At 35.1% G+C, this 49,806-nt stretch carries 37 protein-coding genes, 7 tRNA genes, 5 rRNA genes and 1 pseudogene (1 of these 50 running past the window's edge); 39 read left to right on the top strand and 11 right to left on the bottom strand.

All coding sequences use genetic code 11. From position 1 onward, the window contains the following. Nucleotides 1–177: 177 nt before the first annotated feature. The 3 genes from CLMAG_RS26395 (at nucleotide 178) to CLMAG_RS26385 (ending at nucleotide 3,319) form a co-directional block, all read left to right on the top strand. Nucleotides 178–3,081 (top strand): 23S ribosomal RNA (locus CLMAG_RS26395). Nucleotides 3,082–3,121: 40 nt separating this feature from the next. Further along, nucleotides 3,122–3,238: ribosomal RNA gene (rrf, locus tag CLMAG_RS26390) — 5S ribosomal RNA — on the top strand. A 6-nt stretch (nucleotides 3,239–3,244) separates the two neighbouring features. Continuing rightward, a tRNA-Asn gene (locus CLMAG_RS26385) sits at nucleotides 3,245–3,319 on the top strand. A 57-nt stretch (nucleotides 3,320–3,376) separates the two neighbouring features. On the opposite strand, the gene yyaC is transcribed toward CLMAG_RS26385, so the two are convergent. Continuing rightward, entirely contained in the window at nucleotides 3,377–4,054 is a 678-nt protein-coding gene (yyaC, locus tag CLMAG_RS26380; RefSeq protein ID WP_139264337.1) for a spore protease YyaC, read from the bottom strand. A 252-nt stretch (nucleotides 4,055–4,306) separates the two neighbouring features. On the opposite strand from yyaC, the gene CLMAG_RS26375 reads away from it, so the two are divergent. The 11 genes from CLMAG_RS26375 to CLMAG_RS26325 all read left to right on the top strand — a co-directional run bounded on the left by CLMAG_RS26375 (nucleotide 4,307) and on the right by CLMAG_RS26325 (nucleotide 16,571). Continuing rightward, on the top strand, nucleotides 4,307–5,200 hold the full coding sequence (locus tag CLMAG_RS26375; protein WP_341421016.1) for a LysR family transcriptional regulator: 894 nt from the start codon (nucleotides 4,307–4,309) through the stop codon (nucleotides 5,198–5,200). Between the two features lie 128 nt (nucleotides 5,201–5,328). Beyond that, the gene (locus tag CLMAG_RS26370) at nucleotides 5,329–6,177 is read left to right on the top strand and encodes a 4Fe-4S binding protein (RefSeq protein WP_066629929.1); all 849 of its coding nucleotides are present in this window, start codon (nucleotides 5,329–5,331) and stop codon (nucleotides 6,175–6,177) included. Between the two features lie 368 nt (nucleotides 6,178–6,545). Further along, the gene (gene hsp18 / locus CLMAG_RS26365; protein WP_066629926.1) at nucleotides 6,546–6,986 is read left to right on the top strand and encodes a heat shock protein Hsp18; all 441 of its coding nucleotides are present in this window, start codon (nucleotides 6,546–6,548) and stop codon (nucleotides 6,984–6,986) included. Nucleotides 6,987–7,373: 387 nt separating this feature from the next. Next, nucleotides 7,374–8,354 (top strand): EFR1 family ferrodoxin, encoded by a 981-nt coding sequence (locus CLMAG_RS26360; RefSeq protein ID WP_066629923.1) that lies wholly within the window; start codon nucleotides 7,374–7,376, stop codon nucleotides 8,352–8,354. Between the two features lie 506 nt (nucleotides 8,355–8,860). Further along, nucleotides 8,861–10,370 (top strand): 16S ribosomal RNA (locus CLMAG_RS26355). 122 nt (nucleotides 10,371–10,492) lie between these two features. After that, nucleotides 10,493–10,568, top strand: a tRNA-Ala gene (locus CLMAG_RS26350). A 262-nt stretch (nucleotides 10,569–10,830) separates the two neighbouring features. Next, nucleotides 10,831–13,733, top strand: a 23S ribosomal RNA gene (locus tag CLMAG_RS26345). A 246-nt stretch (nucleotides 13,734–13,979) separates the two neighbouring features. After that, nucleotides 13,980–14,096: ribosomal RNA gene (gene rrf / locus CLMAG_RS26340) — 5S ribosomal RNA — on the top strand. Together the 16S, 23S and 5S rRNA genes with 2 tRNA genes alongside form the textbook arrangement of a ribosomal RNA operon. Nucleotides 14,097–14,102: 6 nt before the next feature. Further along, nucleotides 14,103–14,178 (top strand) — tRNA-Lys (locus CLMAG_RS26335). A 271-nt stretch (nucleotides 14,179–14,449) separates the two neighbouring features. Next, nucleotides 14,450–15,019, top strand: a complete 570-nt coding sequence (locus CLMAG_RS26330) for a TetR/AcrR family transcriptional regulator (protein WP_066629920.1) — start codon at nucleotides 14,450–14,452, stop codon at nucleotides 15,017–15,019. A gap of 115 nt (nucleotides 15,020–15,134) precedes the next feature. After that, complete coding sequence (locus CLMAG_RS26325) at nucleotides 15,135–16,571, top strand: DHA2 family efflux MFS transporter permease subunit (protein WP_066629917.1); 1,437 nt, start codon at nucleotides 15,135–15,137, stop codon at nucleotides 16,569–16,571. Between the two features lie 137 nt (nucleotides 16,572–16,708). Here the strand turns inward: CLMAG_RS26325 and CLMAG_RS26320 are convergent, their stop codons facing one another. Beyond that, the gene (locus CLMAG_RS26320; RefSeq protein ID WP_066629914.1) at nucleotides 16,709–17,359 is read right to left on the bottom strand and encodes a TetR/AcrR family transcriptional regulator; all 651 of its coding nucleotides are present in this window, start codon (nucleotides 17,357–17,359) and stop codon (nucleotides 16,709–16,711) included. Between the two features lie 379 nt (nucleotides 17,360–17,738). On the opposite strand from CLMAG_RS26320, the gene CLMAG_RS26315 reads away from it, so the two are divergent. The 4 genes from CLMAG_RS26315 to CLMAG_RS26300 all read left to right on the top strand — a co-directional run bounded on the left by CLMAG_RS26315 (nucleotide 17,739) and on the right by CLMAG_RS26300 (nucleotide 21,383). After that, nucleotides 17,739–18,536 carry a methyltetrahydrofolate cobalamin methyltransferase gene (locus CLMAG_RS26315; RefSeq protein ID WP_066629911.1) on the top strand — a complete coding sequence of 266 codons (798 nt, stop codon included), beginning with the start codon at nucleotides 17,739–17,741 and terminating at the stop codon, nucleotides 18,534–18,536. 346 nt (nucleotides 18,537–18,882) lie between these two features. Further along, nucleotides 18,883–19,506: a cobalamin B12-binding domain-containing protein gene (locus CLMAG_RS26310; RefSeq protein ID WP_066629908.1), complete on the top strand. Its 624-nt coding sequence runs from the start codon at nucleotides 18,883–18,885 to the stop codon at nucleotides 19,504–19,506. A gap of 13 nt (nucleotides 19,507–19,519) precedes the next feature. After that, entirely contained in the window at nucleotides 19,520–20,617 is a 1,098-nt protein-coding gene (locus CLMAG_RS26305) for a uroporphyrinogen decarboxylase family protein (RefSeq protein WP_242873146.1), read from the top strand. Nucleotides 20,618–21,194: 577 nt separating this feature from the next. Next, a complete protein-coding gene (locus CLMAG_RS26300) occupies nucleotides 21,195–21,383 on the top strand; it encodes a hypothetical protein (protein WP_066629898.1) in 189 nt (62 codons plus the stop codon). A gap of 111 nt (nucleotides 21,384–21,494) precedes the next feature. Here CLMAG_RS26300 and CLMAG_RS26295 read toward each other — a convergent pair whose 3' ends face one another. Next, the gene (locus CLMAG_RS26295; RefSeq protein ID WP_066629895.1) at nucleotides 21,495–22,436 is read right to left on the bottom strand and encodes a LysR family transcriptional regulator; all 942 of its coding nucleotides are present in this window, start codon (nucleotides 22,434–22,436) and stop codon (nucleotides 21,495–21,497) included. Between the two features lie 159 nt (nucleotides 22,437–22,595). On the opposite strand from CLMAG_RS26295, the gene garD reads away from it, so the two are divergent. The 3 genes from garD (at nucleotide 22,596) to CLMAG_RS26280 (ending at nucleotide 25,836) form a co-directional block, all read left to right on the top strand. Then, nucleotides 22,596–24,113: a galactarate dehydratase gene (gene garD, locus CLMAG_RS26290; RefSeq protein WP_066629892.1), complete on the top strand. Its 1,518-nt coding sequence runs from the start codon at nucleotides 22,596–22,598 to the stop codon at nucleotides 24,111–24,113. Between the two features lie 365 nt (nucleotides 24,114–24,478). Continuing rightward, nucleotides 24,479–25,075, top strand: a complete 597-nt coding sequence (locus CLMAG_RS26285) for a YueI family protein (RefSeq protein ID WP_066629890.1) — start codon at nucleotides 24,479–24,481, stop codon at nucleotides 25,073–25,075. 125 nt (nucleotides 25,076–25,200) lie between these two features. Further along, on the top strand, nucleotides 25,201–25,836 hold the full coding sequence (locus CLMAG_RS26280) for a phosphoribosyltransferase (protein WP_066629888.1): 636 nt from the start codon (nucleotides 25,201–25,203) through the stop codon (nucleotides 25,834–25,836). A gap of 57 nt (nucleotides 25,837–25,893) precedes the next feature. On the opposite strand, the gene CLMAG_RS26275 is transcribed toward CLMAG_RS26280, so the two are convergent. Both CLMAG_RS26275 and CLMAG_RS26270 read right to left on the bottom strand, forming a co-directional pair. Further along, complete coding sequence (locus tag CLMAG_RS26275) at nucleotides 25,894–26,199, bottom strand: hypothetical protein (RefSeq protein ID WP_139264281.1); 306 nt, start codon at nucleotides 26,197–26,199, stop codon at nucleotides 25,894–25,896. Between the two features lie 158 nt (nucleotides 26,200–26,357). Continuing rightward, complete coding sequence (locus tag CLMAG_RS26270) at nucleotides 26,358–27,749, bottom strand: aminotransferase-like domain-containing protein (RefSeq protein WP_066629884.1); 1,392 nt, start codon at nucleotides 27,747–27,749, stop codon at nucleotides 26,358–26,360. A gap of 653 nt (nucleotides 27,750–28,402) precedes the next feature. On the opposite strand from CLMAG_RS26270, the gene CLMAG_RS26265 reads away from it, so the two are divergent. From CLMAG_RS26265 to CLMAG_RS26250, 4 genes are all read left to right on the top strand, one after another. Further along, nucleotides 28,403–29,023 (top strand): DedA family protein, encoded by a 621-nt coding sequence (locus CLMAG_RS26265; RefSeq protein ID WP_066629879.1) that lies wholly within the window; start codon nucleotides 28,403–28,405, stop codon nucleotides 29,021–29,023. A gap of 166 nt (nucleotides 29,024–29,189) precedes the next feature. Then, on the top strand, nucleotides 29,190–30,149 hold the full coding sequence (locus tag CLMAG_RS26260; RefSeq protein ID WP_066629876.1) for a phosphodiester glycosidase family protein: 960 nt from the start codon (nucleotides 29,190–29,192) through the stop codon (nucleotides 30,147–30,149). Beyond that, entirely contained in the window at nucleotides 30,139–30,561 is a 423-nt protein-coding gene (locus CLMAG_RS26255; protein WP_161487039.1) for a hypothetical protein, read from the top strand. The genes CLMAG_RS26260 and CLMAG_RS26255 overlap by 11 nt, the downstream gene beginning before the upstream one ends. A gap of 228 nt (nucleotides 30,562–30,789) precedes the next feature. Then, nucleotides 30,790–31,239 (top strand): hypothetical protein, encoded by a 450-nt coding sequence (locus CLMAG_RS26250; RefSeq protein WP_242873144.1) that lies wholly within the window; start codon nucleotides 30,790–30,792, stop codon nucleotides 31,237–31,239. A gap of 124 nt (nucleotides 31,240–31,363) precedes the next feature. Here CLMAG_RS26250 and CLMAG_RS26245 read toward each other — a convergent pair whose 3' ends face one another. Beyond that, a complete protein-coding gene (locus tag CLMAG_RS26245) occupies nucleotides 31,364–33,235 on the bottom strand; it encodes a heavy metal translocating P-type ATPase (protein ID WP_066629873.1) in 1,872 nt (623 codons plus the stop codon). Between the two features lie 174 nt (nucleotides 33,236–33,409). Here CLMAG_RS26245 and CLMAG_RS26240 point away from each other — a divergent pair, with 174 nt between their 5' ends. The 7 genes and pseudogenes from CLMAG_RS26240 (at nucleotide 33,410) to CLMAG_RS26210 (ending at nucleotide 41,488) form a co-directional block, all read left to right on the top strand. Next, nucleotides 33,410–33,973, top strand: a complete 564-nt coding sequence (locus CLMAG_RS26240; RefSeq protein ID WP_066629872.1) for a TetR/AcrR family transcriptional regulator — start codon at nucleotides 33,410–33,412, stop codon at nucleotides 33,971–33,973. A 367-nt stretch (nucleotides 33,974–34,340) separates the two neighbouring features. Beyond that, nucleotides 34,341–35,525, top strand: a complete 1,185-nt coding sequence (locus tag CLMAG_RS26235) for an FMN-binding protein (protein ID WP_066629870.1) — start codon at nucleotides 34,341–34,343, stop codon at nucleotides 35,523–35,525. Between the two features lie 580 nt (nucleotides 35,526–36,105). Continuing rightward, nucleotides 36,106–37,356, top strand: a complete 1,251-nt coding sequence (locus tag CLMAG_RS26230; protein WP_242873143.1) for a sensor histidine kinase — start codon at nucleotides 36,106–36,108, stop codon at nucleotides 37,354–37,356. Beyond that, entirely contained in the window at nucleotides 37,334–38,023 is a 690-nt protein-coding gene (locus CLMAG_RS26225; RefSeq protein ID WP_066629867.1) for a response regulator transcription factor, read from the top strand. The genes CLMAG_RS26230 and CLMAG_RS26225 overlap by 23 nt, the downstream gene beginning before the upstream one ends. Nucleotides 38,024–38,226: 203 nt before the next feature. Beyond that, entirely contained in the window at nucleotides 38,227–39,471 is a 1,245-nt protein-coding gene (locus tag CLMAG_RS26220) for an efflux RND transporter periplasmic adaptor subunit (protein WP_066629865.1), read from the top strand. A gap of 11 nt (nucleotides 39,472–39,482) precedes the next feature. Then, nucleotides 39,483–40,175: an ABC transporter ATP-binding protein gene (locus CLMAG_RS26215; RefSeq protein WP_066629863.1), complete on the top strand. Its 693-nt coding sequence runs from the start codon at nucleotides 39,483–39,485 to the stop codon at nucleotides 40,173–40,175. Between the two features lie 21 nt (nucleotides 40,176–40,196). After that, nucleotides 40,197–41,488 (top strand): annotated as a pseudogene (locus CLMAG_RS26210) (ABC transporter permease). Nucleotides 41,489–41,543: 55 nt separating this feature from the next. Here the strand turns inward: CLMAG_RS26210 and CLMAG_RS26205 are convergent. Further along, nucleotides 41,544–42,545 (bottom strand): helix-turn-helix domain-containing protein, encoded by a 1,002-nt coding sequence (locus CLMAG_RS26205; RefSeq protein ID WP_066629859.1) that lies wholly within the window; start codon nucleotides 42,543–42,545, stop codon nucleotides 41,544–41,546. Nucleotides 42,546–42,839: 294 nt separating this feature from the next. Between CLMAG_RS26205 and CLMAG_RS26200 the strand changes: the two genes are divergently transcribed. From CLMAG_RS26200 to CLMAG_RS32705, 7 genes are all read left to right on the top strand, one after another. Further along, nucleotides 42,840–43,793: an ABC transporter substrate-binding protein gene (locus tag CLMAG_RS26200; protein ID WP_066629856.1), complete on the top strand. Its 954-nt coding sequence runs from the start codon at nucleotides 42,840–42,842 to the stop codon at nucleotides 43,791–43,793. After that, nucleotides 43,777–44,769 (top strand): FecCD family ABC transporter permease, encoded by a 993-nt coding sequence (locus CLMAG_RS26195; protein ID WP_066629853.1) that lies wholly within the window; start codon nucleotides 43,777–43,779, stop codon nucleotides 44,767–44,769. Before CLMAG_RS26200 ends, CLMAG_RS26195 begins: the two co-directional genes overlap by 17 nt. A 1-nt stretch (nucleotide 44,770) precedes the next feature. Next, nucleotides 44,771–45,778 carry a FecCD family ABC transporter permease gene (locus CLMAG_RS26190; RefSeq protein ID WP_066629850.1) on the top strand — a complete coding sequence of 336 codons (1,008 nt, stop codon included), beginning with the start codon at nucleotides 44,771–44,773 and terminating at the stop codon, nucleotides 45,776–45,778. Then, the gene (locus CLMAG_RS26185; RefSeq protein WP_066629848.1) at nucleotides 45,779–46,567 is read left to right on the top strand and encodes an ABC transporter ATP-binding protein; all 789 of its coding nucleotides are present in this window, start codon (nucleotides 45,779–45,781) and stop codon (nucleotides 46,565–46,567) included. Between the two features lies 1 nt (nucleotide 46,568). Beyond that, nucleotides 46,569–47,789 (top strand): MFS transporter, encoded by a 1,221-nt coding sequence (locus CLMAG_RS26180; RefSeq protein ID WP_066629846.1) that lies wholly within the window; start codon nucleotides 46,569–46,571, stop codon nucleotides 47,787–47,789. Nucleotides 47,790–48,042: 253 nt separating this feature from the next. Beyond that, entirely contained in the window at nucleotides 48,043–48,588 is a 546-nt protein-coding gene (locus CLMAG_RS26175; RefSeq protein WP_066629844.1) for an NADH peroxidase, read from the top strand. Nucleotides 48,589–49,174: 586 nt separating this feature from the next. Next, nucleotides 49,175–49,318 carry a hypothetical protein gene (locus CLMAG_RS32705; protein WP_161487038.1) on the top strand — a complete coding sequence of 48 codons (144 nt, stop codon included), beginning with the start codon at nucleotides 49,175–49,177 and terminating at the stop codon, nucleotides 49,316–49,318. Between the two features lie 160 nt (nucleotides 49,319–49,478). Here the strand turns inward: CLMAG_RS32705 and CLMAG_RS26170 are convergent. The 4 genes from CLMAG_RS26170 to CLMAG_RS26155 all read right to left on the bottom strand — a co-directional run. Beyond that, a tRNA-Val gene (locus tag CLMAG_RS26170) sits at nucleotides 49,479–49,554 on the bottom strand. A 6-nt stretch (nucleotides 49,555–49,560) separates the two neighbouring features. Then, nucleotides 49,561–49,645: transfer RNA gene (locus tag CLMAG_RS26165), tRNA-Tyr, on the bottom strand. A gap of 5 nt (nucleotides 49,646–49,650) precedes the next feature. Continuing rightward, a tRNA-Ala gene (locus CLMAG_RS26160) sits at nucleotides 49,651–49,726 on the bottom strand. 9 nt (nucleotides 49,727–49,735) lie between these two features. Beyond that, nucleotides 49,736–49,806: transfer RNA gene (locus CLMAG_RS26155), tRNA-Ser, on the bottom strand (it continues 20 nt past the right edge of the window).

The raw sequence follows: 49,806 nt of genomic DNA, 5'->3' as shown, positions 1-49,806 counted from the left end.
TACTTATACGAAAGTATATTTAACACCTTTGTAGATTTTATGAACTAAAACCAGAAAATTGATAGAAGCAGCAGTCAAGGAAAGCTTGAGCGAGGAGCGGAGTTTACTTATGGTAAATGAGCACCGCAGCGAGGAATTGACGAAGAAGTGCGAAGTTTAATAGCAATTTTCGGTATAGGTCAAGCTACAAAGGGCGCATGGTGAATGCCTTGGCACCAGAAGCCGAAGAAGGACGCGATAAGCTGCGATAAGCTTTGGGTAGGCGCAAATAGCCAGTGATCCAGAGATTTCCGAATGGGGCAACCCACATTACTAACAGTAATGTACTGTAAACTGAATAAATAGGTTTATAGAGGTATACCCGGGGAACTGAAACATCTAAGTACCCGGAGGAAGAGAAAGAAAAATCGATTTTCTAAGTAGCGGCGAGCGAAAGGGAAAGAGCCCAAACCAGGAACTTGTTCCTGGGGTTGCGGATAGACCATAAATACTGTAATTCTTTAACTGAAGAGAGCTGGAAGGCTCCGCCGTAGAAGGTAAAAGCCCTGTAAGTGAAAAAAAAGAGCAGTCAGGTCTAATCCAGAGTACCACGAGACACGTGAAACCTTGTGGGAAGCAGGGAGGACCACCTCCCAAGGCTAAATACTAACTGGTGACCGATAGTGAAGCAGTACCGTGAGGGAAAGGTGAAAAGAACCCCGGAAGGGGAGTGAAATAGAACCTGAAACCGTGTGTCCACAATCAGTCGAAGCACTTTTATGTGCGACGGCGTGCTTTTTGTAGAACGAGCCAGCGAGTTACGATGTGTAGCAAGGTTAAATACTTAAGGTATGGAGCCGAAGGGAAACCGAGTCTGAATAGGGCGAGAAGTTGCATGTCGTAGACCCGAAACCGGGTGACCTATCCATGGACAGGTTGAAGCGGAAGTAAAATTCCGTGGAGGACCGAACCACGTTGGTGTTGAAAAACCATGGGATGAGCTGTGGATAGCGGAGAAATTCCAATCGAACTCGGAGATAGCTGGTTCTCCTCGAAATAGCTTTAGGGCTAGCGTTTTGAATGAGTAATGGAGGTAGAGCACTGAATGGGCTAGGGGCTGACAACAGTTACTGAACCCTATCAAACTCCGAATGCCATATACTTGAATCAAAGCAGTCAGACTACGAATGATAAGATCCGTGGTCAAAAGGGAAACAGCCCAGACCATCAGCTAAGGTCCCAAAGTGTAAGTTAAGTGGAAAAGGATGTGGGATTTCTAAGACAACTAGGATGTTGGCTTAGAAGCAGCCACTCATTTAAAGAGTGCGTAATAGCTCACTAGTCGAGAGATCCTGCGCCGAAGATGTCCGGGGCTAAAACTTACCACCGAAGCTATGGATTGATACGTAAGTATCAGTGGTAGAGGAGCTTCCTGTATGGGTTGAAGTCGTACCGTAAGGAGCGGTGGACTGTACAGGAGTGAGTATGCTGGCATAAGTAGCGAGAAATAAGTGAGAATCTTATTGGTCGAAAACCTAAGGTTTCCTGAGGAAGGCTCGTCCGCTCAGGGTTAGTCGGGGCCTAAGCCGAGGCCGAAAGGCGTAGGTGATGGACAATCGGTTGATATTCCGATACCGCCAACTGACGTTATTACAAATGGGATGACGCAGGAGGATAAGATGTGCGCACTATTGGATGTGCGTCTAAGCGTTTAAGTATACAGGATAGGCAAATCCGCCTGTATTAGCTGAGACGTGATGGGGAGCCCTTATGGGCGAAGTATCTGATTCCACGCTGCCAAGAAAAGTCTCTATGGAGGATGTTGGCGCCCGTACCGCAAACCGACACAGGTAGGTGAGGAGAGAATCCTAAGACCAGCGGAAGAATTGTTGTCAAGGAACTCGGCAAATTGACCCCGTAACTTCGGGAGAAGGGGTGCCTACGCAAGTAGGTCGCAGAGAATAGGCCCAAGCAACTGTTTAGCAAAAACACAGGTCTCTGCTAAAGCGAAAGCTGAAGTATAGGGGCTGACGCCTGCCCGGTGCTGGAAGGTTAAGGGGAATACTTAGCGCAAGCGAAGGTATGAACTTAAGCCCCAGTAAACGGCGGCCGTAACTATAACGGTCCTAAGGTAGCGAAATTCCTTGTCGGGTAAGTTCCGACCCGCACGAATGGCGTAATGATTTGGGCACTGTCTCGACAACAAATCCGGCGAAATTGTATTGCGAGTGAAGATGCTCGCTACCCGCGATTGGACGGAAAGACCCCGTAGAGCTTTACTGTAGCTTAGCATTGAATTTCGGTATTGTCTGTACAGGATAGGTGGGAGACTGAGAAACAAGGGCGTCAGCCTTTGTGGAGTCAACCTTGGGATACCACCCTGACAGTACTGGGATTCTAACCGGCGGCCATGAAACTGGTCACGGGACATTGTTAGGTGGGCAGTTTGACTGGGGCGGTCGCCTCCAAAAAAGTAACGGAGGCGCCCAAAGGTTCCCTCAGAACGGTTGGAAATCGTTCGAAGAGTGCAAAGGCAGAAGGGAGCCTGACTGCGACACAAACAAGTGGAGCAGGGACGAAAGTCGGGCTTAGTGATCCGGTGGTTCCTCGTGGGAGGGCCATCGCTCAACGGATAAAAGCTACCTCGGGGATAACAGGCTGATCTCCCCCAAGAGTCCACATCGACGGGGAGGTTTGGCACCTCGATGTCGGCTCGTCGCATCCTGGGGCTGAAGTAGGTCCCAAGGGTTGGGCTGTTCGCCCATTAAAGCGGCACGCGAGCTGGGTTCAGAACGTCGTGAGACAGTTCGGTCCCTATCCGTCGCGGGCGTAGGAAATTTGAGAGGAGCTGTCCTTAGTACGAGAGGACCGGGATGGACTGACCTCTGGTGCACCAGTTGTTCCGCCAGGAGCACAGCTGGGTAGCTATGTCAGGACGGGATAAACGCTGAAAGCATCTAAGCGTGAAGCCCACCTCAAGATAAGATTTCCCATAGCATAAGCTAGTAAGACCCCTTGAAGAACACAAGGTTGATAGGTTAGAGGTGTAAGCATGGTAACATGTTCAGCTGACTAATACTAATAGGTCGAGGGCTTGACCTAATTTTCACTGTGCAATTTTGAAAGAACAAAATTCTTTCAATCTGGTGATTATGACGTAAAGGTAACACCCGTTCCCATTCCGAACACGAAGGTTAAGCTTTACAGTGCTGATGGTACTGCACGGGAGACTGTGTGGAAAAGTAAGTCGTCGCCAGGTAAATGTTCCGTGGTAGCTCAATGGTGGAGCATTCGGCTGTTAACCGAAGGGTTGGAGGTTCGAATCCTCTCCACGGAGCCATTTTTTTATTTTTTGGTAAATACATATTATATAGAAAAATATTTCGTATCTGCATATCTATTTTAAACAATCTCTATCGCTATGATTCATAAAGCTCAACATGTCATCTTTATGAAGATAAATAGATTTATAACTTTCAACTGAGTTCATTAGAATATCTACTATTTTATTAGCCACACATATTACATCTCGTAGTCGGATTTCATGTAACTTAATATCATCATCACTAACAGCTATAATTCCTACTATGGATACGTTTCCTACATCCGGTAGGTGTTTATTTGTTCCAGCACCAGGATGGACAGGATAGTCTCTTAAGTGAATTTCAAATTGAGATTCTTCATGACCATAACAGGCATCAATGGCTATAAAAAAACCATCAGGATGATTATTTTTAATTTTAGTTAAGGAATCTTCTAAATTAATAGCATGAATAGGGCTTTCTATTGTTCCATAGATAGGAAAATCAAATCCTCTAGATTCTAAAATACTTCCAACAAAAGGTGCTAAACTATCAAATATCCATTTATCTGTACCAATACAAACTATAACTAGATTGTCTAAATTATCCTTTATAAGTTCGTGAAAAAATGCAACTCCATTATAAAGTGTTTCATCTTTTCCTATAATAAATTTCTTTGTTTGTGATTCCTCTTTAGTATAAGAAGAAGAGGAATCAACTAGAGAATCTTTTTTGAAAATTTTATTCCATAGGATATTATCAAAGAAACTCATAATATCTCTCATCCTTATTACAGATTTTTGTAAAAATGTATCTTTAATTAGATTTTATCATATTTTGTTTATTTATTTAATAGTTTTTCTACATAATGAAATAAAATTTGATAAAATACAGCTAAGAGTTTGTTTAGTTATATTGCTAAATTTGATTAGTAATACAACTTACAATTATATTTATAATTGCTATTACTTTATTAATTATGGTAATATTAGCAAAGAAATCTATATGAATAGGTGATTAGAATGATGGATATAAGATTGACTACATTTCTGATTGTGGCTGAAATAAAAAACTTTACTAAAGCTGGTGACATACTGAATTTAACACAACCAGCAGTATCTCAACATATTAAGTTTTTAGAAGAATATTACGGTACAGATTTAATAAAAAAGCAAGGAAGAACTATAGATTTAACAGAAGCAGGGGAAGTCCTATTTAAATATGCAAAAGAATTAGATGTATTATATAGAAGTTTAGAAACAGATGTTAGAAATAGTTCTGAAAATAAAAAAGTCTATAATGTAGGGGCTACAATGACTATTGGAGGATATGTGCTGCCATACATTTTAGGTGAATATAAAGAGGTATATAAAAATACGGATATACTTCTTCAAGTAAATAATACAGAGGAAATTATAAATAAACTTTTAAATAGATATATTCATTTTGCATTGGTAGAGGGACCGTTTAATAAGAATAAGTTTAATTATAAAAAGTTTAAAGATGACGAACTTGTTTTAGCAGTATCTGCAAAACATGAATTTTGTGAAAGACAAAGTGTTGAGATAGAAGAAGTTATAAGTGGAAGATTAATATTAAGAGAAAAAGGATCTGGGACAAGAAAAATATTTGAAAATAAGCTTATTGAATTAGGATATGATTTAGAAAGCATGAAAGTCTACATGGAAATAGGGGATATAAGTGCTATAAAGTCACTAGTTGAATCAAACTTAGGTTATACCATTATTTCAAGGGAAGCGATAAAAAGAGAATCGAGGCTTGGAGTAATAAAAATAGTTCCTATACGAGATATAAATATACTTAGAGAATTTAATTTTATCTATTTAGGCGAATCAGAGGAGAAATTTATTAATGATTTTATAAGTTTCTGCAGTAAGTATATCAAAAAAACTCTCTAGTACATAAGATTATTTTATACATATATAAGTTTTTATGATTTATGTTTTTTTATGGTATTTGTTATAATTATTAGGTAACAAGAATAAATAGTTTATATATTATCAAAATAAAATGGGGGAACAAAAACATGAATAAAGAAGAATTAGCAGAATTAAAACTTCAAGGATTTATTAATCAAAGAGATACTAATTATTTTTCATTGAGAATAATAGCAAAGTCTGGAAATATGGAATCTGATAAAATGGAAAAGGTACTTCAGCTTGCAAATAAATACGGAAGAGGATATATAGGATTTACAACTCGTTTAGGAATTGAGATACCATGGATAAAAGAAAAGGATATTGAGAATGTAAAGAAAGACCTAGCTGAATTTGGTCTTTTAGCAGGAGGAACTGGAAAAAAGATAAGACCTCTTGTAGCCTGTAAGGGAACAGTCTGTACTCATGGTTTAGTAGATACTCAGGGTATATGCAGTAAATTACATGACAAGTATTTTGGATATAAATTGCCAGCTAAGTTTAAAATAGGAATAGTTGGATGTCCTAATAATTGTGCAAAGGCATCTTTAAATGACCTTGGCTTTATGGGTCAAAAAGTACCAAAATTAGAAGAAGATAATTGTACAGGATGCGGACTGTGTGTATCGGTATGTAAAGTAGGCGCTATTGAGAAAGTGGACAAAAAGGTAAGCCGTGATTCTGAAAAGTGTGTAGCATGCGGAAAATGTATCGGTGCTTGTAAATTCAATGCCATGACAACTGATAAAGAAGGTGTTGCAATATTTTTAGGAGGAAAGTTTGGTAGAAAACATAGAGTAGGAGATAAGGTTAATAGCATTTTTTCAGTAAAGGAATTAGATGGAGTTATGAAAAAGGTATTAGATTACTATGCTGAAAATGGAACTACTGGTGAAAGATTTGCTGATATGATTGATAGAGTAGGCTATCAAAACTTGAAAGAAGAATTAATAAAATAAGTGTAAATAGTTCGATACCTGGCAGTTTGTCAGGTATTATTTTATTGTTCTTAAACATTTCAGCGTACTCTAATTATAATTTGAATAATACGCAAATTGATTTTCCTTGTAAACTATAAAAATAGTATATGACAGGGTGCCGCATACTTAGTATTTTCTATTTTAATTTAGTTTTATAAAAAATTATGCAGAAGAGTTCTTTAATGTTAAAGTTGACTCAAAATTTCTAGTTTATCTTTCAAGATTTTTGTTAAAATAATTTATGTAAAGAACATATTAATTCTTTCAATCAACCTAATAAGGTTCTTGTTTTTAGCTTTTAACTTTTATTGTTTAGTTAAAGATATAAACTAAGGAGGGAGTTAAGGATGTTTCACATGGTACCTTTTAAAAAGAATGATTTAATGAGAAGGGATGATTTTTTTTCTCCACTTTTAAAAAACTTTTTCAGTGATGATTTCCTTTCAACAATGCATGACTTACAGGGAAACTTTAAAGTTGATTTAAAGGAAACAGAGCAAAACTATCAATTGGAAGCAGATTTACCTGGAATTAAAAAAGAAGATATAAATATAAAGTTTAATAACAACTATCTAGTAATTAGTGCAAAGCGAGATGAGTCTATAGAAGATAATAAGGAAAACTATGTTAGACGTGAAAGACATTATGGTGAGTTTAATCGAAGTTTCTATATAGACAATATAGATGAAAGCAAGATTGATGCTTCATTTATTGATGGAGTTTTAAGGATCACTCTTCCTAAGTTAACTAAAGGTAACGATAAAAAGAAAAAAATAGATATTCACTAGTAAATAAAAAAGTTATTAAGAGAAGCCCATTTAATTTGTAGCTCTGACTACAAATTGAATGGGCTTATTTTATATAGTTATAACAGTGTAGATAGAGTGTATGGTATAATTTTCATGATAACTAAACAATAGTAATGAAGTGAAAACTTGAGTCAGATGGAGTTTCAAACTCCACCTGATTCTTAGTTGAGCGAATCCAGGGACGTAGCCGCTCACAACGTACACTTTGAAGAAAAGCAGAGAACCAAAATCTATGATTTTGTGTGAATCGCTTTCACAGAGTGTGTATGGGAGTATTAGAGCGGGTAGTCATCGGATAAATTTATTAGGACAAAACATAAATTATTTCATTAATAATAAATATTAATTTATTAGGGGATGTTATTAATGGACAAGTATCTTATTCACTACTTTTCAGGAACAGGTAACACATATCATATGGTAAAATTAATTGAAAAAGAACTAAAAAATAATGGATATGAAGTGTATTTATTAAATATTGAAAAGAACAACAATAATGATTTAGTAAAATTTAAGTTGCATATATTTTGTTATCCTATCTACGGATTTGGAACACCTGCCATTGTTCTAAAGTATATTTCAAATCTTCAAGCTGTAAGTGGGTGTAAAGCGGTTATAATATGTAGTTGTGCTGGATTTGAGGGGCAATCTTTATACCATTTAAGATTTCTATTAAAGAACAAAGGATTTGATGTCTTTTTAACAGATTTTGTTGTTCACACTTATAATTGGACACAAGTATTTAATCCACAAGATGAAAAGACAGAAGAAAATATATTTGCGAAGGCTGATATTAAAACAGTAGAACTAGTACACAAGATAAGTAAGAACAAAAATTATTTAAAAAAACGGAATGCGGTGAGCTTATTATGGTCTTGTATTGTCTTTACTATATATAGCAAAGTAGCACATAGGATTTTAGGAAAAACATTTATAGCTGACAGCTCTTGTACTAATTGTGGAAAGTGCAAAAGTATCTGTCCTGTAAAAGCAATAGATATGAAAAATGGAAGGCCAAATTGGAATTGGAATTGCGAAACTTGCCAGAGGTGCATTAATATTTGTCCATGTAAGTCAATTCAGTTATCTGTAGTGAAGTTATGTATGTTTATACTTTCGGAGCTAGCACCAATTTTCATAATAATACACATAAATAAGTATAGATACGATTTGCCGACAGTATTAGATATTTTAATATACTGCATAATGTTTATCATAAGTACGTTACTAACTAACAAATTGATATGGATTATGGAAAAAGTGCCGCTGCTCAGAAGTATTTTAGAGTTTAGTTACACAAAAAAATATAGAAGAAATATGGAGAAAGATTTTAAGAGAAGGCTATAATTAAAGTAGTATCTCATAAACTAACTCAGGCGTGTCTCTATATAAAATAGTGAGCAAATTGAAGAATATGTTGGTATTAGCAATGTTATTTTTATATAGAGATGCATATTTATTATTTTATATATGTTTATCCGTGGTAAGATATCACTTGTCGCTTGAGGACGTAGCAAATACAACAGAAGAGTGATTCAGTTTAATTATATTGCTACGGGACAGACCAATTGGTATAAAGATACTAATTGACAGTACTAAGGAATGATGATAAAATATGATTCCTGTCGCAAATCAGCGATAACAAATAGCAGGTAACTTGGTAATAAATTATTAGTTGACAAGCTAACATGAAGATGATAAGATATAAATCCAGTCGTAAATAAGCGACATGATCCTTGAAAATTAAACAGAGGTTAAAAGTCTAAATGACTTTTATTAAATAAACTAAACCAGCAATTCTTTAACTACTATAATATAGTAGTGAGTAAAAATGTAATGAGCATTCAAACTTTTAAATTGAGAGTTTGATCCTGGCTCAGGACGAACGCTGGCGGCGTGCCTAACACATGCAAGTCGAGCGATGAAGCCCTTCGGGGTGGATTAGCGGCGGACGGGTGAGTAACACGTGGGTAACCTGCCTCAAAGAGGGGGATAGCCTCCCGAAAGGGAGATTAATACCGCATAACATTAGTTTTTCGCATGAAGAACTAATTAAAGGAGTAATCCGCTTTGAGATGGACCCGCGGCGCATTAGCTAGTTGGTGAGGTAAAGGCTCACCAAGGCGACGATGCGTAGCCGACCTGAGAGGGTGATCGGCCACATTGGAACTGAGACACGGTCCAGACTCCTACGGGAGGCAGCAGTGGGGAATATTGCACAATGGGCGAAAGCCTGATGCAGCAACGCCGCGTGAGTGATGAAGGCCTTCGGGTTGTAAAGCTCTGTCTTTTGGGACGATAATGACGGTACCAAAGGAGGAAGCCACGGCTAACTACGTGCCAGCAGCCGCGGTAATACGTAGGTGGCGAGCGTTGTCCGGATTTACTGGGCGTAAAGGATGCGTAGGCGGATATTTAAGTGAGATGTGAAATACCCGAGCTTAACTTGGGTGCTGCATTTCAAACTGGATATCTAGAGTGCGGGAGAGGAGAATGGAATTCCTAGTGTAGCGGTGAAATGCGTAGAGATTAGGAAGAACACCAGTGGCGAAGGCGATTCTCTGGACCGTAACTGACGCTGAGGCATGAAAGCGTGGGTAGCAAACAGGATTAGATACCCTGGTAGTCCACGCCGTAAACGATGAGTACTAGGTGTAGGAGGGTCCAACCTTCTGTGCCGCAGTTAACACAATAAGTACTCCGCCTGGGAAGTACGATCGCAAGATTAAAACTCAAAGGAATTGACGGGGGCCCGCACAAGCAGCGGAGCATGTGGTTTAATTCGAAGCAACGCGAAGAACCTTACCTGGACTTGACATCCCCTGAATAGTGCAGAGATGCATGAAGCCCTTCGGGGCAGGGAGACAGGTGGTGCATGGTTGTCGTCAGCTCGTGTCGTGAGATGTTAGGTTAAGTCCTGCAACGAGCGCAACCCCTATCATTAGTTGCTACCATTAAGTTGAGCACTCTAGTGAGACTGCCCGGGTTAACCGGGAGGAAGGTGGGGATGACGTCAAATCATCATGCCCCTTATGTCCAGGGCTACACACGTGCTACAATGGTAGGTACAGAGAGATGCAAGACCGCGAGGTGGAGCAAAACTCAAAAACCTATCCCAGTTCGGATTGTAGGCTGCAACTCGCCTACATGAAGCCGGAGTTGCTAGTAATCGCGAATCAGAATGTCGCGGTGAATACGTTCCCGGGCCTTGTACACACCGCCCGTCACACCATGAGAGCTGGCAACACCCGAAGTCCGTGAGGTAACCTGTAAAGGAGCCAGCGGCCGAAGGTGGGGTTAGTGATTGGGGTGAAGTCGTAACAAGGTAGCCGTAGGAGAACCTGCGGCTGGATCACCTCCTTTCTAAGGATAATACAGACAGGTAATGCTGTCTGAAAGACTGGTTGTTTAGCCTCTGTTTAATTTTGAAGAATTATTATGTATCGACTAGATATGTCGGTATGTTTAAGTGAATCTTCAAAAATGGGGGTATAGCTCAGCTGGGAGAGCACCTGCCTTGCACGCAGGGGGTCAAGGGTTCGAATCCCTTTATCTCCACCATTTGTTCTTTGAAAATTGCACAGTGAAGAATCGTTAAACAATCGCAATTGTTTAACAAATAAAAGTAAAGCTAAAGGTAAATTACTTATACGAAAGTATATTTAACACCTTTGTAACTTTAAAGATTGAAACTAGAAAATTGATAGTAACGAGCAATTCGAGGAAAGGCTTGAATGAGGAGCGGAATTTACTGACTGGTAAATGAGCACCGCAATGAAGGACTTGACGAAGAAGTGCGAAGTTAATAGCAATTTTCGGTATAGGTCAAGCTACAAAGGGCGCATGGTGAATGCCTTGGCACCAGAAGCCGAAGAAGGACGCGATAAGCTGCGATAAGCTTTGGGTAGGCGCAAATAGCCAGTGATCCAGAGATTTCCGAATGGGGCAACCCACATTACTAACGTAATGTACTATAAACTGAATTCATAGGTTTATAGAGGTATACCCGGGGAACTGAAACATCTAAGTACCCGGAGGAAGAGAAAGAAAAATCGATTTTCTAAGTAGCGGCGAGCGAAAGGGAAAGAGCCCAAACCAGGAACTTGTTCCTGGGGTTGCGGATAGACCATAAATACTGCGATTTTTTAACTGAAGAGAGCTGGAAGGCTCCGCCGTAGAAGGTAAAAGCCCTGTAAGTGAAAAGGAAGAGCAGTCAGGTCTAATCCAGAGTACCACGAGACACGTGAAACCTTGTGGGAAGCAGGGAGGACCACCTCCCAAGGCTAAATACTAACTGGTGACCGATAGTGAAGCAGTACCGTGAGGGAAAGGTGAAAAGAACCCCGGAAGGGGAGTGAAATAGAACCTGAAACCGTGTGTCCACAATCAGTCGAAGCACTTTTATGTGCGACGGCGTGCTTTTTGTAGAACGAGCCAGCGAGTTACGATGTGTAGCAAGGTTAAATACTTAAGGTATGGAGCCGAAGGGAAACCGAGTCTGAATAGGGCGAAAAGTTGCATGTCGTAGACCCGAAACCGGGTGACCTATCCATGGACAGGTTGAAGCGGAAGTAAAATTCCGTGGAGGACCGAACCACGTTGGTGTTGAAAAACCATGGGATGAGCTGTGGATAGCGGAGAAATTCCAATCGAACTCGGAGATAGCTGGTTCTCCTCGAAATAGCTTTAGGGCTAGCGTTTTGAATGAGTAATGGAGGTAGAGCACTGAATGGGCTAGGGGCTGACAACAGTTACTGAACCCTATCAAACTCCGAATGCCATATACTTGAATCAAAGCAGTCAGACTACGAATGATAAGATCCGTGGTCAAAAGGGAAACAGCCCAGACCATCAGCTAAGGTCCCAAAGTGTAAGTTAAGTGGAAAAGGATGTGGGATTTCTAAGACAACTAGGATGTTGGCTTAGAAGCAGCCACTCATTTAAAGAGTGCGTAATAGCTCACTAGTCGAGAGATCCTGCGCCGAAGATGTCCGGGGCTAAAACTTACCACCGAAGCTATGGATTGATACGTAAGTATCAGTGGTAGAGGAGCTTCCTGTATGGGTTGAAGTCGTACCGAAAGGAGCGGTGGACTGTACAGGAGTGAGTATGCTGGCATAAGTAGCGAGAAATAAGTGAGAATCTTATTGGTCGAAAACCTAAGGTTTCCTGAGGAAGGCTCGTCCGCTCAGGGTTAGTCGGGGCCTAAGCCGAGGCCGAAAGGCGTAGGTGATGGACAATCGGTTGATATTCCGATACCGCCAACTGACGTTATTACAAATGGGATGACGCAGGAGGATAAGATTTGCGCACTATTGGATGTGCGTCTAAGCGTTTAGGTATACAGGATAGGCAAATCCGCCTGTATTAGCTGAGACGTGATGGGGAGCCCTTATGGGCGAAGTATCTGATTCCACGCTGCCAAGAAAAGTCTCTATGGAGGATGTTGGCGCCCGTACCGCAAACCGACACAGGTAGGTGAGGAGAGAATCCTAAGACCAGCGGAAGAATTGTTGTCAAGGAACTCGGCAAATTGACCCCGTAACTTCGGGAGAAGGGGTGCCTACGCAAGTAGGTCGCAGAGAATAGGCCCAAGCAACTGTTTAGCAAAAACACAGGTCTCTGCTAAAGCGAAAGCTGAAGTATAGGGGCTGACGCCTGCCCGGTGCTGGAAGGTTAAGGGGAATACTTAGCGCAAGCGAAGGTATGAACTTAAGCCCCAGTAAACGGCGGCCGTAACTATAACGGTCCTAAGGTAGCGAAATTCCTTGTCGGGTAAGTTCCGACCCGCACGAATGGCGTAATGATTTGGGCACTGTCTCGACAACAAATCCGGCGAAATTGTATTGCGAGTGAAGATGCTCGCTACCCGCGATTGGACGGAAAGACCCCGTAGAGCTTTACTGTAGCTTAGCATTGAATTTCGGTATTGTCTGTACAGGATAGGTGGGAGACTGAGAAACAAGGGCGTCAGCCTTTGTGGAGTCAACCTTGGGATACCACCCTGACAGTACTGGGATTCTAACCGGCGGCCATGAAACTGGTCACGGGACATTGTTAGGTGGGCAGTTTGACTGGGGCGGTCGCCTCCAAAAAAGTAACGGAGGCGCCCAAAGGTTCCCTCAGAACGGTTGGAAATCGTTCGAAGAGTGCAAAGGCAGAAGGGAGCCTGACTGCGACACAAACAAGTGGAGCAGGGACGAAAGTCGGGCTTAGTGATCCGGTGGTTCCTCGTGGGAGGGCCATCGCTCAACGGATAAAAGCTACCTCGGGGATAACAGGCTGATCTCCCCCAAGAGTCCACATCGACGGGGAGGTTTGGCACCTCGATGTCGGCTCGTCGCATCCTGGGGCTGAAGTAGGTCCCAAGGGTTGGGCTGTTCGCCCATTAAAGCGGCACGCGAGCTGGGTTCAGAACGTCGTGAGACAGTTCGGTCCCTATCCGTCGCGGGCGTAGGAAATTTGAGAGGAGCTGTCCTTAGTACGAGAGGACCGGGATGGACTGACCTCTGGTGCACCAGTTGTTCCGCCAGGAGCACAGCTGGGTAGCTATGTCAGGACGGGATAAACGCTGAAAGCATCTAAGCGTGAAGCCCACCTCAAGATAAGATTTCCCATAGCATAAGCTAGTAAGACCCCTTGAAGAACACAAGGTTGATAGGTTAGAGGTGTAAGCATGGTAACATGTTCAGCTGACTAATACTAATAGGTCGAGGGCTTGACCTAATTTTCACTGTGCAATTTTGAAAGAATAACATCTTTCAAACAAAAAGTAACAACAAAATTGATAGAAGCGAGCAGTACAAGGAAGCGACTGAGCGAGGAACAGAGTTTACTGGTGTAAATGAGTACCGCAGCGATGGAGCTGACGCAGTAATGCGAAGCTTATAGAAGTTTTTATAATGAAACTCACTCAGCAGAGCTGAGGAGTACCATGCTTCTAAAAAATCATAGATTTTAAGAATCATGGCATCTGGTGATTATGACGTAAAGGTAACACCCGTTCCCATTCCGAACACGAAGGTTAAGCTTTACAGTGCTGATGGTACTGCACGGGAGACTGTGTGGAAGAGTAAGTCGTCGCCAGGTTTGTATGGTTTACTAGCTCAGTCGGTAGAGCACTTGACTTTTAATCAAGTTGTCCGGGGTTCGATTCCCCGGTAAGCCACCAAAAAGCATCTTTTGAAGGTGCTTTTTTTATTTTACAGAAAGTTTCTATTTTTGTCTGATTAATTTGATTTATAGAAACAACCTTTTTTATGTAAAATAGTAAAGGGACTAATTGAAAATCTTATTCTGAATTAGTTCTTTTGTGATAATTAGATAAAATAAAACTTAGTAAAAATAAATAAGAAGCATAATTAAACATTGAAATTAATAAAAATTAGATTTATAATTATATGTAGACCAGTTACTATAATAAGTTTGGAAGGTATAGAATTATGAAAAGCAATGCAAATACAAAAGAAAAATTTATTGAAACTGCATATAAACTTTTTCAGGTTAAGGGATATAATGCAACTGGATTAAATGAAATTCTAAAAGAGAGTGGAGCTCCAAAAGGTTCGTTGTATTATCATTTTCCAAATGGAAAAGAAGAACTTGCCTTAGAATCAATTGAATTAGCAGGGGAAAAAATAGCTACAAACTTAAGAAAAATGTTAGATATGTTTCAAAATCCTATTGATGGTATTATCTTTAATATTAATAATATGGCAGAAATAATAGATCATAATAAAAAAATGGAAGACATGTCTATAAGTTTAATAGCCTTAGAAATATACGACTCTAGTGAGACTTTAAGAACAGCTTGCGAAAAAAAATTTGAATCAATAGAGAGAATATATGTTGAAAAGTTAATTGATTATGGAATTAATGAAAACAAGGCTAAAGATATAGCGACAGCTATTTCAGCTTTGACAGAAGGAGCTATTATGCTTAGTTTAACTAGGAGAAATGGTGAAGCACTAAGAAAAGTTGGAGATCAAATAGGAAAACTAATAGATGGGTAGAACTTATTAACTATTACCTTAAAGCTGATGAAATATTGGAAAATAAAGCATTTAAAAGATGTTTTATTTTTTAATATTTAATATATAGACTGGTCTAATGAATGGAGGATAACAAATGAAGAAAAGAAACAAAGTAAGCACTACAAGGGAAGTAAATTCAACAGCAATCATATCAGTATTAGTAATGAGTGCGTTTATAGCTACATTTAATGAAACTATATTAAATGTAGCACTATCAGGAATTATGAAGGAGATGAATATTACAGCTGGAACTGTTCAATGGTTAATCACAGCCTATATGATAGTAACATCAGTTATGGTACCTGTTACAGCGTTTCTTATTGAAACATTTAAAACTAAACAATTATTTTTAACTGCATTAGGATTATTATTGTTAGGAACATTGTCTGCAGCATGTTCACAATCCTTTATTATATTGATGATTTCTAGAATAATACAGGCTTCTGGGACAGGTATGATGATTCCGATTATGATGAATACAGTATTATTAGTAGCACCAAAGGAAAAAATAGGTTCATTAATGGCCATATGTGTATGTGCAATCTCACTTGGACCAGCATTTGGACCAACGGTTTCAGGAATTATACTGCAGTATTTTAGTTGGCATGTATTATTTACAGCGTTAATTCCAATTATAGTACTAGTTATGGTTATAGGAAAGTTAGTATTAGTTGATGTAGCAGAGATTACAAAACCTAAAATAGATTTTTTATCAATCATTTTATCAACTATAGGGCTTGGAACTATAATATATGGAATAAGCAGCATTAGTGCAGGTGATGTTAAAGTTACTTCAATAAGCTTTGTATTAGGAGTAATTTGTATGATAATATTTATAAAACGTCAAGTTACTTTGGAAGAACCTATGCTAAACTTATCACCATTCAAATATCGAAAATTCACAACAGGGGTGTTGTTAGTAATGGTATCAATGATGATTATGTTTACTATGAATGTAATGTTGCCAATGTTTATGGAAGGATCACTTGGAACAACGAGCTTCATAGCAGCTCTTGCATTATTACCAGCTGTAATCTGCAATGGAATTGTTACAGCAATAGGCGGAAAAATTTATGACAAGTATGGTGTAAAGTGGTTAGTACCAGTGGGATTAGCAGTAACAACTATATCTATATTTATTTTAACTTGCTCTAATAGTGAAACATCTTTAATGAAGATAATAATAGCTTATACCTGTGTATGTGTAGGAGTTGGATTTACTATGTCACCATGTCAAACACATTCATTGAATCAGTTACCAAAACGATATTATCCTCATGGGGTAGCTATAGTGAATACACTTCAACAAGTTTCAGCGGCAATTGGTTCATCACTTTTTATGGGAATAATGTCAGCAGTTCAAATTCAAACTTTATCGGCAAAACATGTAACAAATGAAGTTGCAATAGCTTCTGGATTTACAAGTGCGACAAGGATGGCACTTGGCATTACTATAATTGGTTTGATTTTGTCATTTGCTTTTGGAGTTGATAAGAATGGATTAAGTAGTAAGAAAGAAAAGATTGCATAGTCTGTCAGCACAATACAAAGACGTTGCTATTAACTAGACTTTATAGCCCTGCAGGTTTTGCAGGGCTATTATATATAAGAATGATTGCAAGTTTTCATAATTTTAATATTAAGTAAATATTGAATAAAGCATAGTAGCTATACCAAAAGCTTTATATGAGATAAGTCATTTTTCTCTATAAATTCAATTGCTCTCTCTATATATCCCTTCATAATTTTTTCATCGACTTTTAAAAGTCTGCCCATCATTGTATAAATAGTAATAGTCAGATCTAAAGAACTGTCAAACAGGTCATTCTCAACAAATTCCAAAATAAACTCACGCCTTATACCAAAGTCTGCAGAGAATATTCGAGTAATTTCTTTTTCATCAATATCAAGGTTAAGCTCTCGCACAAAATTAGGATAGAATCTTCTTAAGTTTTTCCCAAGAACTGTGAAGATTGACAATTTAGTTATAACATCATAATGAAATTTTTTACAGTTATCATCGTCAAAAATTATTTTATAGTATACAAAAGAAGCTATGGTATTCTTTTCTAAACTAGTCATTTTTCGATTTCTAACGTTATCTATATAAGCATATATCTTCATTACATATTCAGCATAAATATCAGATATTAAGGCTTCTTTAGTACTAAAGTAATAGGTAAAAGTGCCTAATTTCACATCAGACTGATTGCAAATTTCCTTTACTGTGGTATCTGAAAAACCTTTATTATAAAATAATTCCTTAGCAGTTTGTAAGATTTTCTGCTCAGTAACTATTCCTTTATGTGATCTTTTCATTTTGACCTCCCATTTAGTAGGGTGATTCTCATAAAATTTCTATAATAAGTATAAAGAGAGTGCACTATTGTTATTGAATTTAATAACAAAAGTTACTTTTCATAAATAAAACATTATCATAATTCTTAACTGATTGCTAGTGGTTCTGACAACAGTATTAATATAAACACAATTATTCTAAAATAATAAATATTAGAATTGCAAATGTTGTAAAAAATAGTAAAATTATAAATTTTACGAAAATTTATTGACATATAGTGGCACTAAGTATTATAATAAAAATCGTAAATGATAAAAGTTTACGAAAATAGGGTGGCAAATAGAAACTATATATTACTATAAGAAGTAAGATTAGAGTGATTAAAGGGTGGGAAAATAAATGTTAATTATAGGCGAATTAATAAATACAAGTAGAAAAGCGATTCGTGAAGCTGTTGAAAAGAAAGATGGACAATATATACAGCAAATTGCAAAGGCACAAGAAGAAGCCGGAGCTACATATATTGATGTGAATTGTGGAACATTTATGGAGACTGAAGTTGAAACTATGGAATGGTTGGTTGAAAACGTTCTTCAGGCAACTACTCTACCATTATGTATAGACAGCCCTAATCCTCTAGCTTTGGAGGCAGGATTAAAGAAGGCTATTAATGGCAAATCAATGATTAATTCTATAACTGATGAAACACCAAGATGGAATGCAATACTACCTTTAGTAAAGGAATACAATACAAAAATTGTTGCATTGTGTATTGATGACGGTGGAATGCCTAAGACAAATGAAGATAGAATTAGAATTGCGGATACAATAATTAACAAGTTAACTGCAGAAGGAGTTAATATAGATGATATATATATAGATCCTCTTATAAAACCAATAAGTGCGGGAGAGCAGAATGGAATAGAGGTATTACAAGCAATACAACATATAATGGAAAGTCATCCAGGAGTACACACTACTTGCGGATTAAGTAATATATCCTATGCATTACCTGCAAGAAAAGTATTGAACAGATTATTCATGGTACAAACTATGGCTCGTGGAATGGACTCCTATATAATGGATCCTACAAACAAAGAAATGAGAGCAGCATTACTTGCCTCTCAAACATTACTGGGACAGGACAGATTTTCAAGAAAGTTCTTAAAAGGATTCCGTCAAGGATTATATGAATAACAATAACATGACTGAAATGTTTTTTGCAACTGATGGACAACTTTAAAATCAGTAAGCTTAGATAGAAACTTCCCTCAATATAGGGGATAATGCAAATGCTATGAGAGTAGCCAAATAAAGCCCATCTCTTTACTAAGGATAAATATGCTATTAACGAAGTATTACATATTATAAAAATATTACATATTGATAAATACCATATTAATAATTATGGTATCAAGGATAAAGTGTGCTTCTGTGCTATTTAAGTATAATTTATCCTTAGTAAGTTGATTATATTTTATTGATAATTATAACAAAAAGTACATTATATAAAAATTATTGAGTATTACAAGGAGAATATATTATGAGTAAAAGACTAGTAGAAGCAATGGCTGATCTTGATGAGGACGTTGTATTAGAAGAGGTAAAAGCGTTAAAAGAGCAGGGAGTAGATCCACTAGATATTATAGCAAGCTTACAAGAAGGTATGGGAATTGTAGGAAAGAGATTTGAAGAAAAAGAATATTTTTTATCAGAACTTATTATGTCTGCAGAAGTATTTAATGAGGCGTCCCAGTTACTTGGCGGAATGGAACAATCAGGATCGTCTAAATATGGAGTTTTTGTTTTAGGGACAATCTATGACGATATCCATGATATAGGAAAAAATATCGTAACAACTGTAATGAGAAGTAATGGCTTTGAAGTAATCGATTTAGGTGTTGATGTACCTACAGCTAAATTTATCGAAGCTATAAAGGAGTACAAGCCAAAAGTAGTTGGTATTTCATGTCTTTTAACTACATGTTTTGATAATGTTAAGGAATGTATACAAGCTATAGAAGATGCAGGACTTAGAAATGATACAAAGATTCTTATCGGAGGAGGCCCTGTTGATGAGGCTACTGGTAAGTATGTAAAAGCAGATGTAGTAGCTAAGAATGCGCAGAATACTGTAGATTATTGCAAAGAACTTGTAGAGGTGTAGTAGTGTGAAAACAATGCAAGAAATATATAATCAACGTTTAGATAGGTTAAATAAGGCTATAGCACTAGAGAAACCAGATAGAACACCTATTATACTGCAAATGGATGGTTTTTGTGCTACTCATATGGGTTACACATTAGCTGACCTTTGTAAAGGTGTAAGAGAATCAAATAAAATTATGCTGGAATCATTAAAAGAGTTAGGAGATGTAGATGGAAGTGAATCAGCCTTTGGTGCAGCTTCTGTATTTCCATTGACATTTATGGCAAGAGTTAAACTTCCAGGACGTGAGTTGGCTGACAATATGCTTTGGCAGCTTGATGAAGCAGAAATGATCTTCCCAGAAGATTACGACACAATTATAAATAAAGGTTGGAACAACTTTGCACCAGGTTATTTAAGAGATAGATTAAAAGTTAATGTTGATGAAATTGTGCAGGAGTTGTCTTATGGACCACAAGCAACTAAAAATATTACTGATGCAGGGTATGTTGTATATAAACAATCAACAGCTTTAACAGTAAATGAATATTTAGGCGGTGGCCGCTCAATGGTTAAATTAATGAGAGACTTATTTAAAATTCCAGATAAGGTTGAAGCGACATTGGAAGTTATGCAAAAAGAAATAGTAGAAGATTTGAGAAAGCAAATCAGAGCTACAAAAGCTTCAGTAGTATTCCTTTCCCCAGCACGTGGAGCTAGTGAATTCTTCTCACCTAAGTTATGGGAGCGCTTTGTATGGAAATATATTAAGGAAACAGCAGATGCTATTATAGAAGAGGGTGCTGCATGTAGCATACATATGGACGGAAACTGGGAACGTGACCTTAATTACTTTAAGGATTTCCCAAAAGGAAAAATTATAATTGAAACAGATGGAGCAACAGACATCTACAAGATAAAAGATATTCTTGGAAACAATGCTTGTATTAAAGGAGACGTTCCAGCAGCAAAACTTGCTCTTGGTACTCCTGATGATGTATACAATTATTCTGAGCAGCTCATCAAGGATATGGGAAATGGATTTATCTTATCTAGTGGATGTTCAATACCTCCAAATGCTAAGGTTGAAAATGTAAAAGCAATGATTTCTGCAGCAACTGGCAGGTAGAGTGTTAAATACACTGAGGGAGATATTATGGAAAAGGGTTTAAAAAAACCTATTATTTTTCTTTACAAAATTACACCTAGTAGTCTTGAAAAGATGCAAAAAGAGATTGTGGAAAGAAAAGAGCGTTAACCTTTAATTTAATAGAAATGCTGACACACATAAGATGTCAGCATTTTTTTTATTATTTTACTATCAAACCATGACGGTTATTCTATTTAGATACTCACTAATGAAAATCATAGATACCAATAGTACAGCTAATGCAACAAGCCTAATAAATAATTAAGTTGTACCACTTTTTAAGTTTTTACGTATTATATAGTATAGAGAAGAATAGTCAGAATAGTTAGAAAAAATGAACTACCATTTTTATATCATCATTGCTTTTATAATTATAACTAAATCACATATCTTAGGTAAAGCAGCACTGATAAATTTTTACTTTCTTTACTTACTTGCAGAACTTTTATTGGAACGATCTTCTTGAATGTTGGCAAAGTCTTCTAATATCTTTGAGAATGACAATGGGAGATGTATTAAGTTTAAATTAAAAAAGTCAACGAAAGGAGGTTTAACAATGTTTGAAAATCTATTTGTTATATTAGCGTTAATAGGTTTAGTTATATTTCAAATAACCTCAATAGTATCATTAAAGTCCGAGTTAAAAAAATATATTAGCTTATCAGAGGAAAAAGATGAGAAGTATAAGTTGTTTTACGAAGCTTTGGAAGATAAGAGGAAATCACCAATGATCGATAAAAAATAATGAGTCAAATACAATGAAGAATAAGTATCAGTGATATAGATTTAATCTACTAGGCTTTCCCTATACAATAAAACCCACCACAATACTAATAAAAGTGTTGTGGTGGGTTATTTAATCTTTATTTTGAACATGGTTTTGTTCTTTTTTCAATTTACTCCAATAATCTGAAGCTAATGTGATAAAATCTTCTGTAGGTTTGCTTAGGTAGCCCCCTTTTTTATACATAGCAACAACTCTTAATTGGGGTTTTTGTGGCAAAGAAAAATAAACAACATCTTTAGAATTTATTACATAATGTTCTGGTAATATAGTACAACATAAATTATTTCTTACCATATAAATCAGTGTTCTGCAGCTCTTTGTTTCAAATAGGATTTTTGGAGAAAATCCCGCATCTTGAAACGAAGGATTTATAGCCTCTCGAATCGTACTACCCTTACAAATTAATACGAAATTATCCTCTTTTAATAAAGCTAAATCAATATCCTTGAGTGAATCACCATACATACTTCCACTACTTGCTAAAGGATGACTAGAAGGAATGGCCACTATAATATCTTCTTTTAAAATAGAAGTATATACATTGTCGTTTTTCTGCATATCATCAGATAAAGTTAAAAATCCAACATCTAATTCTCTGCGATTAATCATAGCTTCTTGCTCTTTTACACTTAGTTCAACTGGCTCTACTGTGACGTTTGGATGTAATTTATGAAACTCAGGATAAACTGATGCAAACATAGATATGCCTCGCTCCGGCGTTAATCCTATAGATAAATGAGTGTTTTTCATATTTATCAAATCACTAATACGGTTATATGTTTCTTTTTTTAGTCTAAGGATCTCCTTTGCAGTCGCAATATATATTTCGCCGACTTCTGTTAAATGCCAGTTTGTTCTGGAACGATAAAATAGGGGAGAACCTAATTCCTTTTCTAACTTTAAGAGTTGTTGATTCAATGCTGATTGAGTAATAAATAGTTTTTCTGCTGCTTTTGTTATATTCTTTTCTTTTGCAATTTGTACCATATATTCAAGTTGTTTTAAATCCATAAATATCTCTCTTTTCTATAAGTTTTTCTAAGAGTTTTCTTATTTTAATTAATTTGATTAATAGTTACTTATTTTATACAATAAAATTAACAAAAACACAACCTAAATTATTCATAAATAATATTCTTAATTTACCATTTAGAGAAGGAGATATGATATATGGGTAAACAAACTTATATTAAAGTTAATGACTTAGATAACGTGGCAATTGCTGTTAATGCAATTCCTGCAGGAACAGAGGTTATGGATAATATATTAGCAAATGAAGATATTCCACAAGGTCATAAGATTGCATTATGTGATATTCCAAAGGACGGCAAGATTATTCGTTATGGAATCGTTTTAGGATATGCTATTAACCCTATAAAAAAAGGGGATTGGATTAATGAAAATATGCTGCAGCTGCCAACACCGCCCTCTGTATATGAAATGGAGTTTGCAAAAAATATAGTTACAGATCTTCCTGAAGCACCAATCAAAACTTTTGAGGGATACAAAAACCCTAATGGCGGATATGCTGGTACTCGAAATATTCTCGGAATCAGCACAACTGTACAATGTGTAACTGGTGTATTAAATGTAGCAGTAAAGAAAATGAAAGAAAAACTACTTCCAAAGTACCCAAATGTAGATGATATAGTTCCAATTAATCATGCCTATGGATGTGGAGTTGCAATTAATGCACCTGAGGCAAAAGTTCCAATTAGAACTTTAAAAAACCTTGCAAAGCATCCTAACTTCGGTGGTGAATTAATGGTAGTAGGATTAGGCTGTGAAAAATTAACGGTAGAAATGCTAATAGATGAAGCTGATATAAATCCTGAAAATGTAATTATTCTTCAGGAACAAAAGGGTATGGGTGCGATGATAGATGCATTAATGAATATGGCTGATAAAAAATTAGCTAGATTAAATGAACGCAGACGAGAAACCCTTCCACTGTCTGACCTTTGCATTGGGTTGCAATGTGGTGGCAGCGATGCCTTTTCAGGTGTGACAGCAAATCCAAGTGCAGGATATGCTGCCGATATGTTAGTTCAAGCAGGAGCCACAGTAATGTTTTCAGAAGTTACTGAAGTTCGTGATGGTGTTCATATTATTGGTGAGCGCTGCATAAATGAAGAAGTAGGTAGAAAATTAGCAGCTGAAATGAAATGTTACGATAACTACCTAGATAATGGACAAGTTGACCGTAGTGCAAATCCTACTCCAGGCAACAAAAAAGGAGGCTTATCTAACATTGTAGAAAAAGCCATGGGGTCTATTGCGAAGTCAGGATCTTCTCCAATAGTGGAAGTTTTATCACCTGCAGAAATACCTACTAAGAAAGGACTTATATATGCTGCTACACCTGCTAGTGATATTGTATGTGGTCCATGTCAGCTTGCTTCTGGTATTACACTTCAAGTATTTATGACAGGCCGTGGTACACCTTATGGTTTAGCTATTGTACCTGTAATTAAAGTATGTTCAAGAAACGATATGAAAGATATGTGGCAAGACCTGATTGATGTAAATGCTGGACCTATAGCAACAGGAGATGCTACTATTCAAGAGATTGGAACAGAACTATTCAAAAAAATTATAGATGTTGCAAGTGGAAAAGAAGAAGCTTGTGCTGAAAAATTTGAACTGCATAACGACCTCTGTATTTTTAACCCAGCTCCAATTACTTAATGAAGTGAAAACTTGAATCAGATGGAGTTTCAAACTCCACCTGATTCTTAGTTGAACGAATCCAGGGACGTAGCCGCTCGCAACGTACACTTTGAAGAAGATGGGAGTATTAGAGCGGGTAGTCATCGGATAAATTCATAGTATATTTATTTTAAAATTGTGTAGAATATAATTTACCCCTTACTTTAAGAATTTTATAGTAACAATTAAGGCCTGCATTTCTTGTTTAGAGTGTAGGTCCTTTATTTTGATATTAAGAAGAAAGTTTGAAAATTTAGTATAGTATTTAAATATAACATTGAAAAGTATAATAGATAAATCTTAAGACAAAGCTATATTAGAATATATACGAAAGGAGCTAAGGCATGCTAGAACAAGAATCTCAATCAGAAGCTATTAGTAAATGGATGAACAAAAGTGAACAGGATAAAATACTATCAAATAGTATGCATGGGTCTCCAGAGCTGAAATATGATGAAAAAATTCATTACCTGGGAGAGTTTAAGGAGCGAGTTATAAGGCTTCTTACCAAAAAGCAAATAGAAGAACATAGCATCTATCCAGAAATAATCGATGCCTTAAAAGACAAGAGGTCTGTTAAGATGATTATCAATGGCTCCATCGCTAGCTATTTTAGTGGAAAATACGAAAATTTAGCTAGAGAATTGGGGAAACCTTGCAAGGTTATAAGCAACCCCAAATTTAAAGGTGAGGTTGGGTTAGTTGTAGTTGGAAATGATGCAGTAGATATAGAAGAAATTAATGTTATAGATAGAGAGACAAGACTAAGCAAATTAGGACTTCCTAAGGCTTTGATTAATGCAGCAGGGAAGAAAATATGCTCTCACTGCCTAGAAAAGGTAATACATGCTGATCCTAGTGAAGCTATAAATTATAAAAAACTTACTCGATTAGATCGTTTTTTAGGGGACCGTTGTGAAGCATGTAGAAACAAAGGATAAAATTCTATAAATTTTTAGATAAGTATTTGGGAGTAATTAAATACTCAATTAAATAAAAATTTTTTGAATAATTCTGTAGTTTCAACTTAAACTAAATTTATATAAATTAAGAAAGAGTTGATAATATGTTTGTAGATAGAAAGGATGCTGGAGAAAAGCTTTCTGTAGAACTTGAGAAATTTAAAGATGAAAACCCTATTGTTCTTGCTATCCCAAGAGGGGGAATAGTAGCAGCATATGAAACTATAAAAAAGTTTGGATTCCAATGGGATTTAATTATTCCAAGAAAAATTGGCTTACCCCAGAATAAAGAAATTGCCATTGGTGCTGTATCTTTGGATGGAACATATCTTTTAAATGAAGAACATATAGATATTCTAAATATATCCCAAGAGTATATCGAAAAAGAAATATCTGAACAAATAGAAGAAATTAAAAGAAGATTAAATAAATATAAAGGAAATGAGAATTTTCCTGATGTAAGAAATAAAACAGTAATAATTATTGATGATGGAATTGCAACTGGTTTTACAATACAAGCTGCTATAAAATCAATTAAAGAGCATGATGCAAAAAAAATTATTCTAGCAGTACCAGTAGCACCACAAGATACAGTTTCCTTGCTAGAGAAAATTGTAGATGAGGTCATATGCCTACTTATACCTAATGAATTTTATGCTGTGGGCTTATATTATGAGAGCTTTGAACAAACCACTGATGAAGAAGTCTTTAATATGGTAGATGAATTAAAAAAGAGATAGGTTAATTTGTTTTACTACATTAACTTATCTCCCTTAAAATAATACTTGTTACAAATTCTATAATAATGTATCATAGACATTATTTTGTTCGTAATCCATGATAGCTTCAAATACTTCATCTGCAACATCTTCAGATATATCAGTGTTAAAAAGTACAAGTCCTGTATCATTATATTTACTACTTGATACATCTTTGATAAACACGCTTCCTCTATGGTCTAAAAGGAGTTCTGTTAGCTCTTTTCCAAGCTTAGTAAACTTCTCACCTTTGTTCCATGATATAAAGCCTATGAAGGATTTAGAAAGAACAGGGTCAAAGCCTTTTTCTATGAGAACGTCTTGCCAGGTTTTACATGTCATCAAGATAAACACCTCCTAAGAAATAAATATAGAACGAAAAAAATTATTTGTAATTAGGCAATTGATATATATTATTGTGCGAACAAATACATAAAAATATTACATATACAACCTGTAGAAATAGAAAAGAACGAACAAGTTGAGTTCGTTCTTTTCTATTATTAAATTAGAGATTGTTTTAAAGTTTCTAATCCTGCTTTCAGCTCATCAAATGTTGTTGCAGATGAAAGAGCAACGCGTAGATAGTGATTAGATGATGTTTTTCCACTAAGAAACCGGTTAGAATGAAAAACATGAATGCCCAGTCGTTCCAAATTCGACTCTAGATGGGTTGCATCATATTGCTTTTTCAATGGAAGCCAGCGATAAAAGCTAAGGGGATGTCCCATAAGTTCATATTCTGAAAAACACTCCTTATAAATTGCATTCGCAGCCTGTAACAATTGTTTCTTTTGAGAAACAATATCCAAAGCCTTGCCGGACAGAATTAGTTCGGTAATAATTTCTGCATCCAAAGAAGATGTTTTAACATTTATATTGAACATAGCTTCCAAAATTTTAGTGCGAAAATTATCTCCATATACCATATATGCTACACGTAATCCTGAACAGATAGATTTGGAAGTACCACAAATATAAACGGTTTGTTCTGGTAGAAGATTAAACATAGGCTGTTTGTAATCTGGGATAATTCCAGCAGTCAAAAACCCATGAAAGTCATCTTCTAACAAAATGAGATTGTATTTACGAATGACAGATGCCAACTCATGCTTCCGAGCATCAGAGATCATTATTGTAGTAGGATTACAGCAGGAAGGCATCAGATAAATACCATAGATATCCGTATTACGGCACTGATTTTCCAATTCATCTGGAAGCATTCCGTGCTGATCACCTGGAATGGGAACCAACTGAATGTGCAACATTTTAGCTAACTCAATAAAGTTGGAATAGGTATATAAATCTGTGGCAATTCGGTTTCCTGGTTCAAACAGTGCAATTGTCGCAATTGTTACTGCGTTCTGAATGCCAGAAGCAATGGACATGTGTTCCGGATCAGAATAGATACCAAAAGGCTCCATCCAGTTTAGTCCTGCTTTTTTATGATGAGGAATACCTGAGGGATCATTGTAATTGAATAACCTTTCTAAATAGCTTTTTTTAGCAACTTTTTTTGTGATTTCAGATACAATATTATTAGTCTGTTCGAAAGAAGCAACAAAGCCAAGATCAATACATTCGTGTGGAATTCTATCTGTGGAAATGGTGATAGACTGAGCAGCATTTGGAGCAACAAATGTTCCACTTCCAGTGACAGCGTAGATTAGTCCCTTGAGCTCGCATATTTTATATGCACGAGTAATTGTCGTAAAGTTTATATCAAGAAAATCCGCTAATTCTCGTTGAGGAGGTAACTTTGTGCCAGGAGCTAAAAAGCCACTTGTGATATCCTGCTCCAATAGGGAAGCAAGTGATAAATAAACTGGACGTTTTAGTTCATTTTTGTTAGGTTTCCATGACATAGGGTAAGTATCAAATGAATTTACTGGCATACTGCACCTCCAAAATTGTAATGCATACAATTTTATCATTAATTATATGTATTTTCAAGGATAAAATTGCATAAAAATTATATTTCATTCTGATACCTATAGTGACTGCTTCAGGTGTTTTTTAGACATATTTACAAAATTGTACTCCATACAATTAAAGTGTTGATTGTATTGATTTCCGATGATAATATTGTATTAAGATAAATAAAACGCTTAGGGGTACAAGAATCATATAAAAGAAGAGAAGATTTAAAAAGTGTATTTCAAGTGTCACATATAAAAAATAATCTCATTTTAATTATTTGAAAGTCGGATTATTTTACACTCCTTTGCCTGTAGCAGCTGCTGCAGGTATTTTTTTATGACTATATACAAAATTGTAATCCATACAATTAAAAGGTTGATTAAATATGATTTCCAATTAAAGTCCTTAAGAGTAAATTTCTATACTTAAATAATCTCTAGTGGAACGAAGGTGATTTAAAGTAATTTTTAATTATTTTAAATCACCTTTTTCCATGTTTTCTTATATATACAACAGTTCACTGTTTGTTAATCATTATAGATGGAATTGAGGTAAAATAAGTTTTTGAAATTTAAGCTTAGTTTAAGGTTATTAAGTTAAGATGGATTTATCAATGGAGAGCAATAATATGGAAAATTGGATTATAAACTTTATGGAGCAATTTGGGTACCTAGGTACTTTTCTAATGATTTTACTTGAGAATGTTTTCCCACCCATACCTTCAGAAGTAATTCTTACTTTTGGAGGATTTATGACCACAAATACAGATATGACTGTTATAGGAGTAGTTACATCTGCCACAGCCGGTTCCGTAGCTGGAGCTGCGATACTTTATGGCATAGGCAGGCTTCTTAATGTGAATAAACTAGAAAAAATAATAAGCTGCTTTGGGAATATTCTTAGAGTTAAGGTAAGCGATATCCAAAAGGCTAACTCATGGTTTGCTCGTTATGGATATAAAGCTATATTCTTCTGCAGAATGATTCCTTTAGTTAGAAGTCTGATTTCAATTCCTGCTGGGATGGAAAATATGAAGTTTAATCTCTTTTTACTTTACACAACGGCTGGAACTCTGATCTGGAATATAGTACTTGTATCTGCGGGAGCTATCCTTGGTGAATCCTGGCAAAGTGTTTTAGATTTTATGAGTGTTTATTCAAGTATCACTTATACAATTTTAGGATTAACATTTTTTGTTTTCTGTGTCTTATGGTTTCTTAAGAGAAAACGTAATTTAAAGATATCTTAATACGATTAAAGGGTATGCTACAAAGCATATCTTTTTTTCTACATTTATTTAAGGTTTGCTTAAGGTTCAGAAACTATAATGAATACATGGAAACAATGATGAAAGTTCTTGCTATTTTGGAACTTTTCTAATCTAAATCTTCAATAAGAAAGGATGAAATTAAGAAATGAAAAAATTTCTATCTAAACCCTATAGATGGGCGGCTATTTACTCCATTATAATAACAGGGGCCGTTACCTTTACAATGCTAGATACTTTCGTACTGCCAAAATCAATTGCTAATACTTCGGCAGTATCAGTATCTTCAAAAACATCATCGACAGTATCTTCAGGTTCAACAGTGACATCATCCTCAAAAGAAGCCTCAACAAAGCCAGCATCCCAGTCGGGGGCTGTCGTTACAGATAAATCCTACGAGGATGAAAATATTAAAATTTCCATTGAAACTGTACGTAAGTATGACTCAAACATCTATATTGCGGATATTCAGGTTTCTGATCCATCATACCTGAAAACAGCCCTTGCAAATAATACCTACGGTCGAAATATAACAGCAACAACCTCTGATATGGCAGAGGATAACAAAGCTATCTTTGCTATAAATGGAGATTATTACGGATTTAGAGATGGCGGTTACGTGTTGCGTAACGGTGTAGAATACAGGGAGACAGCTAGGAGCGGAGATAATGATGCACTGGTTATAGACAAGGACGGAAATTTATCCGTTGTTCAAGAAGGGGAGGTAAGTTTAGATTCGTTAAGTGATAAGGGAGCGTGGCAGGTATTATCCTTTGGACCCGGACTTGTGGTAGATGGTAAAATTGTTGTAAACAGCTCCAGTGAAGTAGGGCAAGCAAAATCAAGTAATCCAAGAACTGCAATTGGCCAGATTTCCGAGCTTCATTATATTGTAATTGTATCCGATGGCCGTACTAGTGAGAGTGCAGGGCTTTCACTTCTACAGCTCGCACAGGAGTTTCAGGAAAGAGGCTGTACTGTAGCATATAATTTGGACGGCGGAGGATCCTCAACCATGTACTTTAATGGAGAAGTTGTAAATAATCCTACAAGCGGAAAAAGTATTGGAGAAAGAAAGGTGAGCGACATTGTCTATATTGGATATTAATAAGAAAAATAATGAAAAACAGCTTAGAAAAACTATATGGGCCTACTTGATATTGTCAGTAGTAGCTATAGTTGTGGATAAGGTTTATGGTATTTTTGCTCATGGGGTAGATTCAGCGGCAATGACCTGGATGTTTTTATATCCGCTACTGGGCGGTGCGCTGTTCTGTTTCATAATTCAGAGGCTTATCCCTCATATTACTAAATTCACTGGTTGCCGGGTATTTTTAAATGTCCATAATTCGGGAATTGCTACACTGACCTTTGCTAGCCTGCTTAAGGGTATATTTGAAATTGCCGGTACAAACTCTACCTATTTAGTGTATTATTATATGACTGGAGGAGTATTCATTGCAGCAAGTTTGATTATTATGCTGATAATGGCGCTAAATCGGAATAGAGTTCATGTATAAAGTATTTGTGGTTCTTTTGGGTAAATTTTTCGATTAATTATTTAATTTACAGGTGGTCTGTGTTAACTCTCGACACAGACTTTCTTTTTTTGCTTCATTATTAATCTCATGAAAAAGACTTATTACATTAGTTATGTTGACCTGCTTTAAATGAAAGTATTATTTAATAAAATTGTGGAATATTATCTACGTAAGATAAAATAATTATTCTATAAGGAGGCACTTAGTATGGTAGATAACCTAGGTATGAGATCAACGCAAGAGCATAACGGAAGAATGTCAGATGAAGGTTTAAGTGCTATAATTACGAATTCTACAGATGAAAATATTATAGTATATGGTCCTAAAAGGGCAACAGATTCGGGTAATTATGATAAGTCTTGGTACATTTTGCATTCAGGTGAAACAACTCCAAGTAAATGGGAGTTTGAGGGAATCTTCGTACCAAAAGATAGAAAGCTTGGACAAGAGAATGATCAGTCTATACAAGGTCCTGTAGCTGTTAGATATCCAGTATCAAAATCTGTTACAATAACCAAAAATGGAGATCAATACTTAGAAAGTGGAGAACATAATGTTGGAGTATTTCATCAAACAGAAATAAACTGGCCTGTTCCTGAATTTAGTTCTGAAAATTGTAGTAAAATGTCAAGTCACATGTATCAAATTGAAGACTGATAAAGTTTCTAAGTGACTTTATATAAACATAATTCACAAATTCTCCCCATTGCAGTAAATTCCCCCTTTACCCTTATACTACTATGGATTAGTAGTATAAGGGATTTTTTGTTTACACATCCGGTCAGATGTCAAAATTTCTGTCATAAAGAAGAGCTGCATTTAAAACTACCAACACTGATCCAGCATTATGAACCAAAGCTCCTGTAATTGGGGTTAAGAGACCTAAAACCGAAAGAACAATAGCTACGGCATTGATTGCCATAGATGCAGTTATGTTACCTTTGATTGTGCGAAGAGTGGAGTTTGATAATCGCTTAAGATACGGTATTTTATCTATGTTGTCACTCATCAGAGCAATGTCTGCAGCATCTATAGCAATATCGCTTCCCATGCTGCCCATTGCAATACTAACTTTCGCTGTTTTTAGAGCAGGAGCGTCATTCACACCATCACCAATCATGCATACAATTTTGGCTTCTTTTTGCAAGTCTTCAATACATGATACTTTTTGTGCCGGCAGCAAGTCTGCACGAACATTCTTGATGCCAACCTGATTTGCTATATGTTTGGCTGCTTGATGATTGTCTCCCGTAAGGAGAACAATATCAGTATTCATAGCATAAAGTTTTTCAATAACATTTTTTGCTGATGAACGAATGGTATCAGAAAGAGCTATAATTCCGATTATTATACCATTTTCAGCTACGATGATAGCTGCCTTGCCTTGATTTCTTAAGTTGGTTAAGATATTCTGCATTTCATTGGTTTCGGCAATGAAGTTTTCCTTTATATATAGAGAGTTGCCGCAAATCACTGTTTTGCTAGACATCGTTGCCTTTACTCCTTTACCGGGTACCATCTGAAAATCCTCCACTTCAGAAACAACAAATCCGTTATCTTCAGCGTACTGGACGATTGATTTTCCGAGAGGGTGTTCAGATCGCTTTTCAACAGATGCAGCCTTTGAAACTAATTCTATATTACTAAGAGCTTTATCTAGGCAAATAATATCTGATACTTTCAGATTTCCATAGGTAAGAGTACCTGTTTTATCAAAGGCGATACAGTCTATATTCCCCATACATTCTAACGCTTCACCGGATTTAATTAGTATGCCATGTTTAGTAGCTTGGCCAATGGCTGCCATAATGGAGGTTGGTGTTGCAAGAGCCAAAGCACAAGGACAGAATACAACTAATACTGTAACTGCTCTGACAATATCATTTGTGATGATATATGCAGCTATTGCAATGAGAAGAGCGATAGGTACAAGCCATGTTGCCCATTTATCAACGATTTTCTGCATAGGAGCTTTCTTGTTTTCTGCTTCCTTAACCATATCAATCATTTTTTGCAGAGACGAATCCTTACCTACTTGGGTAGCACAGATGTCAATCGATCCATAGCAATTCATTGTTCCGCAGAAAACACTGTCTCTTTCTTTTTTATCTACAGGTAGAGATTCACCAGTCATAACAGATTGATCAACAGAGGTATTACCATACATAATGATGCCATCAACAGGAATCATTTCACCTGGAAGAACACGAAGTATATCATCTGTTGATATATGTTCAACAGAGACAATCTCCTCACGAATACCGTCAACTGTCTGAATCAATTTTCTGCCTTGCTGTGGTACAAGTGAAATCAGTTTGCTGATACCTTTTTTAGCACGAGCAACAGTCATGTCTTCAAGAATAGCGCCGATTGCCATAATAAAAGCAACTTCGCCTGCTGCAAAGAGTTCATTAATTGCGATTGAAGCAACCATAGCCATAGAAATTAGCAGAGCGGATGAAATCCATCTCTGAAAAACTAATCTTGTAATTGCTAGGTATAAAAGAGGTAAGCCGGAAATCACAACTGTAACCCAAGCTGGATCAACAGGCATTTCTTTCCCAGTTAGCATTAAAATTAAACTGGCCGCTAAGAAAACACCAGAAACTATGGTCATTTTAAATCCAGCTAGAAAGTCCATAGATTTTTTCATAATTCATTCCCCCTTATTTGACTTTTTATATGAACTAAAGTACAATTTGTAAGATATCATACATTGTGTTCAATATATATTATACTTGACTTTTATCAAGCATCAATAATCAAAGAAAACGAAATGTAAGATATCAAACAAAATATCATTATTTGTACGAAAAGAGGATTGAATATGGATAGACGAATACAAAAAACTAGAGAATCAATATTTAGTGCTTTCAGCTCACTTTTGGCATATAAGAGATATTCTAAAATTACAGTGCAGGAAATTATTGACGAAGCCAACATCGGCCGAAGCACATTTTATTCACACTTTGAAACTAAAGACGATTTGTTGAAGGCATTATGCAGCGATATATTTGAACACATCTTCTCCAAAGATCTAATTTCAGAAACTACCCATGATTTTTCCTGTGTCAATAACGACCTAGAAGCTAAAATCACCCACGTTTTATATCACTTAAAAGACAGTAAAAGGGATATAAAAGGGATTCTCGCCTGTGAAAGTAGAGAGTTGTTCTTGAGTGTATTTAAAATGTACTTGGAACAGATGTTTATTGGACTTACCTCAAATGATAGTTTAAATGGAATTCCCAAAGAGTATGTTGTTAATCATATGGCAGGCAGTTTTGTTGAAACCGTCAAATGGTGGATGGAAAATGACATGATACAGTCTCCGGAACAGTTAACCAGTTATTTCTTAGCTGTTATTCCGTCTACTATGTTAGCAAAATAAAAATTACTTCATTTTCACTGCCTGATAGGATGTAGTTAATCCAAAAGTACAATAAAAGGAATGATCCTTCACAAAAAAAGATTAAGAAAATGTCTAGAGCCTGGGTTCGCTCAGGTTCTTTTTGTGTAACAAATGTCACGGGTTATATCTCTGGTTCTGACTTTTAAAAGACAGTTTACCTTCTGTTTAACTTTTTAAGATTGGGAGTTTAACATAGCCTGATAAGATATAGTGAATGTTAAAACACAATAAGAGGAATGTTTCTTCACATAAAAACATTAAGTGTGTTTGTGATTTAAGGTTAATTTAAGGATTAAGTTATATCATAATACATGTGATGAAGATAATTAACGGGAGGAATTAAATTATGAAAATAAAAGGAAAAAACAGTAGATATATACGCTACGCTGTACAAGGTTTGGGAATTCTTTTGACTGTTATAGGGTTTTTTACTAATTACCCTATGGTTAATTCAATTTTGTTAGGAGCCATTATAATTATGGGACCTGTGTTTTGTGGATGGATTTGTCCTTTTGGTACATTTCAGGATATTGTTGGGAGACTTGGTAGTAAATTAGGCATTAAGAAATATGTAATGCCGGCAAAGCTAAAAAAGGTTCTCGCTTTTTCTAGATATATTCTGCTACTTATAACAATATTAATTACCGCGGACTTTATTTTTAACATTTTGAGTTTTGATCCACGTGCAAATTTAACTGTCTTGCTTGGAGGTAGAGCAGTTACTGCAACAGGATGGATTATCATTTTTATATTTCTTGGCAGTTCAATGTTCTTTGAAAGGCCCTTCTGCAACTATCTTTGCATTGAAGGAGCAAAATTTGGATTATTAAGTAGTGTAAGGCCTTTTACTATAATCAGAAATAAGCAAACTTGTGTAGGATGTAATAGATGCAACGGTGCCTGTCCGATGAATATTGATGTGGCTTCCTATGGTCAGGTTAGATCTTTGCAATGTATAAACTGTATGGAATGCGTCGCTGCCTGCCCTGTAAAAAATACATTAACGGTTGGAATAGTTCCCGTTAATAAAACATTAAAAAAACCAATACTAGCATTTGCTGCAGCTGCATTCTTCTTTGTGGCATATAAAGGTATGAATTCAGATTCATTATTTAATTTATTTGCAAGTCATAATTCTGTCTCAAGCTCAACTGCAATAGCCGGTGAAACTGCTGCAGGATACGGAGATGCTTCAGGCATAGCAGATGGGGTATATGAGGGAACCGGTACCGGCTTTAAGGGTAACATGACAGTTGAAGTAACTGTGAAAGATCAGCAAATTACTGCTATAGAGGTTACACAAACTAATGATGATGCTAAATGGTTCGATAGAGCTTACAATACAGTAGTTTCTAATATTATTAAAAATCAAACTGCAGATGTGGATTCTGTGTCAGGGGCAACTTACTCCTCAATGGGTATAAAAGAAGGAGTAGCCAACGCTTTGATTAATGCAGGAGGTAAAAATGCTAAGGCTATTGTCAATGACCTGCCTGAAGCTGGCGAACAAAGGCATGGAAGAAGAAAATAAACAATTTTGAACATAAAACTTAAAGATTCATTATAAAATTTTCCCCATCTCAGTGAATGATTCCTTTCCCCTTATACTATTATAGATTAGTAGTATAAGGGATTTTTTTGTTTCTATTCAATTATACTCTTCCATAATGTTCCTTTTATTTCGTTGATTTTGGACTCAGCTATATGGCAGTTTATAAATAGTTTAACTTTGGTTTCTTTCTATTTTATATCTGTGATTTATACTGTATTTATTATTAAAATAAAAAATAAGAGGTTGGGAAAATGAGGATAGGACTTTTTACTGACACATATTATTGGCAGAGGGCATTAAGATTTTGTAGTATAATTGATAAAGTGAGGTGAATTATTTGAACATTAAACGACGTTTATTTATTTCTAATTTCTTAATGCTTGTAGTACCAGTAATCCTCAGTTTCATAATAACTAGTGGCAGTATGTTTGTTTTTATGGAGCTAACTGGTATTAACAATGGAAGACATTTGGGTAATAATGAGGAACTATTTTATAATTCAATGAAAAGAACTAGTATACTTGTAAATAAGTGGTCAGAAAGTACTGATCTTCAGCAGATGAAAAGTGATATAAGGGGTTTCAATGAAAAGCTTAAAAATACGAAAGTTTCTCTATCTATTTATCAAGGTAAGGAGTTGGTATATCCCTCCACACCAAGTGCAAATGACCTCATCTTGGATACTGTTCTATCACAGAGTGGCAGTCATATTATTATTATAGATAATATCGCTGTGTATAGAGAAAATATTGGTAAATATAGCATACTTTTAACGGACACCAATTTTATCAGATATAATATTGAAAATTATGATAGTTATCGCAGTTATTTGATTAACTTAGGTATAATAGTGATTTTTTTTATTATTGCTATCATACTTTTAACAAATAGACTTTTAACGAGGTTTGTATTTAAAAGTATCATAACGCCTCTAGATACACTAGTATATGGAGTGCACCAAATCCGTGATGGAAATTTAAATTATCATATTGAATATAACGGAAAAGATGAATTTGCCGGTGTTTGCTCGGATTTTAATGAAATGGCACAGAGGCTTTTAGATTCCGTAAAAGCAAGACAAAAGGATGAAGCTAATCGAAAAGAATTGATTGCTGGGATTTCTCATGATTTACGTACTCCACTCACTTCCATAAAGGCTTATGTAGAGGGAATAGAAAAGGGTATAGCATCAACGCCCGAAACTCAAAAACGCTATTTGGATACTATAAAAAATAAGGCAAATGATTTGGAACATATTGTAAATCAACTATTTTTGTTTTCTAAGCTAGATATTGGAGAATTTCCATTTTATCTTGAGCAAATAGATATTGGCAAGGAACTTTCAAATATGGTAGCTAACCTTTCAGAGGAATACTACAAAAAGGGTCTTAGCATTACATTGACACAAAATGTAGAGAATATTTATGTTCAGGTAGATATTGTGCAGCTGCGTAACGCTGTCATTAATATTTTAGAAAATAGTGTGAAATATAAAACACAGCAAAGTGTTCAAATGAAAATTAGCTGTCAGGAGGAAGATAAATATGTAACTATTACGCTGGCAGATAACGGACCTGGCGTTTCAAATGAGGCACTTGAAAAGTTGTTTGATATATTTTATAGAGGTGATCGGGCTAGAACGAATCCCAGTAAAGGCAGTGGGTTAGGCCTTTCTATAACAGCTAAAATCTTAGAAAAATTGGGTGGATCAATACGGGCAAAGAACATTCCTGAAGGGGGGCTTGCTATTATAATGAGGCTACCTAAAGATATAGGAGGTAAGAGTGTTGAAGAAAATTTTGATTATTGAAGATGACAAAGCTATTGCTGAAATTGAGAGAGACTTTTTAGAGATAAATGGATTTGAAGCTTATATTGTAGAAGATGGTATAGAAGGGTTAAAACAAGCAACCTCTGGTGAATATAATTTGATTCTGCTTGATTTAATGTTACCTGGTATGGATGGATATGAAATTTGCAAGAAAATAAGAGGAGTGGTTGATGTTCCTATAATCATGGTAACTGCAAAGATTGAAGATGTGGATAAAATAAGAGGCCTAGGGTTAGGTGCTGATGACTATGTTTCAAAACCTTTTTCGCCTACAGAGCTTGTTGCTAGAGTAAAAGCAAACTTAGCACAGTATGAAAGACTAACATCCGGTCAAGCAGCTAAGAATGAGAAAATACAGGTTGGTAATATAAAGGTTAATCCTAAAACTCATCGTGTATATATAGAGGGCAAAGAAATTGAGTTTAAGAATAAAGAGTATGAGCTTCTATTATTCTTAGTAACAAACCCTGATATTGTTTTTAGTAAAGAAATGTTATATGAGCGAATTTGGGGAATAGATGCTTACGGTGATATCAAGACTGTTGCAGTTCATATTAATCGGTTAAGAGAAAAAATCGAAAAGGATCCATCAAATCCTATACATATTGAAACGGTATGGGGTGCTGGGTATCGTTTTAAAGTTTAAAAAATATGATATGATAGCCACTTTTGCCAAAGGTTGCAAGAGTGGTTTTTTTATTTAATAAATAGTTTAACTTCTGTTTAACTTTTTAGGACTGCCAGTTTAACATTGCTTGATATTATTTATACAGCTGAAAAGAACAGGTTTAAAAATTTAATCTGCTTAATTTTCTGCCTTGAGTACAGTGAAAGGAATGAGAGGTTAATATGAAAAAGAAAATATTAATAGTTAGTGGTATTGCAATTGTAATAATAGCAGGAGTTATAGCATGGAGAGTGTCTGCATCTAAGGCACAAACTAAAACAGCTGTACAAAATTTCACATTAAAAAAGGCTGACCTATTAGATTCTGTGCTGGTATCCGGTACAATGATAAGTAATAATTCTAAAAATGTATATTCAAATTTAACAAATTATCCTGTAAAACAAGTTTATTTTAAAGTTGGAGATAAGGTTAAAGCAGGTGATGTTCTTGCTGAACTTGATACAACTTCCTTAGAACATGACATAAGACAAGCTGAGTTAAATATTAAAAATGCTGAACAGGCACTAAAAAATGAGAAGTCCTCTAACGCATATAATTTGCAAAATGCATCTAATAGTGCAGAATCAGCTGCACTGGAGCTAAAAGATGCACAAGATACCTATGATAAAACAAAAAAACTTTATGAAGCTGGTGCAGTTTCTCAAGATGAATTTTTAAAAGCGGAATCAGCACTAAAAAAAGCACAGCTTTCATATGACAAAGCACAAGCTTCTTTAAATAATGAAAAAAGCAAAAATACAACCACAGCAAGTAACAATATTGAAATACAAAAAGCAGCTCTTGAAAAGCAAAAGAATACACTGAAGGATGGTAAAATAACATCACCTATAGACGGAATAGTTACACTTGCTAACGCAAAAGAAAATGGCCCTGCCGCTGGTCTACTGTTTGTGGTAGAGGATACAGACAACTTAATTGTATCTACAGCAATAGGAGAATATGATATAGACAAAATAAAACTTGGACAAGAGGTGGTTGTAAAAGCTGACAGCCTAGAAGATAGTAATTTTACAGGCACTGTGTCGAAAATTTCACCAGTTGCAAATAAAGATGAGAATGGAAATGTAGCTTCCACATCAAATGTCCAGTTTGATACTGAAATTACATTAAAGGATAAGGATCCGAACATAAAAATAGGCATGAATGTGCGATTAACTATTAAATTAAATGAAAAGCATAATGTTTATTCAGTACCCTATGATGCTATAGTTACAGAAGATGGCAAGCAATGGATATATGTAAGCGAAAAATCACAAAAGGATAGTAACTCAGAAAATACTTCTAAAAAGATACAGGTTCAAAAAGGAATGGAAACAGATATGTATGTAGAAGTAAGTTCACCTGATTTAAAAGATGGTATGAACGTGGAAATTAACCCTAAAAACAGTACTGAAAAATCAAAATAGGAGGTAGCAAAATGATTGAAGTAAAGAACCTAGTAAAAAAATATTTTATTGATACTCCTAATGAGCTTCTTGTGCTGAATAATATTAATTTAAAAATTGAAGATGGTGAATTTGTTGCACTTGTAGGGGCATCGGGATCTGGTAAGTCAACCTTTATGAATATAATAGGTGCTCTTGATCGGCCTACGTCAGGCGAATACTCTATTGATGGTATACCTGTTCAAAGCATGACGCAAAATCAACTTTCTGAAATTAGGGGTAAAAAAATAGGATTCGTTTTTCAAACCTTTAACCTAATGGGACGTACAAGTGCTTTGAAGAATGTAGAATTACCCATGCTGTATGCAGGAGTACATGCAAAGGAGAGGACTAGGCGTGCAAAAGAACTACTTGAAATGGTAGGAATGGGCAATAGGGTGAATCACTTGCCAAATGAGCTTTCTGGAGGTCAAAAACAGAGAGTTGCAATAGCCCGTTCCCTTGTTAATGATCCATCCATAATACTTGCTGATGAACCTACAGGAGCTCTTGATTCTAAAACTGGAAGCATGGTTATGGACATATTTAAAAGAGTTCATAAAGAAAAGAAGAAAACTATACTAGTCATTACTCACAGTATGGAAGTTGCTCAAATGACTCAGCGAATTATTACTATTCGGGATGGAATAATATTAAGCGATGTACCAAATACTCCTATAGCTTAAAGGGAATTGAGGTGAAAAAGGATGTTCTTAAAGGAAAATATGCTATTGGCTTTAGAAAGCTTGCGTGCAAACAAGATGCGTGCCTTTCTAACCATGCTTGGTATAATTATAGGAATAGCATCAGTAATTGCAATAATATCCGTAGGAAATTCCCTATCCTCGTCTATTACATCACAGTTGCAGGGGATGGGTACCAATAATTTTATGTTAAATATTCGTGAAAAAGGTAGTGAGTTTCAGGGGCCAAAAGGACGGGGAAAAGATGGACCTAGTGGTAGTGGAGGGGCTACTGCTGAAGATAAAGATCTTATAACCAAGGAGATGGTTGAAGCCTTTCAAGAAAGGTTCAAAGACAAGGTTGAAGCAATTAGCCTTAGTGAATCGGTAGGTACTGGTCAAGCTAAAGATGGTAGACTTTATGCAAATGTTTCAGTATCTGGAGTTAACCCTGGATATATGACTGTTAATAGTGTGGAAATGACTAACGGTAGATTTATAAATGATAGTGATATGGCTGGACGAAAAAGTGTAACTGTAGTTTCTGATAAACTTGTAAAAAACATTTTTGGTGACAGTGTGAATCCAGTGGGAAAAGAGGTTAAATTTTACGGTGCAGATGGTATAAAAACATATATAGTAGTAGGAACTTATAAGTATAAAGAATCAAGTATGTTTTCTGCAGCATCTACTTCTTCCGAAAAGGATATTCAAACATCCATGTATGTACCTATCACTCTAGCTAAACAAGATAAAACAATAAAAAATTACTCAAACGTTACTATTATGAGCAAGTCTGATGTTAACGCTGATGATTTTAAAAGTAGTATAGAAAGTTTCTTTTCAAAGTATTATGAGAAAAATGCTAAATGGGAACCCTCTGTATTCAGTATGTCTAGCCAAATTGAAATGGCTTCTAGCATGATGTCTACAGTGTCCATAGCTATTGCAGTTATTGCTGCTATATCACTTTTAGTTGGTGGTATAGGGGTAATGAATATTATGTTGGTATCTGTTACAGAACGAACTCGAGAAATTGGTACAAGAAAAGCCTTGGGAGCAAAGAATTTCCACATTCGTATGCAGTTTATAACCGAAGCTATGATAATTTCTCTTGTGGGGGATTAATCGGATTGATTTTGGGAATATTGTTAGGAATTCTAGGTAGTACACTAATGGGGGCGTCGCCTTCCTTCTCTGTACCTGTAGTAATTCTAACAGTTGCTTTTTCCATGGCAATTGGAGTTTTCTTTGGTTACTACCCCGCTAATAAGGCAGCACAACTTGACCCTATTGATGCATTGAGATATGAATAAAGTGAAAACTTGAATTAGATGGGGTTTGAAACTCCATCTGATTCAAGTTTTCACTTCATTTTGTTTTTCTAAATTTCAATGGAGTTTTCCCAAAGGTCTTTTTAAACATTTTAGAAAAGTTTGCCGAATAATTATAGCCAATTTTGTGAGATATATCTTCAATACTTAAATCTGTTGTAGATAAAAGATTTGCAGCAACATTCATTCTAATATGATTTGTATATTCACCAATGGACATATGATAATGCTTTGAAAATCCTGCCTTTAACTTTTGTTCACTTAAAAATATCATTTTACTTAAGGCTTCAATATTTGGTGGATTATTATAATTTTTTTCTAAAATATCATGGGCTTTTTGAATAGCATGAATATCAGAAGAGGTTAGTTTTATTATTCTGTTATTGCCAATATTGATATTTCCATAGTTAATTTGATTATTAAAAGCATTATCAGAGGACTTAGTAACCTCATTTATTAAAATAGCAATACACTCTAAAATTTTACTTTCTAGATAAATACTATTTAAGGAATTTTCATTATTTAAACTCTGTAACTGATGAATAATTTCTACAATTTTTAAGGGTAGATAAATGTAAGTATAATTTTTCATTAGAGAATCAAAATCCATTATAGTTGGAAAGTTGGGTTTTATTATTTCATTAAAATAACTTTCATATATAGTTATTTCTGTACCATGAAAATGTTGACCTTTTTTCCACCTTTGCTTGCCCTTTAGATCTTTTTCTATAACAAAGAAGGAGGAAGGGGTAAAAGAATTTACAGGACTATTTTCAATTTTAAATTCTGTAACACCTTTATAAACTAGGCCAAAACGCATTAAAAATTCAGGATTATCAAAAGAAATAGAAAAATCCTCAGGTATTGTATAATCTGCAATACCTAAATTATAATAACCATCTCTTGAATAACTAATTAAGTAACCAAGTTGAGGTTTATTTTTATTTGTATATAAAGTATAGTTATTACTTTCAAATTTACTAAAGGATAATTTTTTTAAAACTACAGATTTAAATTCTTCACTGGACTTTACTATCATAAAAAGCTACCTCCTATAGATAAACAAATCTGAAACTTACTTAGCATCAGTATTACTATGGGTATATCTTCTGCACTATTAACAATTATTAGGTATCTCCAGGGCTTGCTACCTAAGAAAATTAACTTGATTAAATGAAATTATATTGAATAATCTATGATTATTCAAGAAAAATAATTAATTAAGATGTAAAAATAATCAACTTAGGTGCAACTATTGAAATGAGAATGATTATCATATACAATTAGCATTGTCGAAATATAAAAGATTCAAATCTCGAAAGGAAGATATAAGATGAAAAAGAATGGGGTATTAAAAACACTTTTAGCTGCTTGTTTAACTTTAACGGTTTTTGTTGGTTGTTCAAGTACAAAGACTTCAACTGTAAAAGAAGAAAGCAAAACTGTTAAAGTAACGGACGTTAGAGGAGAAGTTGAAATTCCAGCAAAGCCAGAAAGAATAGTTGATTTAAGTGGTAATAGCGATATTTTATCAATTTTAGGATATAAGGTAATAGGAACTGCTAACAGTGATGCTTATGATTATAAAAAATTTCCTACATATTTAGAGGACACCTTAAAAGGCGCTAAAATATTAGGATATAGCATGCAAGATACTATGGATGTTGAAGCAATAATGAGTTTGAATCCAGACTTGATTGTAATATCAACGGTACAAGAAAAAATGTATGATCAGTTAAGTAAAGTTGCTCCAACAGTAATGATTAAATTAGAAGCTTTAAACTGGAAGGAAGATGTTAAGGCTTTAGCAAAAGTTTTTAATAAAGAAGAAGCTGCAAAAACTTGGTTAGAAAGCTATGATAAAAAATCAAAAGAAGCTGGAGAAAAGATTAAAGAAGCTTATGGTAAAGACACAACTTACCTATCTTTCTTAGCTAGTGGTGGTCAATTTTATGTATTTGATGGAGCTGGTTTTGGTAGTGTTTTATATCAAGATATGGGATTGAGCAAACCAGTAGGTATGCCTGAGCAAAGTAATATAAGCTTACCAGTTGTAACTTATGAAGGATTAGCTTCTATAAAATCAGATTATATATTTGTTATTGGAACAGATGAAGATTTTAAGGTACTTGAAGGTAATGCAATATGGAACAGCCTGCCTGCGGTAAAAGAAGGTAAAGTTGTTAAACTAGGCGCTTCACCTTATTTCGTACAAGGATATAGCTCAATAGGTAGGGAAGCACTTTTAGGTCAAATAGAGGGGATGTTGAATGGAACAAAAAAATAAAAATACAATAACTTTTGTGGTTTGTAGTATTTTTATTCTAATAATCGGGTTATTCCTAGCTGTAAGTCTAGGAGTTACCCATATTGGAATATCAGAAATATGGAATAGCATTTTTAACTATAGTGAAACCCTTGAACTTACGCTAATTAGAGATGTACGTATTCCAAGAGTACTCTGTGTATTGTTTACAGGTGGTATTTTGGGAGTTACGGGAGCTATGATTCAAGGAGCCACAAGAAATCCCATAGCAGAACCCACTCTTCTTGGAGTAAGCCAGGGAGCTACTTTAGTTATAGCAATATTTTATGCTGTGGGAATCACAATAAATACTACAAATGTTATGATAGCTTCACTAATGGGAGCATTATTTAGCGGAGCTGTAGTAATAGGATTTATATTAAGAAAAAGGCAAAATAGTTCAATTACAAAAATACTTTTGGCAGGTACTGCCATGAGTACTTTCTTTATCTCCCTAACAACAGTAATAGGGCTTTTATCAAATAAGTCTCAATTTATTGCTTTTTGGGTTTCTGGAGGTTTTAGGAATGCAACTTGGTCAGATTTTAAATTAGTTGCAGTAGTTGGAATTATAGGCTTAATAATAGCTATTTTACTATCAAACAAAATAAATGTGCTAAGTTTAGGGGATGATGTGGCAATCAGCCTTGGAGAAAATCCAGAAAGAATAAGATTAATAACCTTTCTTGTTATGATACCGATGTGTGCAGCAGCAGTAGCTGTTGGTAAAAATATTGGTTTTGTTGGGCTCATAGTTCCACAGATAGTAAGAAAAATATTAGGAGAAGATTATAGAAAAAATATACCCTCTTCTTTTCTATTAGGAGCAGTGCTTTTAATCTATTCCGATATAGCTGCAAGAATGTTTTATAATCCATATGAAACTCCAATTGGAATATTTACAGCCTTAATAGGAGTTCCATTTTTCATAGTTGTGGCAAGAAGGGAGAGAGGATAATATGAAGGAAAAAAGATTTAAAATAACAGCAATAATATTTTTAGTTTTATTATTAGCGTCTTTAATTATCTTTTTATCCTGGGGAAGTTATAGAATAACACCTTTAGATATTATAAAAACTTTACTAGGACAGGGAACTAAACTTCAAAAGGCAACAATTTTAGACCTCAGACTTCCTAGATTGCTAGTTGGAATTTCTGTTGGTATAGCCTTATCTACAGCAGGGGGACTACTTCAGACTATAACAAAAAATGAACTAGCAGATTCCAGTATAATGGGTATAAATGCAGGAGCGGCGGTGGCAGCAGTTACTTTTATTTCATTTAAAACTGCAAATTATTATAGTACACTTGGAGCTTTATCTGTTTTTGTATTACCAGTTATGGCTATTTTAGGTGCAGGGATTTCGGCTATTGTAATTTATTTCTTATCAAGTAGAAAAGGAATTAGACCAAAGAGATTACTACTTATTGGCCTTGGAATGAATGCAGGACTAAATGCTTTTATTACCTTCTTTACGTTTAGAGGGGGAGCATTTGATTACAACAGAGTATTAATTTGGGTCTCTGGAAGTCTTTGGGGAGCAGGGTGGAACTATGCCAAAATAATAATTCCATTAGTTGCTTTAATGTTTATGTTAGTATTGCTAAATTACAAAAAATTAGACGTTCTTAATTTATCTGATGAACATGCAATTGCTCTTGGACTAAGTTTAAATAGAGAAAGAAGAAAGTTCTTAACTTATGCAGTTATCCTTGCTGGTAGTGCAACAGCCTTTGCAGGCAATGTGGGGTTTATCGGATTAGTATGTCCTAACATAGCAAAGAAGTTAGTTGGACCTTATCATAAAAACTTTCTAGTAATATCTGCAATTATAAGTGTAGTTATAATTTTAGTTGCAGATGCAGTTTCAAGAAATTTATTTTCTCCAATTGAAATACCAGTAGGAATTACAATATCAATATTTGGAGTACCATATTTTATTTATTTAATGATGAAGGAGAAATAGATGGAAGCTATTAGCGTAAAAAATTTATCAGTAGCCTATGAAGATAACCTTATAATAGATGATATGAGCCTTTCAATTCCAAAGGGTGAGATAAGTATTATTATAGGGGCAAATGGATGCGGAAAATCAACGTTGCTAAAAAGTATAGCAAGAGTAATAAAGCCTAAAAGCGGAGAAATCTTTATAAATGGAAAAAACATAAAAAACCAAAAAGAAAAGAATATAGCAACTCAAGTGGCTTTCCTGCCTCAAGGACCAGTCTGCCCAAGTGGAATTACTGTTAAAGAATTAGTTGCTTTTGGAAGATTTCCACACCAAAAAACTATAGGTGGTCTAAATACTCATGACAAAGAAATTATAGATTGGGCCATAGAGGAAACAGGCCTTAAAGATTTTGCAGATAGAGAAATAGAAAATTTATCTGGAGGACAAAGACAAAGAGCTTGGATCTCCATGACCTTAGCCCAAGAAACAGAGATAATTATGTTAGATGAACCAACAACCTATTTAGATATGTCTTACCAACTTGAAATATTACAAGTATTAGAAAAATTAAATAAAGAAAAAAATATTACTATTGTTATGGTTCTACATGAACTAAATAATGCCTGTAGGTTTGCAAGTAATATTATTGGGCTTAAAAAAGGTAAAATCATTTGCAAGGGCACTCCTAAGGAAGCTATAACAAAAGAAAACTTAAAAGAAATCTATGGAATTGATGTGAAAATACAATTAAGTGAAAATAAAAATTACCCTATATGCGTAGATTATGAACTTATAAGGGGGTAACATGAAAAATAAAAACTTTATTATAGTAGTTGCAGGACAGATAATATCTTTGTTTGGAAATGCAATTCAAAGATTTTGTATGTCCTTATATATTTTAGATTTGACAGGAAGTGCAGCTGTTTTTGGAAGACTACTAGCACTATCAACTATTCCATATATATTATTTGCACCAATTGCAGGATTATTAGCAGACACTATAAATAGAAAAAAAGTAATGGTTTATCTTGATTTTTTAAGTAGCGCTTTAATGGCTATATATTCAATAATCTTAATTAGTGGAAGAGATAACACCATAATAGTAGGAACTGTTATGTTTATGCTATCTACTATTTATACTTTATATAGTCCTTCTGTTACAGCTTGTATTCCACAAATTGTTAAAAAGGAAAAATTAACTTCAGCTAATGGAATAGTTCAACAAGTGTCAGCTATAGTTAACTTAGTTGGACCTATAGCTGCTGGATTATTATATAGCTTTGTTGAAATAAAAACAATAGTAATATTAAATGCTATTAGTTTTTTAATATCAGCTATCTTAGAGATGTTTTTAGATATTCCAGACTTAGAATTAAAGGACGAATTTAAAAATCCTATTTCAAGATCTCTAAAGGAAATGAAAAAAAGTTTTATATATTTAAAGGGAAAAAGGAAAATTATATTTGGAATTATTGTTTCATATGGATTAACTAATATCTTTGTAGTACCAATCTTAAGTGTTGTATCTCCTTATTTTATTAAAGTAAAGTTAAATATGTCTTCAACTATATATGGTTTTGTAGAAGCGATATTTGTTTTAGGAATGATAACAGGAGGGTTATTAATAACCTTTAGACCTAAAATCTTTAAAATGAGAGAAATACATAGAACCATGTATCCTATGGTAATAGCTATTATAATTATGGGTATTTCTACTTGCTTATCTATGGAAAACAAATTTGTTATTTTAGGACTTTATTCAATAGGAGGTCTTGGAATAATGCTCTCTTTAGCGTTATCTAATGTTTTGTCTTTAAGTTATATTCAAAAAGAAGTAAGAGAAGAGATGCTTGGGAAGGTAAGTGCTTTTTCTACTGCTGTTGCAACAGTAAGTGTTGCACCTGGTCAGCTAATATATGGACAATTAATAGATATCAATTTAAGCCTGTACAATATACTAATATTAAGTTTTATTTTAAGTATAGGAGTAGTTATATTTATAAAATGGAATGTTAGAAGAATTTAAAATGGATTAAAGGGTCAAAGTATTGCAGCATTGAGTTATATAGATCCAATAACATCATTATTTGATATATTACGTCAGTGATAACCACTTTTGGAAAATACATAGGTGGTTATTTATTTTAAACTGACAGTTGAACTGTTAAAAATTATAAAAAAGCACTTGATAATTAATAATGATTATTGTATAATAATAAATGTAGAAAAGACAATATAAAATATTATATAAATATTAAACTTGATTGGAGGAATATTAAATGAAAAAATTTGTTTGTTCAGTATGTGGATATATACATGAAGGAGAAACTGCACCAGAAAAGTGTCCAACATGTGGAGTTGGAAGTGACAAATTCATAGAAAAAGTAGAGGGTCAATTTGTTTGGGCTGATGAGCATAAAATAGGAATAGCAAAAGATGTTGATCCTGAAGTAATAGAAGGTTTAAGAGCAAACTTTACAGGTGAATGTACAGAAGTTGGTATGTACCTAGCTATGAGCAGACAGGCTGATAGAGAGGGATATCCAGAAGTAGCAGAAGCTTATAAGAGAATAGCTTTTGAAGAAGCAGAGCATGCAGCAAAGTTTGCTGAATTACTAGGAGAAGTAGTTGTAGCAGATACTAAGAAAAATCTTGAAATGAGAGTAGAAGCAGAACATGGAGCAACTCAAGGAAAGAAAGATTTAGCTACTCTAGCTAAAAAATTAAACTTAGATGCTATACATGATACTGTGCATGAAATGTGTAAAGATGAAGCAAGACATGGTTCTGCATTCCTAGGTTTATTAAACAGATACTTCAAATAAAATAATTAATAGATTTCCCCCATTTCAGTAAATGCCCCCTTTCTCCTTATACTATTATAGATTAGTAGTATAAGGGGATTTTTTTCGTTTCTATGACCCTGATAAGCATATTATTGAAGTCGGAGAAAATATGATTTCCAAAAGGGGTACGTTAATTTAATACTATAATAATGTCCATTTTATATGCAGTTGGTATAATAAATAAACTGATTAACCTCATATATATAATATGAACACTAATTAGATTTGAGGTTTGTGATGGATGGCTCTAAAGTATAATGGGTGCTTGGAGAAAGGGGAATTGATAATGGAAAATATAAAACTTAATTGACATGATTTTATTGGTATCCAAAAGATACTGGAAGACAGTCACGGAATAGAAGTTAATCTTATACAGTTATCAGACCTTAGAATAGCTCTTAAATCTGACCCTAGAATATGCAAGAAAGTTATAAAGTTATTAATAGAAAGCTGTTATCCTCATACATTAGTAGTTCACTATGTAGAATTATCTAATAAGAGACAAGGTGTTTTTACAGCTATTTTTGAAAAACTTAAAGAGATTTCTAAGTTAAGAGGGTTTGCCATGATAAGAATGCAAATGGTAATTTCAGATGAGATGGTTAAGTTTTGTATAAAGAATGGCTTTAAAATTAGCAGCACACCACCACACTCATCAGATGGTTCCCGAATGAACAAATATTGTAATTATACATTAGAAGTAAAGTAAATTTAGATACTGAATTAAATAAACAAGTAATTCATGATACCCTTGCAAATACATAGATAGATCTAAAAGAGATAAGGCGTATTTTTGTGATGCTTTTTTGTATAACAAAAGAGTATACATAGATTTGATTTATACAAACCTATGTATACTCTATTTTAATTGGTGGGCACAACAGGGATCGAACCTGTGACCCCCTGCTTGTAAGGCAGGTGCTCTCCCGGCTGAGCTATGCGCCCTTATTATGGTGGAGGAGGACGGATTCGAACCATCGAAATCAATGATAACAGATTTACAGTCTGCCCCCTTTGGCCACTCGGGAACTCCTCCGAATATGGTGGAGATAAAGAGATTCGAACTCTTGACCCCCTGCGTGCAAGGCAGGTGCTCTCCCAACTGAGCTATACCCCCATAGTTTTGTGGCGGAAAGATAGGGATTCGAACCCTAGGTACGGTCACCCGTACGCCGGTTTTCAAGACCGGTGCCTTAA

The sequence above is a fragment of the Clostridium magnum DSM 2767 genome (assembly GCF_001623875.1).
Lineage (GTDB): Bacteria > Bacillota > Clostridia > Clostridiales > Clostridiaceae > Clostridium_AM > Clostridium_AM magnum.
The sequence above is the reverse complement of the archived record's forward strand: the minus strand, read 5'-3'. Positions and strand labels throughout refer to the sequence as shown.

What these genes read in the sequence shown, in the direction of transcription:
- CLMAG_RS26280 (WP_066629888.1), top strand. Translation starts at nt 25,201, where the DNA reads ATGTTTGTAGATAGAAAGGATGCTGGAGAAAAGCTTTCTGTAGAACTT.
- CLMAG_RS26285 (WP_066629890.1), top strand. Translation starts at nt 24,479, where the DNA reads ATGCTAGAACAAGAATCTCAATCAGAAGCTATTAGTAAATGGATGAAC.
- CLMAG_RS26330 (WP_066629920.1), top strand. Translation starts at nt 14,450, where the DNA reads ATGAAAAGCAATGCAAATACAAAAGAAAAATTTATTGAAACTGCATAT.
- CLMAG_RS26215 (WP_066629863.1), top strand. Translation starts at nt 39,483, where the DNA reads ATGATTGAAGTAAAGAACCTAGTAAAAAAATATTTTATTGATACTCCT.
- CLMAG_RS26315 (WP_066629911.1), top strand. Translation starts at nt 17,739, where the DNA reads ATGTTAATTATAGGCGAATTAATAAATACAAGTAGAAAAGCGATTCGT.
- CLMAG_RS26260 (WP_066629876.1), top strand. Translation starts at nt 29,190, where the DNA reads ATGAAAAAATTTCTATCTAAACCCTATAGATGGGCGGCTATTTACTCC.
- CLMAG_RS26305 (WP_242873146.1), top strand. Translation starts at nt 19,520, where the DNA reads ATGCAAGAAATATATAATCAACGTTTAGATAGGTTAAATAAGGCTATA.
- CLMAG_RS26235 (WP_066629870.1), top strand. Translation starts at nt 34,341, where the DNA reads ATGAAAATAAAAGGAAAAAACAGTAGATATATACGCTACGCTGTACAA.
- CLMAG_RS26310 (WP_066629908.1), top strand. Translation starts at nt 18,883, where the DNA reads ATGAGTAAAAGACTAGTAGAAGCAATGGCTGATCTTGATGAGGACGTT.
- garD (WP_066629892.1), top strand. Translation starts at nt 22,596, where the DNA reads ATGGGTAAACAAACTTATATTAAAGTTAATGACTTAGATAACGTGGCA.
- CLMAG_RS26200 (WP_066629856.1), top strand. Translation starts at nt 42,840, where the DNA reads ATGAAAAAGAATGGGGTATTAAAAACACTTTTAGCTGCTTGTTTAACT.
- CLMAG_RS26375 (WP_341421016.1), top strand. Translation starts at nt 4,307, where the DNA reads ATGGATATAAGATTGACTACATTTCTGATTGTGGCTGAAATAAAAAAC.
- CLMAG_RS26230 (WP_242873143.1), top strand. Translation starts at nt 36,106, where the DNA reads ATGAAAAGTGATATAAGGGGTTTCAATGAAAAGCTTAAAAATACGAAA.
- CLMAG_RS26295 (WP_066629895.1), bottom strand. Translation starts at nt 22,436, where the DNA reads ATGGATTTAAAACAACTTGAATATATGGTACAAATTGCAAAAGAAAAG.
- CLMAG_RS26370 (WP_066629929.1), top strand. Translation starts at nt 5,329, where the DNA reads ATGAATAAAGAAGAATTAGCAGAATTAAAACTTCAAGGATTTATTAAT.
- CLMAG_RS26240 (WP_066629872.1), top strand. Translation starts at nt 33,410, where the DNA reads ATGGATAGACGAATACAAAAAACTAGAGAATCAATATTTAGTGCTTTC.
- CLMAG_RS26270 (WP_066629884.1), bottom strand. Translation starts at nt 27,749, where the DNA reads ATGCCAGTAAATTCATTTGATACTTACCCTATGTCATGGAAACCTAAC.
- hsp18 (WP_066629926.1), top strand. Translation starts at nt 6,546, where the DNA reads ATGTTTCACATGGTACCTTTTAAAAAGAATGATTTAATGAGAAGGGAT.
- CLMAG_RS26245 (WP_066629873.1), bottom strand. Translation starts at nt 33,235, where the DNA reads ATGAAAAAATCTATGGACTTTCTAGCTGGATTTAAAATGACCATAGTT.
- CLMAG_RS26185 (WP_066629848.1), top strand. Translation starts at nt 45,779, where the DNA reads ATGGAAGCTATTAGCGTAAAAAATTTATCAGTAGCCTATGAAGATAAC.
- CLMAG_RS26300 (WP_066629898.1), top strand. Translation starts at nt 21,195, where the DNA reads ATGTTTGAAAATCTATTTGTTATATTAGCGTTAATAGGTTTAGTTATA.
- CLMAG_RS26265 (WP_066629879.1), top strand. Translation starts at nt 28,403, where the DNA reads ATGGAAAATTGGATTATAAACTTTATGGAGCAATTTGGGTACCTAGGT.
- CLMAG_RS26325 (WP_066629917.1), top strand. Translation starts at nt 15,135, where the DNA reads ATGAAGAAAAGAAACAAAGTAAGCACTACAAGGGAAGTAAATTCAACA.
- CLMAG_RS26360 (WP_066629923.1), top strand. Translation starts at nt 7,374, where the DNA reads ATGGACAAGTATCTTATTCACTACTTTTCAGGAACAGGTAACACATAT.
- CLMAG_RS26250 (WP_242873144.1), top strand. Translation starts at nt 30,790, where the DNA reads ATGGTAGATAACCTAGGTATGAGATCAACGCAAGAGCATAACGGAAGA.
- CLMAG_RS26190 (WP_066629850.1), top strand. Translation starts at nt 44,771, where the DNA reads ATGAAGGAAAAAAGATTTAAAATAACAGCAATAATATTTTTAGTTTTA.
- CLMAG_RS26220 (WP_066629865.1), top strand. Translation starts at nt 38,227, where the DNA reads ATGAAAAAGAAAATATTAATAGTTAGTGGTATTGCAATTGTAATAATA.
- CLMAG_RS26195 (WP_066629853.1), top strand. Translation starts at nt 43,777, where the DNA reads ATGGAACAAAAAAATAAAAATACAATAACTTTTGTGGTTTGTAGTATT.
- yyaC (WP_139264337.1), bottom strand. Translation starts at nt 4,054, where the DNA reads ATGAGTTTCTTTGATAATATCCTATGGAATAAAATTTTCAAAAAAGAT.
- CLMAG_RS26320 (WP_066629914.1), bottom strand. Translation starts at nt 17,359, where the DNA reads ATGAAAAGATCACATAAAGGAATAGTTACTGAGCAGAAAATCTTACAA.
- CLMAG_RS26205 (WP_066629859.1), bottom strand. Translation starts at nt 42,545, where the DNA reads ATGATAGTAAAGTCCAGTGAAGAATTTAAATCTGTAGTTTTAAAAAAA.
- CLMAG_RS26175 (WP_066629844.1), top strand. Translation starts at nt 48,043, where the DNA reads ATGAAAAAATTTGTTTGTTCAGTATGTGGATATATACATGAAGGAGAA.
- CLMAG_RS26180 (WP_066629846.1), top strand. Translation starts at nt 46,569, where the DNA reads ATGAAAAATAAAAACTTTATTATAGTAGTTGCAGGACAGATAATATCT.
- CLMAG_RS32705 (WP_161487038.1), top strand. Translation starts at nt 49,175, where the DNA reads ATGATAAGAATGCAAATGGTAATTTCAGATGAGATGGTTAAGTTTTGT.